The sequence below is a fragment of the Novosphingobium aquae genome, assembly GCF_037572715.1.
GTDB lineage: Bacteria > Pseudomonadota > Alphaproteobacteria > Sphingomonadales > Sphingomonadaceae > Novosphingobium > Novosphingobium aquae.
Window position 1 is genome coordinate 221,990 of the sequence record NZ_JBBHJY010000004.1, and the last position, 56,352, is coordinate 278,341.

53 protein-coding genes (2 of these 53 only partly in view) are annotated in these 56,352 nt (G+C 64.9%); 41 read left to right on the plus strand and 12 right to left on the minus strand.

What is annotated here, in order from left to right; genetic code table 11:
* Both WG900_RS10245 and WG900_RS10250 read left to right on the plus strand, forming a co-directional pair.
* A protein-coding gene (locus WG900_RS10245) for a DUF1013 domain-containing protein (RefSeq protein ID WP_339966844.1) crosses the window boundary here: on the plus strand, positions 1-264 show its final stretch. 435 nt of this gene lie to the left of the window's left edge; the window shows 264 of its 699 coding nt (coding positions 436-699); its start codon lies beyond the left edge, outside the window; the stop codon is at positions 262-264.
* Positions 265-402: 138 nt separating this feature from the next.
* A complete protein-coding gene (locus WG900_RS10250) occupies positions 403-2,097 on the plus strand; it encodes an AMP-binding protein (protein ID WP_339966845.1) in 1,695 nt (564 codons plus the stop codon).
* 162 nt (positions 2,098-2,259) lie between these two features.
* Here WG900_RS10250 and WG900_RS10255 read toward each other — a convergent pair whose 3' ends face one another.
* The gene (locus tag WG900_RS10255) at positions 2,260-2,619 is read right to left on the minus strand and encodes a bactofilin family protein (RefSeq protein ID WP_339966847.1); all 360 of its coding nucleotides are present in this window, start codon (positions 2,617-2,619) and stop codon (positions 2,260-2,262) included.
* 4 nt (positions 2,620-2,623) lie between these two features.
* Positions 2,624-3,667: a M23 family metallopeptidase gene (locus WG900_RS10260; protein WP_339966849.1), complete on the minus strand. Its 1,044-nt coding sequence runs from the start codon at positions 3,665-3,667 to the stop codon at positions 2,624-2,626.
* Positions 3,668-4,002: 335 nt separating this feature from the next.
* Between WG900_RS10260 and WG900_RS10265 the strand changes: the two genes are divergently transcribed.
* From WG900_RS10265 to WG900_RS10320, 12 genes are all read left to right on the plus strand, one after another.
* Entirely contained in the window at positions 4,003-5,283 is a 1,281-nt protein-coding gene (locus WG900_RS10265; protein WP_339966851.1) for a glutamate-5-semialdehyde dehydrogenase, read from the plus strand.
* The gene (locus WG900_RS10270; protein WP_339966853.1) at positions 5,247-5,921 is read left to right on the plus strand and encodes a nicotinate-nucleotide adenylyltransferase; all 675 of its coding nucleotides are present in this window, start codon (positions 5,247-5,249) and stop codon (positions 5,919-5,921) included. Before WG900_RS10265 ends, WG900_RS10270 begins: the two co-directional genes overlap by 37 nt.
* A gap of 43 nt (positions 5,922-5,964) precedes the next feature.
* Positions 5,965-6,360 (plus strand): ribosome silencing factor, encoded by a 396-nt coding sequence (gene rsfS / locus WG900_RS10275; RefSeq protein WP_310535239.1) that lies wholly within the window; start codon positions 5,965-5,967, stop codon positions 6,358-6,360.
* The gene (locus WG900_RS10280) at positions 6,357-6,782 is read left to right on the plus strand and encodes a 23S rRNA (pseudouridine(1915)-N(3))-methyltransferase RlmH (protein ID WP_339966856.1); all 426 of its coding nucleotides are present in this window, start codon (positions 6,357-6,359) and stop codon (positions 6,780-6,782) included. Before rsfS ends, WG900_RS10280 begins: the two co-directional genes overlap by 4 nt.
* Before the next feature lie 11 nt (positions 6,783-6,793).
* Complete coding sequence (locus WG900_RS10285) at positions 6,794-8,011, plus strand: murein hydrolase activator EnvC family protein (RefSeq protein WP_339966857.1); 1,218 nt, start codon at positions 6,794-6,796, stop codon at positions 8,009-8,011.
* A 105-nt stretch (positions 8,012-8,116) separates the two neighbouring features.
* A complete protein-coding gene (locus tag WG900_RS10290) occupies positions 8,117-9,457 on the plus strand; it encodes a S41 family peptidase (RefSeq protein ID WP_339966858.1) in 1,341 nt (446 codons plus the stop codon).
* Positions 9,458-9,475: 18 nt separating this feature from the next.
* Positions 9,476-9,934 carry a disulfide bond formation protein B gene (locus WG900_RS10295; protein WP_339966860.1) on the plus strand — a complete coding sequence of 153 codons (459 nt, stop codon included), beginning with the start codon at positions 9,476-9,478 and terminating at the stop codon, positions 9,932-9,934.
* Between the two features lie 20 nt (positions 9,935-9,954).
* Positions 9,955-10,449 (plus strand): demethoxyubiquinone hydroxylase family protein, encoded by a 495-nt coding sequence (locus tag WG900_RS10300; protein ID WP_339966985.1) that lies wholly within the window; start codon positions 9,955-9,957, stop codon positions 10,447-10,449.
* Positions 10,450-10,561: 112 nt separating this feature from the next.
* Entirely contained in the window at positions 10,562-11,131 is a 570-nt protein-coding gene (locus WG900_RS10305) for a hypothetical protein (RefSeq protein WP_339966862.1), read from the plus strand.
* Positions 11,132-11,197: 66 nt separating this feature from the next.
* Positions 11,198-12,343, plus strand: a complete 1,146-nt coding sequence (gene wecB, locus WG900_RS10310) for a non-hydrolyzing UDP-N-acetylglucosamine 2-epimerase (RefSeq protein WP_339966863.1) — start codon at positions 11,198-11,200, stop codon at positions 12,341-12,343.
* Positions 12,321-13,622, plus strand: coding sequence for a UDP-N-acetyl-D-mannosamine dehydrogenase (gene wecC / locus WG900_RS10315; protein ID WP_339966865.1), 1,302 nt, complete (start codon positions 12,321-12,323; stop codon positions 13,620-13,622). The genes wecB and wecC overlap by 23 nt, the downstream gene beginning before the upstream one ends.
* Before the next feature lie 157 nt (positions 13,623-13,779).
* Positions 13,780-14,787 carry a glycine zipper 2TM domain-containing protein gene (locus WG900_RS10320; RefSeq protein ID WP_339966866.1) on the plus strand — a complete coding sequence of 336 codons (1,008 nt, stop codon included), beginning with the start codon at positions 13,780-13,782 and terminating at the stop codon, positions 14,785-14,787.
* Between the two features lie 206 nt (positions 14,788-14,993).
* Here WG900_RS10320 and WG900_RS10325 read toward each other — a convergent pair whose 3' ends face one another.
* From WG900_RS10325 to WG900_RS10335, 3 genes are read right to left on the minus strand one after another with little or no spacing between them, the layout of a single operon-like run.
* A complete protein-coding gene (locus WG900_RS10325) occupies positions 14,994-15,992 on the minus strand; it encodes a GDP-mannose 4,6-dehydratase (protein ID WP_339966868.1) in 999 nt (332 codons plus the stop codon).
* Between the two features lie 24 nt (positions 15,993-16,016).
* Positions 16,017-17,288, minus strand: coding sequence for a nucleotide sugar dehydrogenase (locus WG900_RS10330; protein WP_339966869.1), 1,272 nt, complete (start codon positions 17,286-17,288; stop codon positions 16,017-16,019).
* 18 nt (positions 17,289-17,306) lie between these two features.
* The gene (locus WG900_RS10335; RefSeq protein ID WP_339966871.1) at positions 17,307-18,557 is read right to left on the minus strand and encodes a sugar transferase; all 1,251 of its coding nucleotides are present in this window, start codon (positions 18,555-18,557) and stop codon (positions 17,307-17,309) included.
* A gap of 248 nt (positions 18,558-18,805) precedes the next feature.
* Between WG900_RS10335 and rfbC the strand changes: the two genes are divergently transcribed.
* From rfbC to WG900_RS10375, 8 genes are read left to right on the plus strand one after another with little or no spacing between them, the layout of a single operon-like run.
* Positions 18,806-19,369: a dTDP-4-dehydrorhamnose 3,5-epimerase gene (gene rfbC, locus WG900_RS10340; protein WP_339966873.1), complete on the plus strand. Its 564-nt coding sequence runs from the start codon at positions 18,806-18,808 to the stop codon at positions 19,367-19,369.
* Positions 19,370-19,371: 2 nt separating this feature from the next.
* The gene (gene rfbB / locus WG900_RS10345) at positions 19,372-20,454 is read left to right on the plus strand and encodes a dTDP-glucose 4,6-dehydratase (protein WP_339966875.1); all 1,083 of its coding nucleotides are present in this window, start codon (positions 19,372-19,374) and stop codon (positions 20,452-20,454) included.
* Positions 20,447-21,340, plus strand: coding sequence for a dTDP-4-dehydrorhamnose reductase (gene rfbD / locus WG900_RS10350; RefSeq protein ID WP_339966877.1), 894 nt, complete (start codon positions 20,447-20,449; stop codon positions 21,338-21,340). Before rfbB ends, rfbD begins: the two co-directional genes overlap by 8 nt.
* Before the next feature lie 2 nt (positions 21,341-21,342).
* A complete protein-coding gene (gene rfbA / locus WG900_RS10355; protein ID WP_339966878.1) occupies positions 21,343-22,218 on the plus strand; it encodes a glucose-1-phosphate thymidylyltransferase RfbA in 876 nt (291 codons plus the stop codon).
* A 12-nt stretch (positions 22,219-22,230) separates the two neighbouring features.
* A complete protein-coding gene (locus tag WG900_RS10360) occupies positions 22,231-23,427 on the plus strand; it encodes a glycosyltransferase (RefSeq protein WP_339966879.1) in 1,197 nt (398 codons plus the stop codon).
* On the plus strand, positions 23,424-24,545 hold the full coding sequence (locus tag WG900_RS10365; RefSeq protein ID WP_339966881.1) for a glycosyltransferase family 4 protein: 1,122 nt from the start codon (positions 23,424-23,426) through the stop codon (positions 24,543-24,545). Before WG900_RS10360 ends, WG900_RS10365 begins: the two co-directional genes overlap by 4 nt.
* On the plus strand, positions 24,538-25,440 hold the full coding sequence (locus tag WG900_RS10370; protein WP_339966882.1) for an SDR family oxidoreductase: 903 nt from the start codon (positions 24,538-24,540) through the stop codon (positions 25,438-25,440). The genes WG900_RS10365 and WG900_RS10370 overlap by 8 nt, the downstream gene beginning before the upstream one ends.
* A gap of 1 nt (position 25,441) precedes the next feature.
* Entirely contained in the window at positions 25,442-26,701 is a 1,260-nt protein-coding gene (locus tag WG900_RS10375) for an acyltransferase family protein (RefSeq protein ID WP_339966884.1), read from the plus strand.
* A 5-nt stretch (positions 26,702-26,706) separates the two neighbouring features.
* Here the strand turns inward: WG900_RS10375 and asnB are convergent, their stop codons facing one another.
* Positions 26,707-28,647, minus strand: a complete 1,941-nt coding sequence (gene asnB, locus WG900_RS10380) for an asparagine synthase (glutamine-hydrolyzing) (protein ID WP_339966885.1) — start codon at positions 28,645-28,647, stop codon at positions 26,707-26,709.
* Positions 28,648-28,837: 190 nt separating this feature from the next.
* Between asnB and WG900_RS10385 the strand changes: the two genes are divergently transcribed.
* The 10 genes from WG900_RS10385 (at position 28,838) to WG900_RS10430 (ending at position 40,744) form a co-directional block, all read left to right on the plus strand.
* Positions 28,838-29,800, plus strand: coding sequence for an FkbM family methyltransferase (locus tag WG900_RS10385; RefSeq protein ID WP_339966887.1), 963 nt, complete (start codon positions 28,838-28,840; stop codon positions 29,798-29,800).
* Positions 29,797-30,906, plus strand: a complete 1,110-nt coding sequence (locus WG900_RS10390; protein ID WP_339966889.1) for a glycosyltransferase — start codon at positions 29,797-29,799, stop codon at positions 30,904-30,906. The genes WG900_RS10385 and WG900_RS10390 overlap by 4 nt, the downstream gene beginning before the upstream one ends.
* Positions 30,903-32,255, plus strand: coding sequence for an oligosaccharide flippase family protein (locus WG900_RS10395; protein ID WP_339966890.1), 1,353 nt, complete (start codon positions 30,903-30,905; stop codon positions 32,253-32,255). Before WG900_RS10390 ends, WG900_RS10395 begins: the two co-directional genes overlap by 4 nt.
* Positions 32,252-32,830, plus strand: a complete 579-nt coding sequence (locus tag WG900_RS10400) for an acyltransferase (protein ID WP_339966892.1) — start codon at positions 32,252-32,254, stop codon at positions 32,828-32,830. Before WG900_RS10395 ends, WG900_RS10400 begins: the two co-directional genes overlap by 4 nt.
* Positions 32,831-32,912: 82 nt before the next feature.
* Entirely contained in the window at positions 32,913-33,941 is a 1,029-nt protein-coding gene (locus WG900_RS10405; protein ID WP_339966894.1) for an EpsG family protein, read from the plus strand.
* A gap of 2 nt (positions 33,942-33,943) precedes the next feature.
* Positions 33,944-35,077, plus strand: a complete 1,134-nt coding sequence (locus tag WG900_RS10410) for a glycosyltransferase family 4 protein (RefSeq protein WP_339966895.1) — start codon at positions 33,944-33,946, stop codon at positions 35,075-35,077.
* An 89-nt stretch (positions 35,078-35,166) separates the two neighbouring features.
* Positions 35,167-35,922: a polysaccharide biosynthesis/export family protein gene (locus WG900_RS10415; RefSeq protein WP_339966896.1), complete on the plus strand. Its 756-nt coding sequence runs from the start codon at positions 35,167-35,169 to the stop codon at positions 35,920-35,922.
* A 19-nt stretch (positions 35,923-35,941) separates the two neighbouring features.
* Positions 35,942-38,134 (plus strand): GumC family protein, encoded by a 2,193-nt coding sequence (locus tag WG900_RS10420; RefSeq protein WP_339966897.1) that lies wholly within the window; start codon positions 35,942-35,944, stop codon positions 38,132-38,134.
* Between the two features lie 37 nt (positions 38,135-38,171).
* Positions 38,172-39,377, plus strand: a complete 1,206-nt coding sequence (locus WG900_RS10425; protein ID WP_339966899.1) for a hypothetical protein — start codon at positions 38,172-38,174, stop codon at positions 39,375-39,377.
* Positions 39,374-40,744, plus strand: a complete 1,371-nt coding sequence (locus WG900_RS10430; RefSeq protein ID WP_339966901.1) for an O-antigen ligase family protein — start codon at positions 39,374-39,376, stop codon at positions 40,742-40,744. The genes WG900_RS10425 and WG900_RS10430 overlap by 4 nt, the downstream gene beginning before the upstream one ends.
* Positions 40,745-40,794: 50 nt before the next feature.
* Here the strand turns inward: WG900_RS10430 and fabI are convergent, their stop codons facing one another.
* Genes fabI through WG900_RS10445 form a run of 3 tightly spaced genes read right to left on the minus strand, consistent with a single transcriptional unit; the run spans position 40,795 to position 43,590 of the window.
* Entirely contained in the window at positions 40,795-41,598 is an 804-nt protein-coding gene (fabI, locus tag WG900_RS10435; RefSeq protein WP_339966903.1) for an enoyl-ACP reductase FabI, read from the minus strand.
* Complete coding sequence (locus tag WG900_RS10440) at positions 41,595-42,623, minus strand: YihY/virulence factor BrkB family protein (RefSeq protein WP_339966904.1); 1,029 nt, start codon at positions 42,621-42,623, stop codon at positions 41,595-41,597. Before WG900_RS10440 ends, fabI begins: the two co-directional genes overlap by 4 nt.
* Positions 42,624-42,642: 19 nt before the next feature.
* Positions 42,643-43,590 carry a DnaJ C-terminal domain-containing protein gene (locus WG900_RS10445; RefSeq protein WP_339966905.1) on the minus strand — a complete coding sequence of 316 codons (948 nt, stop codon included), beginning with the start codon at positions 43,588-43,590 and terminating at the stop codon, positions 42,643-42,645.
* A 67-nt stretch (positions 43,591-43,657) separates the two neighbouring features.
* Between WG900_RS10445 and pdxH the strand changes: the two genes are divergently transcribed.
* Both pdxH and WG900_RS10455 read left to right on the plus strand, forming a co-directional pair.
* On the plus strand, positions 43,658-44,266 hold the full coding sequence (pdxH, locus tag WG900_RS10450) for a pyridoxamine 5'-phosphate oxidase (protein ID WP_339966907.1): 609 nt from the start codon (positions 43,658-43,660) through the stop codon (positions 44,264-44,266).
* Positions 44,263-45,189 (plus strand): cation diffusion facilitator family transporter, encoded by a 927-nt coding sequence (locus WG900_RS10455; RefSeq protein WP_339966908.1) that lies wholly within the window; start codon positions 44,263-44,265, stop codon positions 45,187-45,189. The genes pdxH and WG900_RS10455 overlap by 4 nt, the downstream gene beginning before the upstream one ends.
* Positions 45,190-45,193: 4 nt before the next feature.
* Here WG900_RS10455 and WG900_RS10460 read toward each other — a convergent pair whose 3' ends face one another.
* Complete coding sequence (locus WG900_RS10460) at positions 45,194-46,327, minus strand: serine hydrolase domain-containing protein (RefSeq protein ID WP_339966910.1); 1,134 nt, start codon at positions 46,325-46,327, stop codon at positions 45,194-45,196.
* A gap of 105 nt (positions 46,328-46,432) precedes the next feature.
* Between WG900_RS10460 and WG900_RS10465 the strand changes: the two genes are divergently transcribed.
* Complete coding sequence (locus WG900_RS10465) at positions 46,433-46,717, plus strand: hypothetical protein (protein WP_339966911.1); 285 nt, start codon at positions 46,433-46,435, stop codon at positions 46,715-46,717.
* Between the two features lie 16 nt (positions 46,718-46,733).
* Here WG900_RS10465 and mnmA read toward each other — a convergent pair whose 3' ends face one another.
* A complete protein-coding gene (gene mnmA / locus WG900_RS10470; protein WP_339966913.1) occupies positions 46,734-47,930 on the minus strand; it encodes a tRNA 2-thiouridine(34) synthase MnmA in 1,197 nt (398 codons plus the stop codon).
* 145 nt (positions 47,931-48,075) lie between these two features.
* Between mnmA and WG900_RS10475 the strand changes: the two genes are divergently transcribed.
* The 6 genes from WG900_RS10475 (at position 48,076) to WG900_RS10500 (ending at position 55,497) form a co-directional block, all read left to right on the plus strand.
* Positions 48,076-48,390 (plus strand): hypothetical protein, encoded by a 315-nt coding sequence (locus tag WG900_RS10475; protein ID WP_339966914.1) that lies wholly within the window; start codon positions 48,076-48,078, stop codon positions 48,388-48,390.
* Entirely contained in the window at positions 48,387-48,686 is a 300-nt protein-coding gene (sciP, locus tag WG900_RS10480; RefSeq protein ID WP_339966915.1) for a CtrA inhibitor SciP, read from the plus strand. Before WG900_RS10475 ends, sciP begins: the two co-directional genes overlap by 4 nt.
* Before the next feature lie 336 nt (positions 48,687-49,022).
* On the plus strand, positions 49,023-50,207 hold the full coding sequence (locus WG900_RS10485; RefSeq protein ID WP_339966916.1) for an efflux RND transporter periplasmic adaptor subunit: 1,185 nt from the start codon (positions 49,023-49,025) through the stop codon (positions 50,205-50,207).
* A gap of 21 nt (positions 50,208-50,228) precedes the next feature.
* A complete protein-coding gene (locus WG900_RS10490; RefSeq protein WP_339966918.1) occupies positions 50,229-53,684 on the plus strand; it encodes an efflux RND transporter permease subunit in 3,456 nt (1,151 codons plus the stop codon).
* 50 nt (positions 53,685-53,734) lie between these two features.
* Positions 53,735-54,958: a DUF445 domain-containing protein gene (locus WG900_RS10495; protein ID WP_339966920.1), complete on the plus strand. Its 1,224-nt coding sequence runs from the start codon at positions 53,735-53,737 to the stop codon at positions 54,956-54,958.
* Positions 54,959-54,972: 14 nt separating this feature from the next.
* Complete coding sequence (locus WG900_RS10500; RefSeq protein WP_339966921.1) at positions 54,973-55,497, plus strand: GNAT family N-acetyltransferase; 525 nt, start codon at positions 54,973-54,975, stop codon at positions 55,495-55,497.
* A gap of 54 nt (positions 55,498-55,551) precedes the next feature.
* On the opposite strand, the gene WG900_RS10505 is transcribed toward WG900_RS10500, so the two are convergent.
* Positions 55,552-56,352, minus strand: partial view of an electron transfer flavoprotein subunit alpha/FixB family protein gene (locus WG900_RS10505; protein ID WP_339966987.1) — the 3' portion only. It continues 129 nt past the right edge of the window; only the last 801 of its 930 coding nucleotides appear in the window; its start codon lies off the right edge, out of view; its stop codon occupies positions 55,552-55,554.

Below are 56,352 nucleotides of genomic sequence, written 5' to 3' on the forward strand. Positions count from 1 at the left end.
AACATCCAGCCCAAGGATCCCGTGACCCTCGGCCTTTGCTCGCAGCGCGAGCTTGATGCTCTGGTCGCCAAGGCCGCCAAGAAGGCCGGCATTGTCGATACCGAGGCCGATAGCCGTCTGGGCAGCGACCGTGAGGCGCTGATCGAGGAACTGCGCGCCGAACGTCAGGCCCACATCAAGGCTGCCGGCGAAGCGGCGCAGGAAGCCGAAGCCGCCGCCTGGCTCGAAGCCAAGCGCGCTGCCGAAGCTGCCGGCGAGGAATAAGCCGAAAAAAGTTTGTGCGCCCTGCCCTTACGGCAGGGCCGCAAGCCCTGTGCAAGCGGGCTGCAACACCGCCAGATCGGCCCGTTGCGGCGCAATCCGCCCTTGCCCTGAAGCCCTGCTTGGGGCAATCTAGCTGACATGAATGTCAGCAAGCCCGAAACGCCCTGGCTCGAAGCCTATGGTCATCCCAGTGACTGGCACGCGGACTATGCGCCGCTGAGCCTGCCTGACCTGCTTGCAGATGCTACTGCGAAGCACCCGCAGGCCCCGCTCGTCGACTTTATGGGCCGCAGATACAGCTATGCTGAACTGCTGGCCGAGGCGAAGCACTTCGCGGCTGGCTTGCAGGCCTGGGGCATCAAGCGCGGCGACCGGGTCGGGCTCTACCTGCCCAACGTGCCGACCTACATTCCCGCCTATTACGGCGCGCTTATGGCCGGGGCGACGCTGGTCAATTTCTCGCCGCTTTATACCGCGCACGAACTGGAAGCGCAGGTGGCCGATTCGGGCACGCGGCTGCTGGTCACCGTCAGCCTCGCCAAGCTGCTGCCCACCGCGCTGACCGTGCTGCGTGGATCGGCGCTTGAGCAGCTGGTGGTCGCCGATTTCCCAAGCCTGCTGCCGCCGCTGAAAAGCATCGCCTTCCGCTTGCTTGGCCGCAAGGAGCTCACGCCCATTCCGCAGCAGGCCGACATTACCCGCTGGGAGGCATTCCTCGGCAAGGGCGATCCCGCGCCAGTAGTGATCGACCCGCTGAAGGACCTCGCCCTGCTGCAATATACCGGCGGCACCACCGGGACGCCGAAGGGAGCAATGCTCACCCACCAGAACCTGTCGGCCAATGCCCGCCAGATCGCCGCGATCGATCCGCAGGCGGGCAAGCGCGATGTGATCCTTGGCGCGCTGCCGCTGTTCCATGTGTTTGCCAATTCGGGCGTGCTCAACCGCACCGTGGTCAATGGCGGCTGCATTGCCATGCTGCCGCGTTTTGAGACGGGTCAGGTGCTTAAGGCCATCCGCCGCGTGCAGCCGACCTCGTTCCCCGGAGTGCCGACGATGTTCCAGGCGCTGCTCGACGATCCCGGGATAGACAAGGCGGACCTCTCGTCGCTGCGCGTCTGCATCGTCGGCGGCGCGCCGCTGCCCTTGCCGGTCAAGGAGCGGTGGAAGGCGAAGACCGGTGTCAGCCTTGTCGAAGGCTACGGCCTGACCGAAAGCTCGGGCGTGGCCACGGCCAATCCCTATGAAGGCGATGACCGCGCCGGTACGATCGGCCAACCATTGCCCGGGACCTATGTCCGCCTGCTCGACCGCGAGGACCCCACGCGTGACGCGGAAGCGGGTGAGCCGGGCGAACTCGCCATTGCCGGCCCGCAGATCATGCAGGGGTACTGGCAGCGTCCCGAGGCGGACGAATCGGCCTTTGCCCTGATCGATGGTACCCGCTGGCTGCGCACCGGCGACGTCGCCGTGCTCGAAGGCCAAGGCTACGTCCGCATTGTTGACCGCATCAAGGACATGATCGCGGTGGGCGGGTTCAAGGTATTCCCCAGTCAGGTCGAACACGTTCTGCTAGAGCATCCGGCGGTGAAGGAAGCGCTGGTAATCGGCATGCCCGACGACCGGCTGGGAGAAAAGCCGCGCGCCTTTGTGACTCTGCAGGAAGGCGAGGACACGCCCGGCGCGGTGCTGTGCGAATGGCTCAACTTGCGGGTCGGCAAGCATGAGCGCGTCGATGATGTGGTCGTGCGCGAATCGATGCCAAAGACGATGATCGGCAAGCTGGATCGCAAGACGCTGAAGGAACAGGCGCTGGCGGGGTTTGTCGATTGAGCGCCCTGCGTATCAATGACTAAACCGTCACCCCGGCGCAGGCCGGGGCCCAGCGTAATAGTGAACGTCGCCCGCAAAGCGACAGCCTTATGTGTCCGGACCGGGTCCCGGCCTGCGCCGGGATGACGATGGTGTGAAATAGGAGCGTTGCCGCCCCCCAATTCAACCCGCGTCAGTGCCGCCGGCAATCGCCAGCTTGGGCTCGGGATCGCGGTGAGCGAACTTGCCCTCTACCGTCGCGCCCTGCTCAATGGTCAGCGCGTCATAGAACACGTCGCCTTCGATATGCGCGGACTTGAGGATGACCAGCTGACCGGCGGTGATCGAACCACGCACACGGCCCGCAAGCCGCGCGGTTTCCGCCGTCACGCCGCCAACAATCTCGCTGGTTTCGCCCTGGACGAGGCTGGTGCAGGAGATGTCGCCATCGACGCGGCCGTCGATGTGCAGATCAGCCTTGGCCGAGATATTGCCCTTGATGGCCACATCCGAGCCAAGCACCGAAAAGGTTGATCCGGCCATTTGCCTAGTTCCTTGTGCCGATGGCGCTGACAGCTTGCTTTTGAACACGGTTCGATCCTTCGAGGAACGGGCGCGGATTGACCGCAGAATCGTTGATTCGCACTTCGAAGTGCAGGTGGGGTCCGGTCGAACGGCCAGTATTGCCGATTGCGCCGATCACTTCGCCCGCTAGCACGTCCTTGCCCAAAGTGGTGCGAAATGCGCTCATATGTGCATAGCGGGTGACCATGCCGTTGCCGTGGTCAACCTCAACGCAATTGCCATAGCCCTGGCGCTGGCCAACGAAGCTGACCTTGCCTTTCGCGGCGGCATGGATCGGTGCGCCGATCGGGCCCTTGAAATCAAGGCCGGCGTGGAACGCGGCGGAGCCGTTGAACGGGTCCGAGCGATAGCCGAACCCTGAAGAGATCCCGGCGAGGTCGGCCGGCATCACCTGCGGCATCGAAGTCAGGCCGCGCTGCAGCGCCGAAAGGCGGGCAAGGCTGACGGCGAGGCGCTGGAAGCGCTGGTCGAGCGCCGAATCGGTCGACGAGGTAAAGGCGATGAAGGGACCGCCCATCGCGCTCTTGTCGTCCACCGAGGACAGCAGATAGGCGGGATCGAGCCCGACCTTGCGCATCGCCAGTTCGGCTTCCTTGGCGCGGCGGTCAGCCAGCCGGGTAAGGCCTTCGACGAAAGCGAGTTGGCGGGCTTCGAGACGGGCAAGTGCGGCCGCTTCGGGGAACACCGCTGAAACCTTGTCGATGGTCTTGGCGGCTTCGCTCGACGAATCGGACACGGTTTCGCCGGCCATGACGTCCTGTGGCAGCGATCCGACCATCTTTTCGATGGCGTCCTGGCGGCGGCGCAGTTCGGCGGACACACCGGTAATGTCGTCCTTGTAGGCGGAAACGCGGGTTTCGGCGCTGGTCACCTTGGCCTCACGCGCGAGCAGCGAGAGTCGATCGCGGCTGGCGAGGTGGGAATTGACGGTCATCACGGCCATCGTGCCCAGCCAGACGGCAAGGAACAGCGCAACCGCCGACGCGGCCCATACCTGGACCCGCATGGAAATCTTGATGAAACGGACCTGCCCCTGCGACCGCATGAAAAATTCGCGATCCGGGAACCAGTTCCGCAGGCGCCGTGTTAATGCACCATCAGTTGTGTTCGGCAAAATTGACCCGCCCTACTTGCGCCCGTCTTCGGGCTGGCGCGCGGCTAGCAGGGTGGTTGGGGCGTGGCGAATCGACTCGAGCGGACTCGGGCCGAGTCGAGAGAGTCATGCGGTGAACGGTTCGGTGAAACATCTGTTTACCAGATTCGGCAAGATTTGCCCCTCACCGGACGACCATCGCCAGATCGGCTGACAAACCGCCGGCCAAGTGATAGGCGAGCGGCATCATGCCAAGCTCACCCGACATTACTCCCGCAGAAACTCCCGAATCGCTCGTCGCGCGTCTGGCGCAGGCGGGCCGCGCGGCGCAGCGCATTCTGGCGCGGTTGACCGACGCCGAAAAGGCAGCGGGCCTTCGCGCCGCCGCTGAAGCCATGCGGGCCAGCGATGCGGTGATCCTCGCCGCCAATGCGCTCGACGTGGCCGCGGGCGAAGCGCGCGGGCTGTCCGGGGCAATGCTTGATCGGTTGCGGCTGGATGTCGGCCGGCTCGCAGGCATCTGCGATGCGCTCGATCAGGTCGCGGCGCTGCCCGATCCGGTAGGTGAGGAAATCTCGCGCAGTCAGCGGCCAAACGGGCTGGTGCTCAGCCGCGTGCGCGTGCCGATCGGCCTCATCGGTATCATTTACGAAAGCCGCCCCAACGTCACCGCCGATGCGGCGGCGCTGTGCCTGCGTTCGGGCAACGCCGTGCTGCTGCGCGGCGGCAGCGAGGCGGTCCATTCCAACCGTGCGCTTCATGCCGCGCTGGTTGAGGGCCTGAAAAAGACCGGCATTCCCGCCGATGCCGTGCAGCTGATGCCCAGTCAGGACCGCGCCTTGGTTGGTGCGATGCTCACCGCAGCCGGCCTGATCGACATGATCATCCCGCGCGGCGGCAAGAGCCTGGTCGAACGCGTTCAGGCCGATGCCCGGGTGCCGGTGCTCGCGCACCTTGATGGCATCTGCCACACCTATATCCACGCTGCCGCCGATCCGGACATGGCGCGCGCGATTGCGCTCAATGCCAAGATGCGGCGCACCGGCATTTGCGGCGCGATGGAAACGCTGCTGCTCGACGCGCAGTTCCCCGCCTCGCCTTCAGTGGTTGCCGGCCTGCTCGATGCCGGCTGCGAACTGCGCGGCGATGCCCGCGCCCGCGCGCTCGATCCGCGCATTGTTCCGGCCAGCGCCAATGACTGGGACTGCGAATACCTCGATGCCGTGCTGTCGGTCGCTGTGGTCGATGGCCTTGACGAGGCGCTGGCGCACATCGCCGCGCACTCTTCCAGCCATACCGAGGCCATTGTCACCGGCGATGACGCTGCGGCGGAGCGATTCCTCAACGAGGTCGATTCGGCGATCGTCATGGTCAATGCCAGCACGCAATTTGCCGATGGCGGCGAATTCGGGCTGGGGGCGGAGATCGGCATTGCCACCGGGCGGCTCCACGCCCGCGGGCCGGTCGCGCTCGAAGGGCTGACAACTTACAAATGGCAAGTGCGCGGCACCGGCCAGGTGCGCCCCTGAACCGGCGCGGCCCCCTCACCGGGCTGCTCGGCGGCAGTTTCAATCCCGCGCATGGCGGACACCGCCGGATCAGCCGTTTCGTGATCGATGCGCTGACGCTGGACGAGGTCTGGTGGCTGGTTTCTCCCGGTAATCCGCTCAAGCCGAAGGCCGGTATGGCGCCTTTGTCTGCACGGTTGGCATCGGCACAGCGGCGGGCGCGCGGGAGCCGAATCCGGGCCAGCGCGATGGAGCGCGAATTCGGCACGCGCTATACCGTCGAAACGCTCGCGGCGATCCTGCGGCGCTGGCCGAAACGGCGCTTCATCTGGCTGATGGGCAGCGATAATCTCGCCCAGTTTCACCAGTGGAAGGACTGGCGGCGCATCGCGCGAATGGTGCCGATTGCCGTTATCGCTCGTCCGGGCTATGAGGGGGATGCTATGGCGAGCCCCGCCATGGCCTGGCTCGGCCGTTACCGGCGGTCTGCTGCCAGCCTTTCACACGGTTGCGACTGGAGCGCGCCCGCGCTGGTGCTCTTGCGTTTCGATCCCGATCCGCGTTCGGCTACCGCCATTCGCCGCGCCGACCCATCCTGGGCCAGCCGCATACCTACCCCCTCGCTTCGCGACGGTGTCACTCACAGGCGGGTGACGTGATCGTGTTGCCTAAGTTACGGAAACAGGAGCCGATTTTTTCTTCATGAACCAGGCAAGTACAGAACCGGCCAACCCCGGCGCGATACCTCTTCCGCCCTCGGAACCAGGTTCGCTTCACGCCCTGGTGCTCCAGTCGCTTGACGACGACCAGGCGCAGGAAATCGTCTCCATCCCGCTCGAAGGCAAGACCGCGATCGCTGACCACATGGTCATCGCAAGTGGCCGTTCGACTCGCCAGGTCGCCGCCATGGCGCAGAAACTGGCCGAGCGAATCAAGCACGGCGGCTTCGGCCACGTCCGCATCGAAGGCCTGCCCGCGGCAGACTGGGTGCTGGTCGACGCCGGCGACATCGTGATTCACCTGTTCCGCCCGGAAGTGCGCACCTTCTACAACCTCGAACGCATGTGGGGATTCGACGGCCCTTCGGGCGCTGCGTGAAGGTACACATCGTGGCGCGCGGCAAGATTGGCCGCTCGCCCGAGGCTGAGTTAGTTGAGCGTTATCTGAAACGTGTGACGTGGCCGCACAAGGTCACGGAACTTCCGGACACAGGCGGCACGATTCCGCCACCTTCCGCCACGCCGTCGCGCGATGTCCTGCTCGATGAGCGGGGCAGACAGCTGTCGTCCGAGGAGTTCGCTGAGCTCCTTGGCCGCTGGCGCGATGAAGGCGTGCGCGAGGTGCGCTTCCTGATCGGCGCGGCGGATGGCCACGGCGATGCACTGCGCTCCGAGGCGCACCTGCTCATAGCCTTTGGCGCCATGACCTGGCCGCACATGATGGCCCGCGCCATGCTCGCCGAGCAATTGTGGCGCGCGAGCAGCATTTTGGCTGGCCATCCCTATCATCGTTCGGGATAAGGCCGGCCACCATGCGCCGTTTCCCGATCCTTGCCGGCCTGCTTGCCCTTGGCGCGATTGCCGCCGCGGCGACCGCGCAGCAGCAGGAACTGGCGACCTATGACAACGCCGGCGATGCCCGCGCCGCGCTTGCCGAAGCCCGCCGCGAAGGGGCTGCCGCCCGCCAGCGCGCCGAAGTGCTTGAAGCCGAAGCCGCCAAGGCCGGGCAGCAGGCCGATCGCACCGCGCGTGAAGCCGCCGCCGCCGCCGCGCGCATCCAGGAGGCTCAGGCCGCCATCGCCGCACGAGAGGCTGACATCCGCCTGATCGACCAGCAGCGCGAGGAACTCCGCGCGCGGCTCGCCCAGCGCCAGCTTCCCGTGGTGCGGCTAACAGGCGCGCTGCAACGATTGTCGCGCCGCCCTCTTACGCTGTCGTTGCTGCGCCCGGGATCGCTGCAGGACACGGTGCATATGCGCGCCATGCTCGATACCATGCTTCCTGAAGTGCAGCGCCGCACTGCCGCGCTGCGCGGGGAGATCGACAAGGGCAAGGCCCTGCGTGATCAGGCGCTTGCCGCCGTCCAGACGCTCAAGACCGAACAGGCAGAACTCGGCAAGCGGCGGCAGGCGCTCGCCGCGCTCGAAACCCGCCAAAGGCTCGACCTGCGCCAGAGCAGCGGCACCGCCGACCGCGAGGCCGAACGCGCGCTCGCCCTTGCCGAGGCTGCCCGCGACCTTGATGGCCTGACCGAACAACTGAGTGAGGCGGGCGAACTGCGCGAGGAACTGGCCAAGCTCGCCGGCCCGGTGATCCGCCCGGCCAATCCGCAAGCCGCGCAAGTCGCGGTGATCGACCCATCACCTTCCGCCAGCGCTGCCGCCGCGCCAGCCTTCCAGATGCCGGTGCAGGGCCGCCTGATCGCCGGATTCGGCGCTTCGGCGCCCGGCGTCGCAAGATCGCAGGGCATAGCTCTTGTCGCCCGCGCCGGTGCCCAAGCCGTCGCCCCCGCGCCGGGCCGCGTCGCCTTTGCCGGACCCTATCGCGGCTATGGCTCGATCATTATCATCGATCACGGCAACGGCTGGACCTCGCTCGTCACCGGGCTTGCCCAGGTCGATACCGTGGTTGGCCGCAATGTCGTCGCCGGGTCGCCGCTCGGCCTTGCCGGTCCGGGCCGTCCGGTGGTCAGTCTGGAACTGCGGCGCGATGGCAAGCCGGTCAATCCGCTGGATTTCGCCCGCCTGTGAACGCGTTTTGTCGATCCGTTCTTGCAACTCACCGCATTCGCGCCATCTGGCGTTAAGCAGCCGCGGGTTATAGACTGGCGGCAAACCTGTTCCGAAAGGCCGACGATGGCGACCAAGCTTTCCACTTTCCTGCGCACTTCGCTGCTGCTGGGAGCCGTTTCGATCCTGCCTGCGACCACGGCAGGCCTCGCGGCGGTTGACGGGCGTTCGGGGCCGGAATTCGGCAAACTCTATACGATCTACCAGCTGGTGAAGGCCAACTACGTCGACAAGACCGACGACGACAAGCTGATCAAGGGTGCCATCGACGGCATGCTCGAAAGCCTCGATCCGCATTCGGAATACCTCGAAGGCTCCAGCCTGACCCGGCTCGATACGATGATCGACGGGTCCTATTCGGGCCTTGGCCTGTCGGTGCAGTCCGAACAGGAAACGGTAAAGGTGATCTCGCCGATGCGCGGCAGTCCGGCGGCGGCGGTCGGCGTCAAGGCGGGCGACTACATCACGCACCTCGACGGCAAGCTGATCTATGGCCTGCCGCTGGATGATGCCGTCGCACAGATGCGCGGCGAGGCCGGTTCCAAGATCCGCCTGACCATCGTGCGCCAGGGCCGTGATGAACCCTTTGACATCACCGTGACGCGCGGCGTGATCACCCTCGAACCGGTGACTCACAAGCTGACCGATGGCATCGGCGTCGTCACGGTCAATGAATTCAGCCGCGATGTCGGCCGCTACGTCAACGACTCGATCGAGGCGATGCGCAAGGAAAGCGGCGGGCGGATGCAGGGCATCGTGCTCGACCTGCGCCAGAACCCGGGCGGCTCGCTTGATGAAGCGGTGGCCCTGTCGGACCTCTTCCTGACCAAGGGCGATATCGTTTCGCAGCGCGGGCGCATTGCTTCGGAAAACCAGTATTACCGCGCAGAATCGATGTTCCGCGGCGATGTTGCCGCCGGCCTGCCGGTTGTCGTACTGATTGACGCGGGCTCGGCCTCGGCCTCCGAAATCGTTGCCGGCGCGCTGCAGGATCAGAAGCGCGCGCTGATCATGGGTGACCGGTCGTTTGGCAAGGGCTCGGTCCAGTCGATGATCCGGCTAGACCGGACGCACGCGGTGAAGCTCACCACGGCGCGCTACTTCACGCCATCGGGCAAGTCGGTGCAGGAAGGCGGCATCGAACCCGATATCCGCGTGCCGCAGTTGTCCGATCCGGATGCCGCCAAGCGCGCCAAGCTGCAGATCCGCGAAAGCGACCTGCGCGGCCACCTGATCAACGAGATATCGATGGACGACAAGAAGCTGGAAACCGACAAGGCAGAGGATCCGCGCTTCAAGGATACTCCCGAAGGGCTGAAGGCCAAGGGCATCACCGACTTCCAGCTGCACTATGCCATCGCCACGCTCAAGCGGACGGGCGGCAGCCAGCTTGCCAAGGGCAAGTAAGCGGGGCATCTGGCGCGCATGACGAACCTTGATAAAGCGCGCTGGATTTCTCTGCTGGTGCCCGCCGGATTGCTCGGCGGGGCCTATGTGTCGCAGTACGGTTTCGGCCTGTTTCCGTGCGAAATGTGCTGGTGGCAGCGCTATCCGCATTTCGCGGCGATCGGCCTCGCGCTGATCAGCTTCGGCTTCAGGGGTGCGCGCTGGCCGGTGGCTTTGGCCGCGCTGGCAGTGTTTGCCTCGGGTCTGATCGGCGCGTTCCATGCCGGCGTCGAATATGGCTGGTGGGAAGGGTTCACCCGCTGCACGTCGATGGTTCAAACGGGCGGCGATCCGCTCGCCGCCGTGCTCGCTGCGCCGATTACCCGCTGCGACGAGATCCAGTGGTCGCTGCTGGGCATTTCGCTCGCGGGCTTCAATTTCCTGATTTCCACCGCCGGCGCTCTCGCCGCGCTGGTCCTGCTGGGCCGCCGCAAGTGAGCCGCTCGCGCTCCGACCGGATGCTGCGCGTCGACCAAGCCGGCGAATATGGCGCGACGCGGATCTATGCCGGACAGATGGCGGTGATGGGCAATCGCGGACCGCAGGCCTCTGAAATCGCCGCGATGGCCGCGCAGGAGGCCGGGCACCGGGCAAAGCTCGACGCGATGATTGCCGCGCGCGGCATTCGGCCCACGGCGTTGCAGCCAATCTGGTCGGTCGCTGGCTATGCGCTCGGCGCGGCCACTGCTCTGCTCGGCCCGGAAGCGGCAATGGCCTGCACGGCGGCGATCGAGACCGAGATTGACCGGCATTACACGCAGCAGCTGGACGAACTGGCTGACGGTTCCGATCCAGAACTGGCCGCCGTGGTTGAGGAATTCCGCGATGATGAACGCGAGCACCTCCACACCGCGCTTGCCTCGGGGGCTGAACGCGCCCCAGCCTATCCGCTGCTCTCGGGCGCGATCCGGCTGGGCTGCCGCGTGGCGATCCGGCTTTCGGAACGCATCTGATTCCTTGCCCGGCTTTTGATATTGGACAAGGCGGAGCGGAACCTGCTGCTTCATCTACCGTTAAAGCCCGATAGGCCCTATATCGCTGACCGACGTCCCAAGGAGTGAACCCATGCGCCTGACCATAGCCCTCTCGCTCGCCGTTCTGGCCGGGGCCACTCCGGCGCTTGCTCAGGACGCCGCCAATGACAAGGTCAACGCCGTGATCGTCTATGGCCAGGACGAATGCCCGCGCCCGACCAGCGATGACGAGATCACTGTCTGCGCCCGCAAGCCCGAGGCCGAGCGGTTCCGCATTCCCAAGGGCCTGCGCGAAACCCCCAGCGCTACCAGCGAATCGTGGAACAGCCGCGTCATGGCCTATGAGCGCGTCGGTAAGACCGGCACCATGTCGTGCACGCCCAGCGGTGCAGGCGGCTGGACCGGTTGCTCGCAGAAGCTGATCGAACAGGCCTATGCCGAAAAGCAGGGCGAGGACATGAGCTTTGCCCGGATCATCGAGGAAGAGCGCGGCAAGCGCCTCGCCACGATCGACACCGATGCCAGCGCCACCCAGGCGCGGGTCGAGGCGGTCGAGAAGGAAATCGACGCCAAGAAGCGCGCCGAGCAGGAGGCCGAAGAGGCTGCGATGCAGCCGCTGACCCCGCCCAGCGTCAATCCTGCTCCCACTCCGCCGAAGTAGAACTGAGGCTACTGCAAAAGCTGCCGGTGATTTAACCTTAACTCTCTTTGGGTTAGGGACACCGGTATGAGCGCGCCACACCCCGCAAAGATCCTTGTCGTCTTCGGCACCCGTCCCGAAGCGATCAAGCTGTTCCCCGTCGTCGCCGCGCTGAAGGCGGACCCGCGGTTTGATTGCAAGGTCTGCGTGTCTGCGCAGCATCGCGGGATGCTCGATCAAGTGCTCGAAATCGCCGGCATCGTGCCGGACCACGACCTTGACGTGATGAAGCCCGATCAGAGCCTCGACGCGCTGACGGCCACGCTTCTCACCGGCCTTGGCCGCGTAATGGATGTCGAAAAGCCCAACCGGGTGATTGTTCAGGGCGATACAGCGACGGCGATGGCCGGGGCGCTGGCGGCCTATTACCGCAAGATTCCGGTCGATCATGTCGAGGCCGGACTGCGCTCGGGCAATATCTACCACCCTTGGCCCGAGGAAGTGAACCGCAAGATCATCGGCGCGATGGCCTCGCTCCATTTCGCGCCGACCGATGTTTCACGTGAAGCATTGCTGCGCGAGAACGTGGCGCCGGACCGTGTGCATGTAACCGGCAACACGGTGATCGATGCGCTGCATTGGGTGACCAAGCGCAACGCCGCCGATCCCTCGCTCGTCTCGGGGCTGGCTGATGTCGAGGCTCTCTTCGCTGGCAAGCGAATCATCGGTGTCACCAGCCACCGGCGCGAGAATTTCGGCGACGGCATGGAGAACATCGCCCGCGCCATCCGCGAAATCGCCGCGCGGCCTGATGTGGCGATTGTCTTCCCGGTCCACCTCAACCCCAATGTCCGCGCGGTGATGAATTCGGCGCTGGCCGGACTCGACAATGTCGCGCTGCTCGAACCGCTCGACTACCCGCATTTCGCGCGGCTGATCTCGCTGGCCGAGATCATGCTCACCGATTCGGGCGGCGTGCAGGAAGAGGCCCCCGCGCTCGGCAAGCCGGTGCTGGTCATGCGCGAAACGACCGAACGGCCTGAGGGCGTTGCGGCGGGCACGGCAAAGCTCGTCGGCACCGATACCACTCGTATCGTTACCGAAATCTTCACCCTCCTCGACGATAAGGCGGCTTACGAAAGTATGGCGCGGGCGCATAATCCCTTTGGGGATGGCACCTCGGCGCGCCAAATCGTGGAGTTGATCGCGCGTGAATTCTCAAGCCAAACCTGACGTCGCCGTCATCGGCCTCGGCTATATCGGCCTGCCTACCGCTGCCATCGTTGCCCGCGCCGGATGCCGGGTGAACGGGGTCGACGTGTCGCAAAAGGTCGTCGACACCATCAACCGCGGTGAAATCCACATCGAGGAAGTCGATCTCGACGGCCTCGTCCAGGGTGTCGTCGCGCGCGGGCTGCTGACCGCCTCGACAGAAGTGCAGCCGGCGGACGTATTCATCATTGCCGTGCCCACGCCCTTCGACGAGGACCACGCGCCGGACCTGACCTATGTCCTGAACGCCGGCCGTTCGATCGCGCCGGTGCTCAAGCAGGGCGACGTGGTGATCCTAGAATCGACCTCGCCGGTTGGCACCACCGAACAGCTGCGCGACATGCTCGCAAGCGAACGGCCTGACCTGAAATTTCCCGGCCTGACGAATGAAACGCCTGACGTTTCGGTGTCCTACTGCCCGGAACGCGTGCTGCCCGGCAAGATCCTCGAGGAACTGGCCGGCAATGACCGCTCGATCGGCGGCATCACCCCGCGCTGCGCCCGTAAGGCGCTGGCCTTCTACAAGCTGTTCGTGCGAGGCACCTGCGTGACGACCGACAGCCGCTCGGCGGAAATGACCAAGCTGGTCGAGAACGCCTACCGCGACGTCAACATCGCCTTTGCCAACGAACTGTCGATCATTTCCGACCGGCTCGGCCTCGATGTCTGGGAAGTGATCCGCCTCGCCAACCGGCACCCGCGCGTCAATATTCTCCAGCCCGGCCCGGGTGTTGGCGGCCACTGCATCGCGGTCGATCCGTGGTTCATCGTCCATTCTGCGCCCGAGGAAAGCCCGCTGATCCGAACCGCGCGCGGGGTCAACGATTGCAAGATCCATCACGTGATCGCCCGCGCTGATGAACTGGTCTCGGCCAATCCGGGCGCGAAAGTCGCCTGCCTGGGACTCGCCTTCAAGGCCAATATCGACGATTTCCGCGAAAGCCCGGCGCGGCTGGTGGCGGCAACCCTCGCCCGTCGGTATGGGGAACGCGTGTCGGTGGTCGAGCCTTATGCGGCGGAACTGCCGCGCGAATTCGAAGGCACGGGTGCGCATCTCATCGACATCGACACTGCGCTGGAAGATTGCGACCTGCTGATCGTGCTGGTCGACCACGACGTATTCCGCGTCGTCCCGCTCGCCGAACGCGCCGGCAAGGTCGTTTACGACACGCGCGGCATCTGGCCGGATCAGCCCAAGCTGGGCGAAGCAGCGCCTCACGGGCTAAGATTGGCGAGCTGAAACCGGCCAACGCGTTTGAACGAATATTGTTCCCGGTGCAGTAAGGACGTAATTAAAGAAATAATCAGTGTAGCATTATTACCAGACTGATTCGTAATCTTACAATCACTCCCCATATTGCGTGAGAAGCATCTTTCCCGTTTCCGGAGATCATCTCATGCGTCTGTTCCATCTTGCAGCCTCTGCCGCTGCCATCGCGCTTATCCCGAGCGCCGCTTTTGCCCAGAGCTCGTGTGAGAGCCAGAAGACCGACCAGGTTGTCGGCACTGTTGCCGGCGCCGTCATCGGCGGCGTGCTCGGCAATGTCATTGCCGGCCGGGGCGACAAGACGCTTGGCACGGTCATCGGCGGCGCCGGCGGCGCGGTTGTCGGCAACCAGGTAACCAAGCCCTCGCGCGATTGCCGTCAGGCCTATGGCTATTATGACGAGAACAACCGCTGGCACGCCACCGGGGTTTCGGCGAGCGATGCGCGCGGCTATTATGACCGCGACGGCCGCTGGGTACAGGGCCCGCCGAACGGCGCCTATGCCGACGGCAACCGCTGGATCGCGCGCTCGGGCGACAGTGAAGCCAGCGGCGCCTATACCCGTGATGGTGACTGGGTCCCGGCATCGTCAGTGGGTTACTATGATCGCAACGATCGCTGGGTCGCCGGTGTCTCGACTGGTTATTATGACCAGAGCGGCCGCTGGAATGCCGGTCCGGCAACGGGCCGTTATGACGAACGTGGCCGCTGGATCGAAGGATCACAGGACTCGGGCTATGCCCAGAACGGTTCGTGGGCCTCGCAGACCCAGCCGGGCTATTACGACAGCAACGGCCGCTGGAATGCCGGTGCCACCACGGGCTATTACGACAACCGTGGGCGCTGGATCTCGACCCGCGATAATTCCCAGAGTGGTAATTATCAGCAGCAGGGCAACTGGCAGTCGCAGACAATTGCTGGCCAGCTCGTAGCGCTTGACCGTTACCTGCGCGCCGATCGTGGCAACTGGCAGGGCAATTCACGCAACACCCGCGCCATGGCCTTGCGCGAAGTGACCCGCCTGCGCGCCACCGAACGCAACCTGCGTCATGACCGCCGCGGCATGCTCTCGCAGCGTGACCAGAGGCTGATGCAGCAGCGGATCAACACCCTGCGCCAGCGTTACGGCATCGATTGATTTTGATCCCTGCCAAGGCTGACTGACAATTTCGCCGCTGCTGGGAAATGCCCTGGTGGCGGCGGAGTTGCGTTTGGGGCGTGGTGTTGGGAGCGCTTTGCGAGCGGCCTTCGACAAGCTCGGGCTGAGCGGGCTTTGGTTATTTGCCACTGCACCACCTCTACTCATCCTGAGCCCGTCGAAGGATGCCGCGCGGCCCCAGTCTCTCAAACCCCGTGGTAGCCCTTATACCACTCGATGAACTTGGGAACGCCCACATCGATGCTGGTCGTCGGCTTGTAGCCCAGATCCCCCGAGATCGCGTCGATATCGGCAAAGCTCTGCGGCACGTCACCCGGCTGCATCGGCTGGAAGTCGATGAAGGCCTTCTTGCCCAGCTGTTCCTCAAGGATCTCGATCACCTTCATCAGGTGTTCGGATCTGTGGTTGCCGATGTTGTAGAGCCGGTGCGGCTTGGTGCTGCCGCCGGCCTTCACCGCGCCGTCATCGGGGGCGGGATTGTCAAGGCAGGCCATGACGCCCGCGATGATGTCCTCGATGAAGGTGAAGTCGCGGTACATTTCGCCGTGGTTGAACACCGGGATCGGCTGCCCGGCGAGGATCGCCTTGGTGAAGATCCACATCATCATGTCAGGCCGGCCCCACGGACCATAGACGGTGAAAAAGCGCAGGCCGGTGAGCGGCAGGCGGTAGAGGTGAGCGTAGGTCTCGCTCATCAGCTCGTCGGCCTTTTTGGTTGCGGCGTAGAGGCTGACCGGCTGGTCAACGCGGTCTTCCACGGCAAAGGGCAGCTTGGTGTTGCCGCCGTAAACCGAGCTGGAGCTGGCATAGACCATGTTGTCGAGCTCGCGGTGGCGGGCGACTTCGAGCATGTTGAGATGGCCGGCAAGGTTCGCGTGTAGATAGGCGTGCGGGTGGGTGATCGAATAGCGCACCCCGGCCTGCGCGCCGAGGTGGACCACCCGGTCAAAGGTGTAGGGCTTGAGCGCTTCGACCAGCGGTTCGTAGAGCGCGAAGTCCTGCTTGACGAAGGTGAAGCGGCTGCCGCCCTCTTCGCGCAGCACGGCAAGGCGGGCTTCCTTCAGGCTGACGTCGTAATAGTCATTGACGCAGTCGACCCCGATCACCTCGTCGCCGCGCGCGAGCAGCTTGCGGGTTAGGGAGAAACCGATGAACCCGGCCGCGCCGGTGACGAGAACTTTCATGGGGGTGCCTTTAGGCTTGAGGTGTCACAGCGTCCAGTCGGCCCCGCCGCCGAGCGCGCCCTTGAGGTCGGCGAGGCTGCCGCCATCCGCCACCAGCGAACGCAGCGTGCTGGCGCCTAGCGCGAGGTATTCGCGGTGCGGTACGGCGAGCAGGACGAGGTCGTACGCGCCCGAAGGCTCTCCGCCCTGCAGCGTCAATTCGTATTCGTGGGCGGCTTCGTCGGGATCGGCGTGGGGATCGTGGACGGTCACGTCATGGCCAAGACCCTTGAGCGCGTCGATCAGGTCGGCGACCTTCGAATTGCGCAGGTCAGGCACGTCTTCCTTGAAAGTCAGGCCGAGCACCAGTACCGATCCGGGCTTGCCCCCGCGCAGGCCGTGCAGGCGCTGGGCGACCCAGCCGGCCATGCCATCGTTCACCCCGCGTCCGGCAAGGATCACCTGTGGGTCGAGCCCCAGTACCTCGGCGCGGTGCGACAGGTAATAGGGATCGACGCCGATGCAGTGTCCGCCGACAAGACCGGGGGAGAACGGCAGGAAGTTCCACTTGGTCCGCGCCGCTTCCAGAACGTCCCAGACCGACAGGTCCATGGCGCCGAATATCTGCGCGATTTCGTTCATGAAGGCGATGTTGATGTCACGCTGGGCGTTTTCGATGACCTTGGCGGCTTCGGCGGCCTTGATCGACTTGGCGCGGAACACGCCGCCGCTGGTGATGGCGTTATAGAGGTTCGCCACGCGGTCGAGCACTTCGGGTGTCTGGCCGGAAACGACTTTGGTGATCTTGTCGATCGTATGTTCGCGGTCACCTGGGTTGATGCGTTCGGGGCTATAGCCAAGGAAGAAGTCCTCGCCGCTGACGAGGCCCGAAACTTCCTCGAGGATCGGGGCGCAAAGATCTTCGGTGACGCCGGGATAGACCGTGGATTCATAGACGATCACCGGCGCGCGGCCCTCTGCGACGGCAGGCGCGATCATCTTTGCCACGGTGCGGCTGGCCTTTTCGACGAGGCCAAGGTCGGGGCGGTTCTGGCCGTCGATCGGCGTGGGCACGGTGACGATGTAGAAGTCCGACGGCAGGCAGGCGGCGGGATCTGCGGTCAGCGTCAGGCTGCTCGCCGTCATCCGTTCGCGGTCGATCTCGCCCGTGCGGTCGTGGCCCCTTTTCAGCTCGTCAATGCGGCGCGTGTCGATGTCTAGCCCGGTGGTCTCGAACTGCTTGGCGAGCGCCACGGCGAGCGGCAGGCCGACATAGCCAAGACCAATCACGGTCACGCGCGGGGTGGGGGTGGTCATAGAATTCCTTGTCGTTCGTTACTTGTGGCCGAAGCCGGTGAACACCGTGCGGATCGTCTTCACCACGATCAGGATGTCCAGCCACAGCGAGAAATTGCGGATGTAGTAGAAGTCGTATTGCAGCTTCGTGCGGATATCGTGAATTTCGGCGACATGGCCCTGATTGACCTGTGCCCAGCCGGTGATGCCCGGCCGCACGACGTGGCGATAGCGGTAGAAGGGGATCTCCGCCTCGTACCATTCGGACAATTGCGACGCTTCGGGGCGCGGGCCGATCCAGCTCATCTGGCCGGCGAGGATGTTGAACGCCTGCGGCAGTTCATCGATCCGGGTGCGGCGCAGGAAGCGGCCGAGCTTGGTGATGCGCCGGTCGTTTTCCTTGGTGATGAACTGGTCGATCCCAGCCCGATCCTCTGAGCGTTCTTCCCCTCCGCGCGGGTGCTTGCGGTCTTCGCGCATGGTGCGGAACTTGATCACGCTGAATTCGTGCCCGCGATAGCCCATGCGGCGCTGGATGAAGAACACCGGCCCCGGACTGTCGAGCTTGATCACCACGGCCACCACCGCGAACAATGGCAGCAGCAGGATGATCACCGGCAGGGCAATCAGCCGGTCAATCCATTGCTTGAATTCGAGCAGGCTGGCCAACGGGCCGAGCGCGCCAAAGGTATTCTCCGACAAGTGCTCAAGATCGGCGCGGCCGGTCAGCGATTCATAGAGGTCTTTCGAATGGTAGACCGGAATCCCGGCGAGCGTGTAATCGGCCAGCCGCGCTTCCCAGGCGTCGCTGTGGTCATGGCGGAAATCGGCGGTCACGGCGTCGATCCGGTCAGGCAGCGCGGTGCCGTCAAGGCGCACGACCTCGACCCCGTTCATCGCATCGAACAGGCCGACGCGTCCGCCTTCGACCACCCCGAGCACCAGCTGCGTCTTGCGCTGGGTCATGGCGTAGACAAGGAAGAACCACGCCACCGACAGCACGAAAGCGACGACCAGCAGCGAGCGTGAATATTCGATGCGCAGCAGCAGGATCACGGTCAGCGTCAGGCCGAACGAGGCGAGGAAGCCCGGCAGAATGCCTGAGCTTTCGCGTGTACCCGGCAGGCTGGCGACCGAGGAATGGAGCCAGAAGCCGACGACCAGCGCACAGAGTGCGGCGATGGCGGTATTGTCGGTTTCGGGCCTTTGCCACGAAGCCGGCAGCGACCAGACCTGGACCAGCCAGGGCAGCAAAACGCAGATAAGGCACGCGGTGATCAGTTGAACCATCGGGTGCAGCCAGGTGCTGCGTCTCTGGAACCGCCTGTTAGCGATCGTCATTCGAAGCCTGCTTCCGTCCCGCCCATAGCTCACGGGCCCGTTCGTGGCCCCTATAGGAGCAAAACGCCTAATCTCGCAATTGGTTCGCGCCAGATCGGGCCTTTCGTTGCCCCAACGTTGCAAGGCTGGACCTCGTCCCGGTTTGCCCGTAACGCACCCGCCAACCCTTCAGTAACTAGGCCGAGCCAGCGCCCGCAATGCCCATTCCCCAGCGTATAGTTCCTGTCCGCCACGGCGACGCACGCGGCTGGTTTACCGAAAGTTACAGCCGGCGCCGCCTTGCCGAACTCGGCATCGCGGATGATTTCGTGCAGGACAACCACAGCTTTTCAGCAGCGCGTGGCACCCTGCGCGGGCTGCATTTCCAGACCCCGCCACATGGCCAGGCCAAGCTGGTGCGCTGTCTTGCCGGGGCCATCTGGGACGTGGCGGTGGACCTGCGCGCCGGATCGCCGACCTATGGCAAATGGGTCGGATGTGCCCTGACTGCGGCAGGCGGCGAACAGCTCTATGTCCCCGTCGGTTTCGCGCATGGGTTCTTCACCCTGACCGACAATGTCGAGGTCGCCTACAAGACCTCGGACTATTACGCGCCCGATTGCGATAGCGGCGTGGCCTGGGACGATCCCGACATTGCCCTCGCCTGGCCGCTGGAAGGCCTGGAGCCGATGCTGTCCGACAAGGACAGGAAACTGCCCCGGCTGGCCGACTTTGTCAGCCTCTTCGCCTATGACGGCGTTCCGATGGCGGAGCTCGATTGATCATGCAGCACAAGCGTATCCTCGTCACTGGCGGTGCGGGCTTCATCGGGTCGGCAGTAGTTCGCCAGCTAATCGGTGAGACCGAGGCTGAAGTCCTCAATGTCGACAAGTTGACCTATGCCGGCAATCTGTCGTCGCTGGCCGATGCGCGGCAATCGAACCGGCACCACTTCCTGCAGGCCGACATCTGCGATGCCGCTGCCATGGCGCGCGCCTTTGCTGATTTCCGCCCCGACGCAGTGATGCACCTTGCCGCCGAAAGCCATGTCGACCGCTCGATCGACGGACCGGCGGAATTCATCCAGACCAATGTCGTCGGCACTTTCACCCTGCTCGACGCGGCGACCGCATACTGGCGCGGGCTGGACGATGCGGCACGCGCCGCGTTCCGCTTTCACCACATCTCGACCGACGAAGTGTTCGGCTCGCTCGGCGACGAAGGCATGTTCACCGAGGAAACCGCCTACGATCCCCGCTCGCCCTATTCGGCATCCAAGGCATCGAGCGACCACCTCGTGCGCGCTTGGCACCATACCCACGGCCTACCGGTGGTGGTGACCAATTGTTCGAACAATTACGGTCCGTACCACTTCCCTGAAAAGCTGATCCCGCTGGTGATCCTCAAGGCCATTTCTGGCCAGCCGCTGCCGGTTTACGGCGACGGTTCGAACATCCGCGACTGGCTCCATGTCGAAGACCACGCCCGCGCGCTGCGGCTGGTGGTCGATCAGGGCGTTCCCGGCGAAACCTATTGTGTCGGCGGCAATTCGGAGCGAACCAACCTGCAGGTCGTCCATGCGATCTGCGACGAACTCGATGCGGCGCGCCCCCGCGCGAACGGCGAATCCTACCGCTCGCAGATCACCTATGTGAAGGACCGTCCGGGCCACGATTTCCGCTATGCCATCGACACGGCGAAGATCGGCCGCGAGCTGGGCTGGACCCCGCAGGAAAGCTTCGAAAGCGGTATCGCCGGCACCGTGCGCTGGTATCTGGCCAACGAAGCCTGGTGGTCGGCGATCCATGACGGTTCGTACCGCGGTGAACGGCTCGGCCTGTCGATCGAAGATACGGCAAATGGCTGAACGCTGGCTCGTCACCGGCGGGACAGGGCAGGTCGGCACGGCATTGCAGCATCTCTCGCTGCCGGGTGTCGAAGTGGTCGCGCCGCCGCGTGAGCAACTCGATCTTGCCGCGCTGCCCGATCTTGACCCGCTGCTCGCAGGCGTCACCGCGATCATCAATTGCGGCGCATACACCGCTGTCGACATGGCCGAGAGCGAGCCGCTCATGGCCCGCGCGATCAATACCGCCGCCCCGGCCCGGCTTGCCGCCGCCGCAACGCGTGCCGGCATTCCGATCGTCCACGTATCGACCGACTATGTTTTCCCGGCGGATGGCGAAGGTCCGTGGCGTGAGGACGATGCCATCGGCCCGGTCAGCGTCTATGGCCAGACCAAGGCGGACGGCGAGGACGCCGTGCGCGCATCGGGCGCGCGCCATGCCATTGTCCGCACCGCATGGGTGTTCAGCGCGGATGGCGCGAATTTCATCAAGACCATGCTTCGTCTCGGAGCCGAACGCGATCGCATGCGCGTCGTCGCCGACCAGCGCGGCTGCCCGACCCATGCCGGCGATCTGGCCGAGGCACTGGCGGCGATCACCGCGCGCTTCACCAGCGATCCGGCGCAGCCATCGGGCACATGGCATTGCACCAATATGGGTGAAACAACCTGGCATGGCCTCGCCGAGCACGCTTTCGCCAGTGCCGCTGCCTGCGGTATGAAGGTGCCGGCCACGGTGGAGCCGATCACCACGGCTGACTATCCGACCCCGGCCCGCCGGCCAGTCGATTCGCGGCTCGATTGCAGCCGTCTCGCTGCGGATTTCGGCCTGCAATTGCGCCCGTGGCAGCAGGCGGTGGACGAAGTGGTTCGCCAGCTGGCGGACCAAACGCCGGGAAGGACTTGACGATGAAGGGTATCATTCTCGCCGGCGGATCAGGCACGCGCCTGCACCCGGCGACATTGGCCGTGAACAAGCAGCTGCTGCCGATCTACGACAAGCCGATGATCTTCTTCCCGCTGTCCACGCTGATGCTCGCCGGCATCCGCGAAGTGCTGATCATCTCGTCGCCCGAATATATCGATAACTACAAGCGCCTGTTCGGTTCGGGCGAGCAGTTCGGGCTGGCGATCGACTATGCCGTCCAGCCCAAGCCTGAAGGTCTGGCGCAGGCCTTTCACATCGGTGCGGACTTCGTTGCCGGCGGGCCATCGGCGCTCGTTCTGGGGGACAACATCTTCTACGGTGCCGGCCTGCCCGACATGCTGAAGCGCGCGCGGGAACGTACCGCCGTGGGCGCGGCGACCGTGTTCGGCTATCATGTCGAGGATGCCAAGGCTTACGGCGTGGTCGAACTCGACGGCGATTACCGCGCGCTGTCGATCGAGGAAAAGCCGGCGAACCCCAAATCGCACTGGGCAGTCACTGGCCTCTATTTCTACGACGAACGCGTGGTTGATCTCGCCCGGCAGGTAAAACCCTCGCACCGCGGCGAGCTTGAGATTACCGACCTCAACCGCATGTACATGGAAATGGGCGAACTTCATGTCGAGCGCATGGGCCGCGGCTATGCCTGGCTTGATACCGGCACCCATGACAGTCTGCTCGAAGCCGGCGAATTCGTCCGCACGCTCCAGCACCGGCAGGGCATCCAGCTCGCCTGTCTGGAAGAAATCGCTTGGGAGAATGGCTGGATCGACGATGCCGCCCTGCGCGAACGAGGCATCTATTTCGCCAAGACCGGCTATGGTCAGTACCTGCTGCGCCTGCTCGGCGAAAGTTGAGCCCGACTGCACGTGACTTCGCCGGGCGCCCTCTACATCAGTTATGACGGCATGCTCGAACCGCTCGGGCAGAGCCAGGTGCTCGCCTATGTCGAGCGGCTGACCGACACTGCCCGGGTCCACATCATCAGCTTTGAAAAGCCGGCGGACTGGGCCGATATCGCCCGGCGCGAGGTGCTGCAGTCGCGGATGGCGGCCACTGGCGTTACCTGGCATCCGCTGATCTATCACAAGCGGCCGACCCTGCCGGCAACGCTGTTCGATCTGGCGCAGGCGGTGGTCGTCGGCACCTGGCTCTGCGCGCGGCATGGTCTCGGCATTGTCCATGCGCGGTCCTACGTGGCGGCGCTGGCGGGCTGGATGATCAAGCTGCTCACCGGGGCAAAGCTGCTGTTCGACATGCGCGGCCTGTGGGCGGATGAGCGCACGGACGGCGGCATCTGGCCAGAGGGCGGACGGCTCTACCGTGCGGTCAAGCGGATCGAGAAGACCCTGCTTCTAGGCGCGGACCATATCGTCACGCTGACCCATGCCTCGAAGTCCGTGATCGAGGACTTTCCGTACCTGAAAGGACGCACCCATGCTCCGATCAGCGTGATTCCGACATGCGCCGATCTGGACCGTTTCACCATCGGCGACGGGGCAAAACCACAGCCTTTCACACTTGGCTATCTCGGCTCAATCGGCACCTGGTACCTGTTCGACGAGGTGCTGGCCTGCTTCGTGCTGCTGCGCGCCAAGCGACCCGACGCCCGCTTGCTGGTGATCAACCGCAACGAACAGGACCTTGTGCGGGAACGCGCCGCCGCTTTTGCCATTCCGCCCCAAGCCATCGAGATCATCGCTGCCGACCATGCCCGCGTGCCCGAACAGGTCCGCCGGATGAGCGCGGGGGCGGCGATCATCAAGCCCGTGTTCTCCAAGATCGCCAGCGCGCCGACCAAGCTTGCCGAATACCTGGGTTGCGGAGTGCCATGCCTCGGCAATGTCGGGGTGGGCGACATGGAAATGATGCTTGAGGACGAAGGTGCCGGGGTTGCGCTGCGCGACTTTTCCGATGCCGAGCGCGCCCGCGCGGTGGACCGCCTGCTCGCCATGGCCGACGATCCCGCCACCGCCGCGCACTGCCGCGCAGTCGCGCTGCGCCACTTCTCGGTGGAGACCGGCGCTGAAGATTACCGCAAGATCTGGCTGGGGCTGGCGTCATGACGTCAAACACCACCCGGCGTATGCTCGTCATCTGTCCTTTCCCAGAAGGCTGCGCGGCGCAGCAGCGGTTGAAGTACGAACAGTACTTCGCCGACTGGCGCAGCGCCGGCTGGGAGATCGAGGTTTCCAGCTTCCTCGACCGGAAGGCATGGGAGGTGCTCTACAAGCCCGGCCACCTGCTGGCGAAGGCCTGGGGCACGCTGAAAGGGTATCTCCGCCGCAGCCACGACCTTGGCCGGGTGGGCAGTTATGACCTCGTCTACGTCTGCATGTGGGCCACGCCGTTCTTCGGCCCGTTGTTCGAACGCCTGATCCGGGCGCGCGCCAAGGCGCTGGTCTATGACATCGAGGACAATGTGCTGTCCGGCGCTGAGGGGCAGGCAGATAATCCCAACCCGCTTTCGCGCCTGCTCAAGAGCCAGTCGAAATTCCTCTACCTGATCCGCGAGGCGGACCATGTGATCACCAGCTCGCCGTTCCTCAATGAAACCTGCATGGGCATCAACCGGGCGCGCGCTTGCACCTATATCTCGTCGTCGGTCGATACCGACCGCTTCCAGCCCGCGACGCCCTATTCGAACGACAAGCCGGTGGTGATCGGCTGGACCGGCACCTTTTCCAGCTCGGTCTATCTCGATTTGCTGCGCGGCGTGTTCCAGCGGCTGGCACAGAAGGTGCCGTTCCGCCTGCGGGTGATCGGCAACTTCGATTACGAACTGCCCGGCGTCGATCTTGAAGTGATCCGCTGGTCGGCGGCAGAGGAAGTGGCGCAGCTGCAGGCGCTCGACATTGGCGTCTATCCACTGCCCATCGATGACTGGGTGCTCGGCAAGTCGGGGCTGAAGGCGATCCAGTACATGGCCTTTGCCCTGCCCTGCGTCGCGACCGAGGTTGGCACTACGCCCATGATCATCCAGAATGGACGCAACGGTATTCTGGTAAAAACCGAGCAGGAATGGGAACTTGCACTCGAAAAATTGATTGCTGACCCAGCCCTGCGCCGGCAGCTGGGTGAGGCAGCGCGCAAGGATGCAGTGGCAAAATATTCGCTGGCCGCTATTGCAGGACAATATCGGGCGGTAGTCGAATCCGCGATTGAGCAGGGAAGCAATGGGTAGCAAGATTTTCATGGCAGGCGTCGGCGGTATGCTGGGCGAAGCCTTCCACCACACCTTTTCGCAAAGCCACGAAATTGTCTGCACTGACAAGGACGTCAACGCACCGTGGCTGTCTTTCCTCGATTTCCGCGACCGCGAGGAATATGCGCGGCAGGTGCTGGCGATGAAGCCGGACTACCTGTTCCACATCGGCGCGCATACCAGCCTCGAATATTGCGAGGATGACATCGCCGATGCCTATGCGACCAACACCCTGCCGGTGGAAAACGCCGTGTGGCTGGCCAATCGGCTCGATATTCCGCTGCTCTACATCTCCACCGCCGGCATTTTCGACGGCGCGCAGGAAACCTATGACGATTGGGACCAGCCCAACCCGCTGGGCCACTATGCGCGCTCGAAATACATGGGCGAACGCTTCGTGGTCGAAAACGCGGCGCGCTACCTCGTCTGCCGCGCCGGCTGGATGATGGGTGCCGGGCCGGACAAGGACAAGAAGTTCATCCAGAAGCTTATGGCCCAGCTCAAAGCCGGGGCGAAGGAGCTCAAGGTCGTCGACGACAAGCTCGGCACGCCGACCTACACGCGCGATTTCGCCGCCCAGGTGAAGGTTCTAGTCGAGCAGGAACTCTGGGGTCTTTACAACATGGTCTGCGCCGGGGTGACCAGCCGGCTTGAAGTGGCGCAGTACCTCGTCAAGGCACTCGGCAAGGACAGCGAGATCGCGGTCAGCCCGGTTTCGTCGGACTATTTCGCGCAGGAATACTTCGCACCGCGTCCTCCCAGCGAGCGGCTGCTGACCGCCAAGCTTGACTTGCGCGGGGTGAACGTCATGCGTGACTGGCGCGTCTGTCTGGATGAATATCTGGCCGACAAGTATCAGGGGTATCTCGGGTAGGATGATCGACGGGGGGGCAATCGCCGGGGGGCACCAGCAGACCGAACGCAAGGGCGACCTGATCGACCCTTCGCGCTTCCTGCGTGACCTTACCAACCCCGGACTGGTCTCGGCGATTGACCTCATGCGCTGGCTCGCCGCCGCCGTGGTCGTCATCAGCCACGCGCGCTTCCCGCTGGTCAAACCCTATGCCCTGCTTCTACCCGAACAGCGCCCGCTGTGGGTGCAGGGCTGGTATTTCGTCACCGGCTATTACGTCGAGGCGGTGCTGATTTTCTTCGTGCTGTCGGGCTTTCTCGTCGGCGGCATGGGGCTGGCGCGGCTCAAGCAGGGGACGTTCGACGCGCCCGGCTATGCGGTTGACCGGTTCAGCCGGCTCTACACCGCGTTCCTGCCGGCGCTGCTGCTGTCAGTGGTGCTGACATGGATCGGCATGCGCTGGTTTGACGCCACCGGGCTCTATTCAGGCACTCACCCGATTTTCGCCGCATCGGGCACGACGCTGGTCTTTGCCGACAACGCCGGCTGGGGCAACTTCACCGGCAACCTGTTCATGCTGCAGTGGTTCCGCGAGAACCTGTTCGCCGCGCCCTATGGCGCCAACCCGCCGCTTTACACACTGTCGAGCGAGTTCTGGTTCTATGCCGTGTTCGGCCTCCTTGGCGCCGCAGCCAATGCCCGCGCGGGCAAGCGCGTGGTGCTGATCACTCTGGCTGTGACTGCCACGCTGGTGCTTGGCTCGACCTTCTGGGCCTATCTGGGCATGTGGCTGATCGGCGTGGCGGCTGCCGTGATCCGACCGACGCGCCTGCCAATCACAATCCCCGCACTCGGTCTTTTCGGTGCGATCCTGATCCTGCGCCGCTATATCGATGCTGCCGGCATCACCGATGCCCTGTTGCGCAATGCGGTCCTCTACGGCGTATGCATCAGCATGGCGCTGGTCCTGATCGGCCTACGCGGCCGCCGTCTGGCCTGGGCCGAGGCGATGGCCCCGTTCAACAAGGCAATGGCCGACTTTTCCTACAGCCTCTACCTGATCCACTATCCGCTGATGATCCTGTTCGTCGCCATGCTGGGCACGCTGACCGGCGCACCCGGCTTCGCCACGGGCATGGCCCCGGCCGAGCCGCTGGCGCTTGCCGTCTATGCCGGCGTGATCGTGCTTTGCTTCGGCGCGTCGTGGATATTCGCGCAGATCTTCGAACGGCGCACCACCCTGGTGCGCGGATGGCTCAAGCGGCACCTGCTGCGGCGCTAGCGGCCTCAGCCCGCACGCTTCCACGCCTGGAACATCAGTACCGACCACAAAGGCTGGGTCGCATCCTCGCGGCCATCAAGGTGCCGCTGCCAGCGCGCCCGGACCACCTTGACATCGAACAGGCCATCCTCGGCCAGCGCCCTTTCGGACAGCAGATCCTCGGCCCAATCGCGCAAGGGGCCTTTCATCCACACGCCCACCGGAATCGCGAAGCCCGCCTTGGGCCGGTCGATCAGCTCGCGCGGGACATAGCGGTACAGCAGCGTCTTGAGGATCGCCTTGCCGCCGCCATTAGCGAACTTCAGGCTGGGTGAAACCCGCGCCGCCAGCGCCGTGACTTGAGAATCAAGGAAGGGAATCCGCGATTCGAGGCTGACCGCCATGCCCGCGCGGTCCACCTTGCACAGGATGTCGTCGGGCAGGTAGGTCACCGCATCGGCGTGCATCATCCGCACTTCCAGCGGAAGGTGCGAAAGGCGCGGATCGAGCCCGAGGCGCTTCGAACAGGCTGCCCCGCCTGCCAGCGGATTGCCCGATAAGGCCCAGTCATCCATGAAGTTGTCGAACATGTGATCGAAGCTCTGCGCCCGGCCCATCTGGCGCAGCGCGCGGCGGGCATTGTCACCAAACCATGCCGAGCGGCGGCGACGGGCGAGGTCGGACAGCCCGTTCCACACCCCCGGCGGCAGTGCACCCGCAGCCTCAAGCGCGGCACGGCGCAGCGGCCCCGGCACCTTGCCCATCGCGCGCCACAGCCGGGGGAACTGGATGTGGCGGTTGTAGCCGCCGAACAGCTCGTCCCCGGCATCGCCCGACAGCGAAACGGTGACCTGGCTGCGCGCCAGTTTCGAAACGAGATGCGTCGGGATCTGCGACGAGTCGGCAAAAGGCTCGTCGTACATTGCCGGAAGCTGCGGGATCACTTCCAGCGCGTCGGCGGGGCTGACGTAAAGCTCGGTATGATCGGTGCCGAGTGCGGCGGCGACTTTTTTGGCGAAGACCGCCTCGTCAAAGCCGGCTTCGGAAAAGCCGATGGTGAAGGTCTTGATCGGGCGGCTCACGCATTTCTGCGCGATGGCGGTGATCAGCGAGGAATCGATCCCGCCCGACAGGAAATTGCCCACCGGGACGTCAGCCACCAGCTGGCGGCCGACGGCGCGGGTCAGCACACTATCGAGCGCTTCGAGCGCCTCGGCCTCGTCTGTGATCGGATCGGCCGCGCCGGCTATGACCTGATCGGCATAGTCGAACCAGCGGTGCACCACCGGCGGCGCATCCTGCGGGGTGCGGGCCAAGTCTTCGCTTACCCGCAGCAGGCAGCCCGGCGGCAGCTTGAAGACGCGTTCGTGGATCGACAGCGGAGCGGGCACATAGGCACGCGCCATCAGGCCGGCGAGCGCCTCGCGGCTGACCGGATTGGAAAAGCCCGGCGCGGCGCGGATCGGGCCGAGCGTGGAGGCAAAGGCAAAACCCTGCGTGGTCCAGCCATAGTACAGCGGTTTTTCGCCAAAGCGGTCGCGCGCCAGTACCAGTTCGCGGGTCCGGGAATCCCAGACGCCAAGCGCAAACATGCCGTGCGCCTTGTCCAGCGCAGCCTTGATGCCCCACGCGGCGATGGCGGCGATCAGCACTTCGCTGTCCGAATGGCCGCGCCAGTTTGGGGCCTTGCCTTGTGCTTCCAGTTCGGCGCGCAGGTCCTGGAAATTGTAGATCTCGCCGTTGTAGGTCAGCGTGTAGCGCCCGCAGGCCGAAGGCATCGGCTGGTGCCCGGCCTCGGTCAGGTCGATGATCGCAAGGCGGCGATGGGCCAGCCCGACCGCCCCCTTCTCATCCACCCATTCGCCCGAAGAATCCGGCCCGCGCGGAACGATCCGGTCGGTCATGGAGCGCAGGACGTGCGGGGTAATGGCCGTGGACGTGGACAGGAAACCGGCAATGCCGCACATCGAAGAACTGCTCCTGCTGGCAGGCGCAGGGGCACCGGCTCACCTTGTGCGGGGTATGGCACCTGACCTAACGGTTCAACCCAATTGTGGCTTCACTCTGGCCACTGGTGGACCATCCCGGGCCATTTGTGATACATCCCCGGCCCATCCCTCTTGCCCCCTTGGCCCTTGCCCGGTTACGGGGGAGGCAATGAAACAGACGATCAAGCGCTGGCGCGACAATAGCCCACTGATGGAGCCCATGTGCCGCCTGCTGCGTGCGACCGGCATGGTACCGGCTCGCTTGTGGCACCACCTGCCTTTCACCGGCACGGCCGACTTTCTTGTTGCCGGCAACCGGGTGAGAATGAACCATTTCGGAGCAGAAATTGAGAACAGCCTGTTCTGGGCCGGTTTCGGTGCCGACTGGGAAGGCACCACGCTGCTGGCATGGGAACGGTTGGCGATCGGTCAGAACGTGATCTTCGATGTCGGGGCCAATACCGGGCTGTTCGCGGTCGCTGCCAAGGCGGCCAGCCCGCAGGCAAAGGTCCATGCCTTCGAACCGCTCCCCGCGATTGCCGACCGGCTGCGCGCCAATGTTGCCCTCAACGGTTTCGACGTGACGGTCCACGCCGCCGCCGTTTCTGATTCCGATGGCACGGCCGAGATCAAGCTGATGCAGGCCGATCACGAATATTCCGCCAGCTTCGAACATATGGATTGGATGGACACGGCCGAGGCCATATCGGTCGAGGTCCCGTTGATCCGCCTCGCCAGTGTGATCGCGCAAAGTGGCGACCGACCAGACCTGATCAAGATCGACGTTGAACGGCACGAACCGCAGGCACTTCGGGGCCTATGGCCCGCGCTTGTCGATGGCCCGATGCCTGCAATTGTCATCGAGATACTCGACGATGAAAGCGCCGCTGCGGTTGCTGCCGAAGTCTCGGGCAGGGGCTATCGCACTTATGTCATCCGCGAAGGCGTGGGCATCGAGGAGGACACCATCCGCTTCGTTCCCGGCACGATGAACTGGCTGCTGCTGCCCAAAGGCATGAGCGGACCTGCCGGCGAACTGGCCGCGCAGCTCGCCGCCAAGGGCCGTATCAGCCATGCCGAGCTTTCAGGCATGCGGCCCCGAAGTCACAGTCAGCCGCGGAACTCGAATTGACCGATGCGCTGCCTGACGTGGGCGGCAATGCGGGCCATGCGGCTTTCCTCCTGCCAGACATGGGCGGCGGCGGCACCGAGCGGCTGACGGTCGAGCTGGCCAACGGCTTTGCCGCGCGCGGGGCGCGGGTGGACTGCGTGCTGATGCAGGCGCGCGGGGAATTCCTGCCGCTGCTTGATCCGGCGGTGCAGGTAGTGGACCTTGCCGTTCCCCGGCTGCGCCATGTGCCCGGGGCACTGCGGGCCTATCTGAAGCGCGAGACGCCCGATGCCCTGCTCGCGGCGATGTGGCCGCTTACCAGCGTGGCGGCACTGGCGACACGCGGGCTGGCCAAGCGCCCGCGCCTGCTGCTCTCGGACCATTGCCCGCTGCTGGAACAATATGCCCGCCCGCTGCGCACCAACCTGTCGCTGCGCCTCACCGCGCCGCTGACCTATCGCGCTGCGGACGGGGTGATCGCGGTGTCGCAAGGCCTCGCCCGCGAGATGGAACAACTGGCGCATTTGCCGCAAGGCAGCGTGCAGACGATCCCCAACCCCGTGCCAAAGCCCGCTTCGTCGCGGTGGGGCGCGCACGTCTGGGACGACATGGCGCGCCCGCACATCCTTGCCGTGGGCAAACTCAAGGCGGAAAAGAATTTCGCGCTGCTCATCCGCGCCTTTGCCCGCTTGGCGGCGGACAGACCCGGCACGCTGGCCATTGTCGGCGAGGGGCAGGAACGCCCCGCGCTTGAGGCGTTGATTCGCGAACTCGGGCTTGAAGAACGGGTCAGGCTTCCGGGTTTCAGCGCAACCCCCGGTGACTGGTATCTCGGCGCAGATCTCTTCGTCCTGTCGAGCGACTTCGAAGGCTTCGGCAATGTCATGGTCGAGGCGATGCATTACGGTTTGCCGGTCGTTGCCACCGATTGTCCGCATGGACCTGGCGAAGCCTTGGGGCAGGGGCGCTGGGGCACGCTGGTGCCGATCAACGATCCCGTGGCGCTGGAAAAGGCCATGACAGAGGCGCTCGCGGCAACCGGCAAACCAATCCACCAGCGCGCGCGCGCCGGATCGTTCTCGGCCAAAGCTGCGGTCGATGCCTATTGGCAGGCGATGTTTCCTTGAGCGCCGCAAAGCCCTCTCCCGTCCGGCATTTCCTGCGCTCGTCGGGCGTCATGGCGCTGCTTTATGGCGGCTCGGTCGGGCTGACGTTCCTCGTCGGCGTGCTGCTCGCGCAGTTGCTCGGTGCGTCGGGCTACGGTGTCTATGCGCTGGCGATGACCACCGCGACTCTGGCCGGGATCGCCACCGAATTCGGCCTGCCGGTGCTGGCCATGCGCGAAACCGGAACGGCGCGGGCAAGCGGCGACTGGTCGGGGCTGAAAGGCCTGCTCGGCTGGGCGGACCGGGCGATTGCCGTGCTGTCGGTAGTGCTGGCGCTGGGCACCTGGGCGGGGGTGTGGATCTTCGCGGCGCAGGGTGCATCGGCCTATCTGGCAACGCTGCTGTGGGCCGTGGCGCTGGTGCCCTTCGTCGCCGTGGGCAAGCTGCGCAGCTTCGTTCTGCTGGCGCTCGACCATACTTTTGCCAGCCAGTTCCCGGTGATGATCCTGCGGCCGCTGCTGTTCCTGCTCGGCTGCGGCGCGCTGTGGTGGATCGGCGGCAGACTGGCCGCTTGGCAGGCGATGGCGGCGCAAGTCTTTGGCGCAGCTGTGGCGATGGTCATCGTCGTGTGGCTGTTCCGCCGCGTCCGCCCTGCCGAGCTCGCTGCGGCAAAGCCCGTGCGGCAAGTGCGCCATTGGCTGTCCGCCTGCCTGCCGATGGGTCTGACCGAAGGCCTGCGCCTGCTGCAAGGCCAGCTCGCCCTGCTGCTCACCGGCGCGCTCGCCGGGACCGCGCAGGCGGGCATATACCGCGTGGCCGACGCCGTGGCGCAGATCACCGCACTGGTCGCCTCGGTGGTCGGCACGGCGGCAACACCGATGTTCGCGCGGCTGTGGCGCGAGGGCGATCGGCGGGCGCTGCAACGCGTGGCGGCGGCCTCGGCCTGGGCGATGATCGGCGGAGCGCTGCTCATCGGTGCGCCGATCGTGCTGCTGGGTGACTGGTTATTCCCGCGCCTGTTCGGAGCGGACTTCGCCGCCTCGGTTCCGGTCTTCGCGGTCCTATGGTGCGGCAGTTTGGCCACGGCAGTGTTCGGACTGACGCTGGCGGTGGCCAACATGACCGGCGAGCACATGCTCTCAACCCGCGCCTTCGGGCTGATCGCGGCGGTCAACCTTGCCGCCGGGTTCTGGGCAGTGAGCCATTACGGCGCGATGGGTGCGGCGGCGGCTTCGGCGCTTGGCTCCTTCGTCGGAGCGGCCTATTGCGCGGCAATGCTCCACCGGCGTACCGGTATCAATTCAACCGCATTTAACCGCGCGCTGCTGCCGGCAGGCCGGGGCGACACGGCAAAGGGGGAAGGGGCATGATCCTGCGCAAGGGCTTCGCACTGCTGCGCCGCGTGCGCCTCGCCCTGCGCAGCGCCGCGATGCGCGCTTACTTCCGCGCTGCCTATCCGGGCGTTTCCTGCGCTGCTTCGGCAAGGTTCGGACCGCGCGCCCGGGTGCGCGCTTTCGCTGGCGGAAGCGTTGAAATCGGCGCGAACTGCTTTATCCATGACGACGTGCTGATGATCGCCGAGGGCGGCCTTCTGCGGCTGGAGGCGGGCACCCATGTCGGGCGCGGATCGGTGATCGCCTGTAAGTCCGCGATCACCATCGGTGCCGGTACACAGATCGCCGAGCACGTCACAATCCGCGACCACGACCACAATTGGCAAGGCGATGCACCGCTGGCCGCACAGGGTTTTGCCACCGCGCCGATTAGAATCGGACACGATGTCTGGCTGGCGGCCAAGGTGACCGTGACCAAGGGCGTGACCATCGCGCCGCAATTGGTCGTCGGGGCAAATTCGGTGGTCACTCGCTCGCTCGATACGCTCGGAGCCTATGCCGGCGCGCCGGCGCGGCTGCTGTCAGCGCCGACCGATATGGGAAATCGCTGAGCTTGCAGCTGCGCCTTTCGTCTAGTACCCGGTCGAACGACAAATGCTGTTTTACTGGCTCCTCCTTGCATTTCCGGCGCTGATGGCGCTGGCTTATCCGGTCGGAGCGCCGCGCGGATCGCTGCGCGGCGGGCAGATCTTCGCGCTCGGCCTGTTCGTCCTGCTCTACACCTCGCTCGGTGCCTTCCGGTATGAAACCGGCGGCGACTGGATGACCTATGACGAGATGTTCGAGGACATTCGCGTCGACACCCTTGCCTATGCGATGACGCGGACTGACCCGCTTTACGGCTTTTTCAACTGGTTTTCGGCCCAGCTTGGCACCGGCATCTATCTGGTCAACGGCGCCTGCTGCCTGGTGCTGGTTTACGGCGTGGTGCGCGTGGCCTCCTCGTTCCGCGAGCCATGGCTGGCGGTGTTGATTGCGGTTCCCTACCTGTTGATCGTCGTCGGATTCGGCTATGTCCGGCAAGGCGCGGCCATTGGCATGATGCTGCTGGCAATCGCCTCGATGGACCGGTCAAACCCGATACGAACTTTGGTCTATCTGGCCATTGCGGTGGGCTTCCACTCGACCGCGGCGCTGACCATTCCGCTGTTCGTTTTTGGCATGGCCCCGCGCAACAAGCTGCTGGCGACGGCGGCGGGCGTGGTCGGCGCACTCGCTTTCGTCTTCGTGCTCGCCCCGCGCCTTAACACGTTCGAGCTCGGCTATCTGGAGGCGGAATACGATTCGAGCGGCGCGGCGGCGCGTCTGGTGATGAGCCTGGTGCCCAGCGCGCTGATCGTGCTGCGCTGGCGGCAATTCATCGCCGGGGCCAAGGTGCGGCCGGTCTGGCTGATGTTGGCCTTGGCCAATTTCATCGCGGTCGTGGCACTGGTGCTCAGCCCGTCTTCGACCGCAGTTGACCGTATCGCGCTGTTCTTCTCGGTGATCCAGATGGCCGCTTTCGGAGAATTCCGTGCACTGGCCGGCGTGTCGGACCGGATGGCGCAGCTGGTCCGCCTGATCCTGATCGGCGTGGCCGTTGCGGTGCAGAGCGTTTGGCTGATCTTTGGCACCCACGCGATCTTCTGGGTGCCCTACCAGTCCGTCTTCGAGAATTTCTGATCGTGACTCGTTTGATTGCCGTCTGCGCCAATCAGGCGTGGAACCTCGTCAATTTCCGTGCCGGACTGATCCGGGCGCTAATCGCACAGGGCTTTTCCATCGTGGCGATTGCCCCGCCCGATGCCGAGATGGAGCGCCGGCTGGCCGAAATGGGCTGCAGCTTCGAACCGGTGGAAATCGATTCGGCGGGCCTTTCCCCGCTGCGCGATTTTGCCACCTTCCTGGCCTTTCGCCGCGCCATCGCGCGCCACAAGCCGGCGGCGTGGTTGTCATGGACGATCAAGCCAAACGTCTATGGCTCGCTCGCCGCGCGGCTGGCGGGGGTACCGGCTTTTCCCAACGTTTCTGGACTAGGCACAGCGTTCATCCGACAGGGTCTGCTCACGCAGATCGCCAAGCGGCTTTATCGCACCGGCTTTGCCCGGGCGCACCGCGTGTTTTTCCAGAACACCGATGACCGCGACCTGTTCGTGGCACTCGGCATGGTCCGCGCCGGGCAGACGGCGCTGCTGCCGGGTTCGGGGATCGATGCCAATCACTGGGCACCGGCGAGCGACGCGCGCCCCGGTCCCAACCGCTTCCTGATGATAGCCCGCGTCGTGGCGGACAAGGGCGTGCGCGAATATGCCGAGGCAGCAAAGGCCGTCCGCGCCCGCTTTCCTGACGCGCGGTTCGCGCTGATGGGCCCGCTCGATGTCGCCAACCGCACCGCGATTGCGCGGGATGAAGTGGAGCGCTGGCAGAATGAAGGCGCGATCGAATACCTGCCGCCCGCGGACGATGTGCGCCCCGCCGTCAACGCGGCGGACTGGATCGTGCTGCCTTCATACCGCGAAGGCCTGTCGCGCGTGCTGCTCGAAGCGGCGGCCATGGCGCGGCCGATTGTCACCACCGACGTGCCGGGGTGCCGCGATGTCGTGACCGACGGGGTCAACGGTTTCCTGTGCGAAGCGCGCGATGCCGCCTCGCTCACCGCCGCGCTGGAACGGGCTGCGGCCTGTGACGATGAGCGCTGGCGGATCATGGGGCAGGCCGGGCGGGAGCGGGTCAGGGCCGAGTTTTCGCAGGAACGGGTTACGCAGATCTACATGGAAGCCTTGGAATTCGCCGGAATTGTGCCTCCGGTTCCGACATAACAGGCTGTCCCAATCCCTTTGCAATTATCCCTTCATGCCCTAGAAACGTGCCCGGATTAACAGTTATGATGACGTTGAGGAGGCTAGGCTTGGGCGACCGGTTGCAGAGAACTGCCGGAACTTCGCATGTTGGCGAAGTCCTTTGGAGCGCATGGCAGGTCCCGGCACGTCTGGTGCTGGTTCTGGCCCTCGCGCTGATTCTCGCTGGCTGCAACAGCCGCGGCGGCAAGATCCCTTACGATCCTGCGGGCTTCGGCGCGCCGGATCGTGCCGAACTGGGCACGGAAGCCTATGACGTGCCGCTCGGCCCGCTCGACGTGATCCGCGTCAGCGTGTTCCGCGTGCCTGATCTTTCGGCCGACTATCAGGTCGATGCTTTCGGCAACCTCGACCTGCCGCTGGTCGGCAAGTTCTCGGTGCGTGACCAGAGCCCGGACCAGCTTTCGACCCTGCTTGAGCAGAAGTACGGTGCCAAATACCTGCAGAACCCGGAAATCACCGTGCGTGTGGTCAATACCAACCGCACCAGCGTGACGGTCGAAGGCGCGGTTAATGCGCCGGGCATCTATGCCCTGCCGGGCCGCACCAGCCTGCTGGGCGCAATCGCTCTCGCACGCGGCATCAACAGCAATGACGGCAATGCCAAGCGCGTGGCGATCTTCCGCAAGCGTGAAGGCAAGACGCAGGCGGCGGCCTTCGACATCACTTCGATCCGGCGCGGCGAAATGGCTGATCCGATCGTCTATCCGGGCGATACCATCGTGGTCGACAGTTCGAGCCTGCGCTCGCTCTACCGCGATCTGATTCAGGCGATTCCACTGATCGCCATCTTCAGCAATCTCTAGAAACGGGAATCGGCAAGACATGAATTCCCAGACGATGAGCGCAGGCAATGCGCCCCAATCCACCCCGTTGGAAACGCCGGTTCAGGCCCATGGCTTCGAACTGGGTGATGTGCTGCGCATCCTTTCGGAACAGCGCAAGATCATCTTCGGTGCGGGCGTTCTCGGCCTGATCCTAGGGATCGTCGCCAGTCTGCTGATGACCCCGATGTACCGCTCGACCGCGCTGCTCGAGATCAACAACCAGACGAATGACATGCTCGTCGACGCCGGCCGCAAGTCGCCGCAGACCCAGCAGCGCCTTGCCAGCCAGGAACTCGTAGCCACCCAGATCGGCCTGCTGCGCAGCGAAAAGCTGGCGCGCCGCGTGGTTGAGGATCTTAACCTCGCCTCGCTGCCGGACTATGGCGGCGATTCCGGTACGCGGGAAGCTCGCACCAAGCGCGCAACCGGCGTGCTCATGCGCGGCACGACGGTCGAACCGGTCAAGAACAGCCTGCTGATTCAGGTCAGCCAGACTGCCAAGGACCCAGCGATGGCCGCGACGATCGCCAACGGTCTTGCCAACGGCTTCATCGCCTCCAGCCTTGAACGCCGCTTCGATTCCTCATCCTATGCGCGCAAGTTCCTGTCCGACCAGCTCGAACGGACCAAGGCTTCGCTTGAAGATTCAGAGCGCAAGCTCAACGCCTATTCGATGAATTCGGGCGTGTTCCGCACCCAGTCGATCACGGTTGAGGGCAAGACTTCGGAAGGCGCCACGTTGGCCCAGTCGGACCTTGGCCTGCTCAACGAAGCGCTCAATGTGGCTCGGGTTCGCCGGATCACGGCGGAGAACGCCTATAAGAGCGCTTCGGTCGATTTCTCCGGCGATCAGGCCGCAGCGGTCGGCCCGCTGGTCGCGCAGCGCTCGGAACTGCAGGCGCAGTACGACGAGAAATCAAAGGTCTTCAAGGCGGACTATCCCGCCATGCGCGAACTGCAGGCGCGTATCGCCCGCGTGGATGCTAACATCAATGCGGAACGCGGCCGCACCTCGGGCAACCGCCGCGCCGAACTTCAGGGCGAATATCAGGCCGCCGTCCGCGCCGAAGCGCAGTTAGCCTCGCGTGTTGCTTCGGCCAAGGGGGAAGTCCAGGGCGAGCGCGGCCGCTCGATCGAATACAACATCCTTCAGCGCGAGGCGGATACCAACCGCGCGCTCTATGATGCCCTGCTGCAGCGCTACAAGGAAATCGGCGTTGCCGGCGGCGTCGGCCAGAGCAACGTCTCGGTCGTCGATCCGGCGGGCGCACCCAGCGGCCCCTACAGCCCGCGCATGGCTTACAACGCGCTGGCCGGGCTGCTGCTCGGCTTCGGCGTCGGCGTAGCGCTCGCCTTCGCGGTTCACCTGCTGTTCGATGCCATCATCGATCCGGCCGATGTCCGCAACAAGCTGCACCTGCCGGTGCTTGGCGTGATCCCGATGGATACCGAGGACCGCACACTGATGGAGGCGCTGGCCGATCGCAAGTCGGACATTTCCGAGGCCTATTACTCGGTCCGTACCGCGCTCAAGTTCTCGACCTCGAAGGGTGCGCCGCGAACGCTGCTGGTCACCTCGACACGGCCAGGCGAAGGCAAGTCGACCTCGGCTTTCGCCATTGCCAGCTCGATGGCGCGGCTTGGCACCAAGGTGCTGCTGATCGACGCCGACTTGCGCAAGCCGACCTTCGTGTCGAGCCGATCGGACGGCTATGGCCTCGCGCACCTGCTTGGCACCGAAGAGCCGCTGGCTGCCTATGTCGAGAGTACACAGGCCGAAAATCTCAGCCTGCTGCCGGTCGGACGTTTCGTCGGTTCGGCAGCGGAATTGCTGTCGTCGAACCGCCTGCCGGCGATTATCGCCGAAGCGCGCGACGCATTTGAGATGGTAGTGATCGACGGTCCGCCGGTGCTCGGCTTGACTGACGCCCCGCTGCTCGGCTCGACTGCCGAGGCGACCGCGATTGTCATCGAAAGCCGCGCCTCGCGAACCGGCAACGTGGCCGAAATGGTCCGCCGCCTCGCCGAAGCCGGCGCGCGCATTTCGGGCGTGATCCTCACCAAGGTTACCCAGGGCAATGCCGCCTATGGCTACAGCTACTATTCCTACAGCTACGGCACGGACGGAGTCGGCGGCAAGGTGTCCTCCGATCCCGCCCGCGCACTCGACCTGAACAAGGCCGAGAGCTGAGCGGACTGGCGCTGAACGGACAGGCAGGGCAAGCTTCATGCGTATTGAACGGGATTCCGAAACCGGGTCACACCAGGTACTGAAGGCGTTGGCGGCGGGTGTCGCCGTCGCTGCCCTCGCGATTGTCGCCCATGTCGGGCGCATCGCGGAATCGTCGGTGGCCGGCGCGGTGCCGGCGCTGGGCGCTTTCGGGCCGGGCAAGATGGGGCAATTGCGCGCGATGCAGCTTGATCAGACCGGCGCGGTTCCGGCGGGCGCGGCCGAACTTGGCCGCGAAGCCCTCGCCAAGGCGCCGTTGGCCTACGAACCCTTCATGGCTGTCGCGGCTTCCGGTTTCCGTGAAAAGGCCGCCATCGGCACCGCCGCTGACGCCAAGCTGCTGACCGAGGCGCTGCGCCGCAATCCCCGCTCGCGTGAGGCGCGCTATTTCCTGATGCGCCATGCGCTTGGCAGCGGCGACCTCAATGGCGCGGTGGGCCATATTGCCGTGCTCAACCGGCTGACCAACGGCGTCACCGACCAGCTGATGCCTGGCCTTGGGGCGGCGATCCGCAGCGAGAAGCAGGTTGACGAAGCCGTCACCGCGCTGGCGCCGCATCCCGAACTGCTCGAGCCCTTCCTCAAGGGCTTTTCGGCCAAGGCTAAGCCGGCGGCACTGTCGACCCGGTTGGTCCAGCGCCTGCCGCGCAGCAGCTTTGCCAATCCCGCCGTGCGCCGGCAGGCAATCCGCCTGCTGATCTCGGCCCAGGCGTTCACTCAGGCACGCGGCCTGTGGGGCGCGGGCGCGGCAAGCAGCGGCCTGATCCACAGCCCTGACTTCTCCGATACCAAGGCCCCGCCACCATTCAACTGGGACCTGCGCGCCGATGCGACCGGCGCCGCGGAACGCGATCCCGCCGGCGGTCTGGCGATCGATTATTTCGGCCGGACGCCCGGTCCGCTGGTGTCACAGCTGCTGACGCTGGCCCCCGGCACTTACAAGGCGCGACTCGATTATCGCACGACCGGCGGCACGCCCGGTGCGCTCGGGGTGCAGATGACCTGCGCTGGCAAGGACCTGCGGGTGTTCGACCAACCGCTGACCGGAGCCGCCGGTGTCAGCCAGGCGCTCGTGGTCACCTTCACCGTGCCGCAGGGCTGCCCCGGCCAGCAGCTTGCCATCGCCGGCCGCATGCAGGAAAGCCGCGATTCGCAGCAGGCGCTGGTGCAAAAGCTTGATGTCACCACGGGAGCAGCGAAATGAGCCTTGCGACCCGCGCCAATGCCACCCTGGCCTATCTCGTGCTCGTGCTCCTGCTGGGGGGGGCAAGCGCCGCCAGCCCTGTGGGCAATGTCTTCCTGCAGTTACTTGGCGCGGGGTTGATCGGCTGGGCCCTGCTCGATCGCAGCGCCGAGGGCGGCATGCACACCGGTCTGCGCAAGTTCGGAATCGCGCTTGCCGTGCTGATGGCGGTGCAATTCGTGCCCCTGCCGCCAAGCCTGTGGCAGCACCTGCCCGGGCGCGACACGGTCTATAACGGCTTCGTGCTGATTGGCGCGCCCGCGCCGTGGCTGACGCTGTCGCTGAATCCGTGGCACTCGCTGGCAAGCTTCGCCTGGTGGATTCCCGCCGCTGCGTTGTTCCTGTCGATGCGGACGAGCGGCGCACCGCTCAATCGCCACGTCATCGGCGTCGTGACGGCGGTGGCGGCATTGTCGGTCGTGTTCGGCGGCCTGCAGACGACTGCCGGCGCGTTCTATTTCTATGAAATCACCAATATCGGCGAAGGTCCGGGCTTCTTCTCGAACAGCAATCATCAGGGCAGCTTCCTGCTTTGCGCGCTGGCGCTGTGGGGCTGCTGGGCCATCGGCGAAATGCGCGGAGGTGCCCTTGGGGGCAAGGCGCTCGAAACCTCGCGCGCGCTCCATTCGGGGGTCGCGCTGCTGCTCGTGGTCGGCGTCGTGGTGTCGGGTTCGCTGGCCTGCCAGCTTCTGCTGATCCCGGTGCTTGCCTCGCTGGCGCTGGTGCTGAGGCCGGACCTGCGCGTGCCGTTGATCCTCGTTCTGTTCGGCGGTCTGCTGGTGCTAGGCGGCATCGGGGCCTTCCTGCTCTACGGTCCGGCGGAAAACGACCTGCTGGTCAAAGGCACGGTTCCCGGCATAAGCCGTCAGGAATTCCTCGTCACGGGTCTCAAGATCCTTGGCGATTTCGCTCCGTTCGGCAGCGGCAGCGGCACCTTTGTCGAACTGTACCGCTGGTATGAAGACCCGGCGCAGGTCAGCACCACTTTCGTGAACCACGCACACGACGACCTGCTTGAACTGCTGATCGAGACCGGCGTTTTCGGCCTTGCCGCGCTAGCGCTGTTCCTGATCTGGTTCTTGCCCCGCGCTTGGAACTTGTGGGCCGGTCCGCGTCGGAATGTCGTGCCGCTGGCTGCCAGCATGATCATCACCACCGAGCTGCTGCACAGCCTGGTCGACTATCCGCTGCGCACCGCGGCGATGAGCAGCATTGCGGCAATCGCCTGCGTGCTGATGGTCCGTCCGGCCGATCCGGCGCGCAGCCGCTCACGCCGGGGCCACCGCCCGCGCACGGGCGAATCCTCGCTCGAGATGATGCAGATCTGACGGCTTTGACCGGGTGCGCCGTCAAGCAGCGCCCGGTTTTAGGCCTCAGATCAGACCAGAGCGATGTCGGGTGCGTCTTCGCGCTTCATTCCGATGACATTGTAGCCGGCGTCGACATGGTGAATCTCGCCGGTCACGCCCGATGCGAGGTCCGACAGCAGGTAGAGGCCCGCCCCGCCGACATCCTCGATCGTCACGTTGCGTCCCAGTGGCGCGTTGAATTCGTTCCACTTGAGGATCAGGTTGAAATCGCCAATCCCGGAAGCCGCCAGCGTGCGGATCGGCCCGGCCGAGATCGCGTTGACGCGGATATTGTCACGGCCAAGGTCGGCGGCGAGATACTTGACGCTGGTTTCCAGCGCGGACTTGGCAACGCCCATGACGTTGTAGTGCGGCACGACCTTTTCGGCGCCGTAATAGGTCAGCGTCAGTATCGATCCGCCATCCGTCATCATCGCCGCAGCGCGCTGGGTCACGGCGGTGAAGCTGTAGACCGAGATGTTCATCGTGTTCAGGAAGTTGTCGAGGCTGGTGTCCGAATAGCGTCCGCGCAGCTCGTTCTTGTCCGACGCACCGATGGCATGAACCACGAAGTCGATCGTCGGCCAGCGCGCGGCGAGCGTCGCAAAGGCGCTGTCAAGCTGTGCCATGTCACCAACGTCGCATTCGAACACGAAATCACTGCCCAGCTGTTCGGCGAGTGGCCGGCAGCGCTTTTCGATTGCAGCATTGGGGTAGGTAAAGGCCAACTCTGCGCCGTGTTCGCGCAGCTTCTGGGCAATCCCCCAGGCCAGCGACTTGTCATTCGCCAGGCCCATGATCAGCCCGCGTTTGCCTTGCATCAATCCGCTCATGTTTGGCCTTCCCCGCCTTCGCTCTGCTTTCGGCGCCACCCGGGTGAGGACTTGCGCTCGATTAGGTTCCGTTCTTCCGGACTTTCGGCCAATGCGGCGTTGAGTTCGGCTCCAACGACGAGTCCTAGGCCAACAAGCCAGAAAAAGAAAAGGGCGATCATGATCCCGGCAAGGCTGCCATAGGTCAGATCGTAGTGGAAAAGCGACCGAAGGACCCACGGCAGCATGATCGATACACCCGTCCACCACAGCGTGACGAACAGCGCGCCCGGCCATTTCGGAAAGCGGCTGCCGCGATAATGCGACGGTGTCAGCCAGACGAAGATCAGGAACAGCGAGGCATAGAGCACCAGCCCCGGCACGATCCGGCCCAGCGCTATGTCGGTCAGAAGGCTGGAAGCGCGGGGGAACCAGGTTTCGACGATCTGCGCCGCCGCGCCCAGCGCCACCTGCGCCAGCAGCGAGAACATCAGCGCGATCACCGCCGCCATGATGATCGCGGTCGAAATCAGCCGGTATCGCCAGAAGGCCTGCGTTGCCTCGGTGCCATAGGCGCGGCGCAGCACGTCGCGGATGGTCTCGACCAGGCTGCCCACGGTCCAAAGGCCGACAAGGCCGCCGATCCACAGCAGCGATCCGTGGCGCAGCTCGATCACGTCATAGGCCACCGGCGCAAGGCTGTGGGCGACGACGGGCGGCAGGCCGGCGAGAAAGGCGCTGACCGAAGCGATGCGCTCGTCAGGCTCGCCGATGGCGGAATAGACGGCGGTGACGGTTATGAAGAAAGGGAACAGCGCAACGATGGTCGTATAGGCAAGGTTGCCGGCATGGATGAAGCCGTCGTTCCACGCTCCGGTCCAGACGCGGGTGAACACGCGGTGCAGGCGCGATCCCTTGCCGAATTGCTGGTCGATCCTACCGGCGAGCTCGTCGCGCCAGTGTTCCGCGCGCAGGCGGCGTGCTTCCGGCGAAAGGTCGGGAACGTGCGCAGGCAAGCCCGGTTCGTCGACCTCGTGTTCTTCCACCTGTCAGACGCCCAGCACTTTAGACACCAAGCCGCCCGCGCGGATTGCGCGTGTCGCGCCAGCCATCGAGGCGGCGCTTCAGCTCTTCGTCATCGCCGGGCAGTTCGATCTCCAACGTGACGAGCTGGTCGCCGTTGGTGCCGTCCTTCTTTGACATGCCCTTGCCTTTGAGCCGCAGCACCTTGCCTGAACTTGAACCCGGAGCGACGGTCAGCATTACTGCGCCATCGGCTGTGGGCACCTTGACCTTGGCGCCGTTGACCGCCTCATCCAGCGTGATCGGCAGGTCGAGCCGCAAGTTGTCGCCGTCGCGCTTGAACCAAGGGTGGCTGTCGATGACGATGGTGACGATGGCATCGCCGTTGCCCCCCGCGCCAGGTTCGCCCTTGCCGGCGAGGCGCATCTGGGTGCCGTCCTCGACCCCGGCGGGCAGCTTGAGGTCGATGGTCTTGCCATCGGACAGCGTGATGCGCTGGGCCGCGCGGGTGGCGGCATCAGTCAGGCTGACTTTCAATCGGTAACTGACATTGGCCCCTTTGGCCGGAGGACGCCGCGCGCCGCCGCCAAAGCCGCCGCCGGGCCTGCCGCCGCCACGGCTTCCGCCGCCGCCGAACAGGCCGTCGAACAGGTCGGACAAGTCGATGCCATCCGCGCCGCCGCCGGAAAATCCGCCGCCGCCAAATGGATTACCGCCGCCGCCACCGCCGCCATAGCCCCCGCCCATTCCCGCGAACGGGTTGGCGGGATTGCCGTCGCCATCGATCTCGCCCCGGTCGAACTGCGCGCGCTTGGTGGCGTCGGACAGCAGGTCATAGGCGTTGGTCACCTCGCTGAAGCGCTCGGCCGCCTTGGGATTGTCGGTATTACGGTCGGGGTGAAGTTCCTTGGCCAGCTTGCGGTATGCGGACTTGATGTCCTTCTCGCTCGCATTGCGTGCCACGCCTAGGATCGCGTAAGGGTCTGCCATAAGCCCCTAGCTAGGGTGAGGCGGGCCATCCGGCAAGCCACCGTGAAATCAGCTGAAGGCAAACCCAATGTCGAACGAAGCCGATGCGATCGTCAGCGAGGACCCTTTCGCCCTGTTCGACGAATGGTTCGCGCTGGCCGTCAAGAAGGAACTCAACGATCCCGAAGCGGTTGCAGTGGCCACGGCAACGCCCAGTGCCGCGCCTTCTGTGCGCATGGTGCTGATGAAGGAACGCGATTCGACCGGCTTTTTGTTCTATACCAATGCGCAGAGCCGCAAGGGGTGCGAACTGCTGGCGAATCCGCAGGGGGCCATGCTCTTCCACTGGAAGTCGCTGCGCCGCCAGATCCGTATCGAAGGAGCGATCGAACAAGTGAGCGACGAGCAGGCAGATGCCTATTTCGCCAGCCGCGCGCGCGATTCGCAGATCGGCGCACTGGCCAGCGACCAATCACGCCCGCTACCTTCGCGCGCCACGTTTCTGGGCCGGATTGCCAAGATCGGCGCGAAGTATCTTGGGCGCGAGATTCCCCGTCCGGCGCACTGGACCGGTTTCCGGCTGGTGCCGCACGCCATGGAATTCTGGATGGACCGTCCCTTCCGCCTGCACGAACGCCGCCACTTCGTCCGCAATCCGGCGAATGGCGCCTGGACCAGCGAGCTGCTTTACCCATGACCACGCCTGATAATTCCGCTGCGCTCAACCGCAGCGCCGCCTTCGCCTCGATCACCGTCGCGCTGCTGCTGGTCGGGCTGAAGGCCTGGGCGGCATGGTCGACCGGGTCGACTGCGATGCTCGGCAGCCTTGCTGATACCGTGCTGGACCTGATCGCCTCGGTGGCAACGCTTGCCGGGGTCTGGGTCGCGGCCCAGCCGGCGGACAAGCATCACCGCTTCGGCCACGGCAAGGCCGAGGCTCTGGCCGCGCTGTTCCAGATCGTGCTGATCTCGATCTCGGCGCTGACCCTCGCTTTCCGGGCCATCGAACAGTTCTTCGCCGGCGCGCGCACCGAAGCGGCCGGAGATGGCATCCTCGTCTCGGTGATCGCCATGGCGGCCACGCTCGGCTTGCTTGCCTGGCAGCGCCACGTGATCCGCAAGACCAACAGCCTCGCGATCAGCACCGACCATGTCCATTACCAGTCCGACCTGCTGCTCAACCTCGCGGTGATAGGTGCGCTGGCGCTGGACCAGTATGCCGGCATTTCCGGTTCGGACCCCTTGTTCGGCCTCGCCATCGCGCTGTGGCTCGGCTGGGGGGCATGGCGCGCCTCACAGGAAGCGATCACTCAGCTGATGGACCGCGAATGGCCCGAGGATAAGCGCAAGCGGTTCATCCAGGTCATGGCCCGTCACCCCGAATTGCGCGGCGTGCATGACCTGCGCACGCGCACGTCGGGCAATCAGGATTTCGTCCAGTTCCACGTCTGGGTCGATCCGGACATGACCATCCAGCAGGCCCACCGCGTGATGGACGAGATCGAGATCAAGCTGCTCGCCGAATTTCCCGGCGTGGAAATCCTGATCCATCCCGATCCTGAAGGCCATGTCGATACGGGCATCGGCGCGAAGGACCTCATGCCTCCGGTGGGCGCCTGACGCTTTATTCCTTCGGGAACAGCGCCATGATCCGGGCGAGGTGATCGCGCACCGCCTTGCGCTCCTGTTCGCTGCTCTTGCCGAGTCTGACCACGGTGAGCTTCTGGTCTGGTGAGACGATCACATATTGGCCGAGGTGGCCCAGCGCGGCGAAGACCGATCGCGGAGCGCGGTCGGGAAACAGCGATTCGCGGCCGCTGGGCTGCGGGCGGTTGAGCCAGGTCTGCGCGCCGTAACCGGGGTTGCGCGGGCTGGGGCTGGTCATGAAGTCGATCCAGCCTCGAGGCACGAGTTGCACGCCCTTTGCCGTTCCCCCCGCGCGCAGGAATTCGCCGAAGCGGCCCCAGTCACGCGCCGTGGCGTGGATCAGGCTTGATCCGATCAGCGTGCCTGCCGCGTCGAATTCGGGGAAAGCGCTTGTCATGCCAGTCGGCTCGAACAAACGAGTGCGAAGGTAATCGGCAACGGCGCGCTGGCGCACGCCCGGGTCGGCACTCTGGGTGAGCGCGCGGGTGGCGATGTCCGACAGGATCACGGTTGTCGCTGAAGAATACTCGAACTTGCGGCCGGGTTCGGCCTCGAGCGGCTCGGCCTCGGCCCAGGCGGCCATGTTGTCGCGCCCCTCAAGGAACAGCATCCGCACTTCGCCCGATTCGTAAACCGGATCGCCCGCCTCGGTATGGCGCAGGCCCGAGCGCATCTGCAGCAGCTGACGCAAGGTAATCGCGCCGCGCGGGTCGCCGGGTCGCTGCCAGGCGGCGACCGGGGCGCTGTCATCAAGCCGCAGCCTTCCATCCGAGATCAATTGGCCGATCATCACGCCGGTGATCGTCTTCGACATCGACCAGCCGACCAGCCGCGTGTCTTTCGTATAACCCTCGCCGTAGCGCTCAGCCACGATTCGCCCGCCCGAGAACACCACCAGCGCGCGGGTTTCCCCGGCGGCAGCATCGGTGAACAGCGCATCGACTTCGCGCGCCAGCCGCTCTCGGTTCACGCCGGGCTTCTCGATCACAGCGGAAAGCGCCTGCTCCGTCAGCGGCGGGGGAGGCGGCGGCGCGGCCTCTTTCACAGTGCAAGCCGCGAGGGCTGGCAGCATTGCGATGGTCAGGATAAGGGAGGGCGCACGCGCGGACATCGCGCGCCTCATGCGCAAGAACCGGGTCCGATGGCAACCAAGAAACCGAAAGCCCCGCAGAGTTTACGAGCACGACTCCGGGCAAGACGGCGCTGGCCGTGGCTGGTGCCGGTGGCACTCGCGGCGCTGCTGGTCTGGTTCTGGACGCCGATCAACGGCTATGCCGATGCCGGGGCTTCCTATGGCGCGCGAGTGGCCTGTTCGTGCCGCTATATAGGCGGGCGCAGCCTTGGCGATTGCCGCAAGGATTTTGAGCCCGGCATGGGGTTGGTCATGTTGAGCGAGGACACGGCGGCGAAAAGCGTCACCGCGCGCTTCCCGCTGCTTGCCTCGCAGACCGCGACGTTTCGCGACGGACCGGGCTGCGTTCTGGAGCCGTGGGACGACTGATCATTAGGCAGGGTGTTCAGGAGGCGGGAAGCGCAGCGCTCACCGTGCTGTCGATCCAGCCGCCGCCCAGCACGCGTTCGCCGGCATAGAACACCGCTGCCTGTCCGGGGGCGACGCCATATTCGGGCGCGGCGAAGTGGATGGTGACGGACTCGCCATCGCCAAGTGAACCCTCGATGGTGACGGGCACCGGCTTGGCCAGACTGCGCACCTTGGCTGTGACCGGCCCGGACGGCATTGGTCCGATGCGGTTGGTCTCGACGATCCGCGCCGAAGTCACGGCCAGCAGGCGCTTCGGGCCGACGAGCACGCGTCGCGCGGCGGCATCGATCCCGGTCACGTAAAGCGGCTCGGGCTGGCCGCCGATCTCCAGCCCGCGGCGCTGGCCAACGGTGAAGTGGATCACGCCCTTGTGCGTCCCCAATACCGCGCCAGTTGTCGCATGGACGATCTCGCCGCCGCCCAAGCCTTCGGGGCGGACCCTCTCGACAACCTTGGCATAGTCGCCATCGGGCACGAAGCAGATGTCCTGGCTGTCAGGCTTGGCGGCGTTGCGCAGGCCGAATGTCTCGGCAAGGCGGCGGACTTCGGGTTTGGGCAGGCCGCCCAGAGGGAAGCGCAGGAATTCGAGCTGGGCCTCAGTGGTGCCGTAAAGGAAGTAGGACTGGTCGCGCGCGGGATCAAGCGCCCGGTGGAGTTCCGGTCCGGCGGTGCCTTCTTCCCGGCGGACATAGTGTCCGGTGGCAAGGCAGTCCGCCCCCAGTTCGCGCGCCATGGCGAACAGGTCGGTGAACTTGGGCCCCATGTTGCAGCGGATGCAGGGGATCGGTGTGCGGCCGGCAAGGTAATCGTCAGCGAAACGTTCGACCACCTCTTCGCGGAACTGGCTTTCGTGGTCAAAGACATAGTGTGCAATGCCCAGCCGGTCGGCCACGGCGCGCGCATCGCGAATGTCGTCGCCGGCGCAGCAGGCACCCTTGCGCCCGGTCGCTGCGCCGTAATCATAAAGCTGAAGCGTGACGCCAATGACCTCGGCTCCGCTGGCTGCCGCCATGGCGGCGACCACCGAGCTGTCGACCCCGCCCGACATGGCAACGACAATGCGCCTGCCTGCAAGTGTGCCGGCCAGCGTCCCATCTGTGCCGGCAGTCAGCTGGAACAGGGCAGGCCAATCAAGCTGCGCGGCCTCAAGGTCGGAAAGGGGGGCGTCCATCCTGGCGCCCATACACTTTAAGCCGCGCCACGGCAAAAGCGACGAAGAGTGCACAGGTTCAGACTTGTTAACTAACCTCAAGATGAAATGAAGACGGCGTTTACTCCGTCTTGACCTTGGGCAGTCTAGAAGCCGGCTCATGGAAATGGGATTTGCCCCTTCGAGCCTTGAGGCCGGCAGCGTGCTCCGCGCGGATAACCCGCGTTCCGGGCCGCTTGACTGGCATGCCATCAAGGCGCGTTTCATCGCCGCCCACGCCTTGCGGCGCGAGCTTGCCGATGCAGCAAACGGTGCCTTTTCGGGTGGCAGCTTCACCGGTTCGGGCGCTGATGCACTCGCCGCGCTTAGGGAATTTGCTGCTGCCGTTAACCTTGATGCTTCAGGCAATGGCAAAGGCCTGTCTGCCAATGATGTCCATGTCATCGACACCCCCCACGCCGATGACCGAGGAAAGATATGATTGAGAACCAGGAAATCCGGCCAGCCATGGTCATCGGGCCGCTCGGCGAACCGCTGACGCTCGACTCGCTTCCGCCGCCGTCGACGACCCGCTGGGTCGTACGCCGAAAGGCTGAAGTGGTAGCTGCGGTCAACGGCGGCCTGCTGTCGATCGACGAGGCCTGCGAACGCTATGGTCTGACGCTCGAAGAGTTTGCCGGCTGGCAGCGGGCGGTCGATCGTTCGGGCATGCAGGGCCTGCGGGTGACCCGCATCCAGCATTACCGCGAACTTTACGAGCGCCAGCTCAAGTACTGATCCGCGCAACCCTTTTGGCTTTCAAACGGCCGGGCCTCGAATGCGAGGTCCGGCCGTCGCCGTTTGGCGACAACTGTTCAGATTCCGCCGTTTGGCAAAAGGATCGAGGCTCCGCCGGTTTGGCGATGCCATCCCGCAACACCCTTTTTCGGTTACAAATCGGTGCATTCTGTCTGATTGCCAGACGGTTGGTCGAAGGCTATTCCCCGCTCGTGGATTGATGGCCACCTGCACGCCCTAGCGCGGTTGCGGCAGGTGATATATTGATCTAATACAGCACCCGAACTCCGGGAGGCGGCATGCTTCCGCCATTTGCAGAATTAAGGCGCGTTTTTGATGGATTACGATTCGAGGACCGATGCTGCCCTGGCAGGGACCGATCTGGCGGCTGATTCCGTGCTGACTGATGCCGAAGAGGATCGGCAGTCCCGTCGCCGCACCATTCTGATCATCCTTGGCGCCATCGTCGCGCTGATCGCCGTGTTCTTCGCTCTCCACGGATTCGGCGCGAAGGAAGAAGAAAAGAAGGACCAGGCCCCGCGCGTGACTGTCGTCGCCCCGGGTGCAGCCACGGTTGAAGGCTCGATCAACGTCAACGGATCGCTGGGCGCGCGACGCGAAATGCCGGTTGGCGTTGTTGGCGAAGGCGGCCAGGTCCGCTCTGTGCTGGTCGAAGCCGGCGACTGGGTCAGTGCCGGGCAAGTTCTCGCCGTGATCGATCGATCGGTTCAGACGCAGCAGCAGGCCGGACAGGGCGCACAGATCCAGGTTTCCGAAGCCGATGCGCGGCTGGCCCAGGCCAATCTCGAACGCGCACTCAAGCTCGTCGACCGCGGCTTTATCTCGAAGGCCGATGTCGACCGGCTGACCGCAACCCGCGATGCCGCCAATGCCCGCGTCCGCGTGGCCCGCGCAACCTATGGCCAGATCGGCGCGCAGATCGCCCGGCTCAATATCGTCGCTCCGGCGGCAGGCCTGATCCTTGAGCGCAAGATCGAGCCCGGCCAGGTGGTCGGCGGCGGCAGCGGCGTGCTGTTCCGCATCGCCAAGGGCGGCGAAATGGAATTACGCGCTCAGGTCGGCGAAGTCGATCTTGCGAAGATTACCGCTGGCGTCACGGCAGAGGTCACGCCGGTTGGCGGAGCGAAGAAGTTTACCGGCCAGGTCTGGCAGGTGTCGCCGGTCATCGATCCCGCTTCGCGTCAGGGCTTTGCCCGCATCGCGCTGGCCTATGCGCCCGAACTGCGCCCCGGCGGCTTCGCTGCCGCCGTGATCAAGGCCGGTTCGATGGTCGCGCCGCTGCTGCCCGATTCGGCCGTGCTGTCCGACAATCAGGGCAGCTACGTCTACATCGTCGGCAAGAACAACAAGATCGAGCGCCGCAACGTGAAGATCGGGCTTGTCACCGACAAGGGCATTGCCATCGCCGCCGGTCTTGCCGGTAGCGAACGCGTGGTGCTGCGCGCCGGCGGGTTCCTTTCGCCGGGCGAGACGATCCAGCCGATCGTCGGCAAACTCTGATCCGCGAAGGACGCTGACGCGATGGATTTCCGCAACATCTCGGCCTGGTCGATCCGCAACCCGGTGGTGCCGATCATCCTGTTCGTCGGCCTGATGCTGCTCGGCATTTCGTCGTTCATGCAGATGAAGATCAACGATATGCCGGACATCGAGCTGCCGGCGGTGATGGTCTCTATCAGCCAGCCCGGCGCTGCGCCTTCGGAAATCGAAACGCAGATCACGCAAAAGATCGAAGCCGGCGTCCGGTCGATCAAGGGCGTAGACACGATCAGCTCGACTGCCTCCGAAGGCAGCAGCAACACGATGATCATGTTCCAGGTCGGCGTCGATGTGAACGAGGCCGTGAACGACGTGCGTAACGCGGTCGATCAGACGCGCGGCGAGCTGCCCGATGGCATCATGGAACCGCGGGTGATGAAGCTGGAAGCCAATGGCGGCGGTGAAATCGCCGGCTGGTCGGTTTCGGCCGAGGACATGACGCTGGAACAGCTGTCGTGGTTCGTCGACGACGTTGTATCAAAACGCCTGCTGGCAATTCCGGGCATGGCCCAGGTCGATCGCGGCGGCGGCGTGAACCGGGAAATCCGTGTGACCCTCGATCCCGCGCGGATGCAGTCGCTCGGCATTTCGGCAACCCAGGTCAACAGTGCGCTGCGCGCGCTCAACGTCAATGCGGCGGGCGGCAAGGCGGAAATCGCCGGTTCGCGCCAGTCGGTCCGCGTGATCGGCAATGCCAAGACGGCCTTCGAGCTGTCGCAGACCGACGTTCCGCTGGGCGGCGGCCGTACGGTCAAGCTGGCCGATTTCGCCGATGTGCGCGATTCCTATGCGGAAATGACCTCGATCGGCAAGGTCCGTGGCAAGTCGGCGGTGACCTTCGAAATCACCCGCGCCAAGGGTGCCTCGGACGTCGCCGTGTTTGACGAAACGCTGAAAGAAATCGAAAAGCTCGAAAAGGAAAACCCGGGCATCAAGTTCTCGAAGCTGTTTTCTTCGGTCGAATATACCCGCGGCCAGTATGACAGCTCGATTGCGGCCATGGTTGAAGGCGCGATCCTTGCGGTTATCGTCGTGTTCTTCTTCCTGCGCGATTGGCGCGCGACGGTCATTTCCGCCATCGCCATCCCGCTCTCGGCCATCCCGACCTTCTGGTTCCTCTACGCCTGGTTCGGCTTCTCGCTGAACAGCCTGTCGCTGCTCGCGCTTGGCCTTGTGGCCGGCGTTCTGGTGGATGACGCCATCGTCGAGATCGAGAATATCGTCAGACACATGCGCATGGGCAAAAGCGCCTATCAGGCATCGATCGACGCGGCGGATGAAATCGGCCTTGCGGTTGTCGCCACCACCTTCTCAATCGTCGCGGTGTTCCTGCCAGTGGGCCTGATGGGCGGCATTCCCGGCCAGTTCTTCAAGAGCTTCGGCCTGACCGTCGTTACCTCGGTGCTGCTGTCGCTGGCTGTCGCGCGCATGATCACGCCGATGGTCGCAGCCTATTTCCTGCAATCGCACGGCATTGCCGAACATGGCGGTGGCAAGTGGATGGACCGCTACATGAACCTGCTGCGCTGGACGCTGGACGACCGCAAGGCGAAGGCGATGCGCGCGCAGGTTGAAAAGCAGCCCTCACGCTGGTTCTATTACCTGCCGTGGTTGGTGGCGGTACTACTGGTGGTCGGCTCCTATGTTGCCGGCATGATGATTCCGGGCCAGTTCGTCGCCCAGTCGAAGCTGCTCACCGCCGTATTCCCCGCCTGGTTCGTGCTGATCATCGGCATGCTGGTCGGCGCCGTTGTGGCCGTGGTGGTCTACCGGCTGCTGCGCGTGGTCATGCGCTTCACCGGCAGCAGTTTTGCCGCGTGGTATCGCACGATGGACGACCGTTTCATCGCCCGGCTGCACGATCACCGCGTGTGGATGCTCGGCGTTGGCCTCTCCGCGCTGGTGCTCACTGCCGGACTCTTCGCTTCGGTGCCGGCGCAGTTCTTTCCGAACACCAACAGCGACTTCAGCGTGATCGGCATCGAAATGGTGCCGGGGACCACTCTGGCCCAGACCGAAGCGGTGACCGACAAGGTGACCAAGATCGTCGAGGCGGATCCCAACGTCGCCTCTGCCTTTGAACGCGCGCGCGAAGGCAATGGCCGTATCTTCATCAATCTGAAGCGGGATCGCGAAGCCACCAGCCAGGAATTCGAACGCCGGCTGACCCCGATCCTTCAGGACATTCCGGACGCCCGCGTGACCTTCCAGGACATGAGCGGCCCGGGCGGCGGCGGCGGCGGGCCGAGCCGGCCGATCTCGATCATGCTGTCGGGCAGCAATACCGAAGAGCTCGAACGCGCAGCCGCTCAGGTGGTCGAAGAAATGAAGAGCGTTCCGGGCGTCGTCGCTCCGCGCATCGCGGCGGACATGCGGCGGCCCGAGGTGATCATCAAGCCCAACCTAGATCTCGCGGCCAGCCTTGGCGTGAGCACGAGCGCGCTCAGCCAGGCGATCCGTATCGCGACAATCGGCGATATCGATCAGAACGCGGCGAAGTTCTCGCTGACCGAACGGCAGGTGCCGATCCGCGTCCGCCTGTCGGAAGACGCGCGCCGAAACCTCTCGTCGATCCAGAATCTGCCCGTTCCAACATCCAGCGGCGGATCAGTGCCGCTTTCGTCGATTGCCCAGATTTCGCTGGGTTCGGGCCCGGTTTCGATCCAGCGTTACAACCAGAACCGCCGTGTCTTCGTCGGTGCCGATCTGGCCGAAGGCGTGGCCAAGGGCACGGCCATGGCCGCGATCAAGCAGCTGCCGACGATGAAGAACCTGCCCGCCGGCGTCTCCAACGCGCCGTTCGGTCAGGACCGCTGGCAGGCCGACATGATGGCCTCGTTCGCACAGGCGCTGGTCGCCGGCGTGTTCCTCGTCTTCGCAGTGCTGGTCCTGCTCTACCACCGTTTCGTATCGCCGCTGGTCAACATGGCCTCGCTGTTTCTCGCCCCGCTGGGCGGCATGATCGCGCTGCTGCTGACCGGTAACGTCCTCTCGCTGCCGGTGTTCATCGGCATCCTCATGCTGTTCGGCATCGTCGCCAAGAACTCGATCCTGCTGATCGATTTCGCGATCGAGGAAATGCAGAAGGGGGCGGACAAGTTCACCGCCATTGTCGAGGCTGGACACAAGCGTGCCCAGCCGATCATCATGACCACCGTCGCCATGACCGCCGGCATGGTGCCCACCGCCGTGTCGCTTTCGGGTGACGGTGCCTGGCGCGCGCCGATGGGCGTGGTCGTGATCGGCGGCCTGATCCTGTCGACCATGCTCACGCTGGTGATCGTGCCTGCTGGCTTCAGCCTCGCCGATGGTTTCGAAAAGCGGGTCGGCCCGGCGCTGCGCAAGAAGTTCCTGACCTACACGCCCGAGGACGCCCAGCGCGCCAATTACCCGGCGGCCGTGGAAGACCTGCCGCCGAAAGCCCTCGCTGCCGAGTGACGGGCGCACTTGCCCCGCAGCAGCGCGGAAGCGCTGACAGGGCCCGGCGGATGCGGCTGGTCGCTACCGGCCTGCTTGTCGCCATGGCAGGCCTGTTCCTGCTCGCGCGCAGCCAGATCGGGGCGCAAGCCGCATGGCCGCATCCCGCGTGGCACTGGGTGCTGGCCTTCAGCGAGGCGGCGATGGTCGGCGGGCTGGCGGACTGGTTCGCCGTCACCGCGCTGTTCCGACATCCGCTCGGGATTCCCATTCCGCACACCGCGATCATCCCGGAAAACAAGGACCGCATCGCTGACACCATGGCGGGTTTCCTGCGCGACAATTTCCTCACGCCGCAAGTCGTCGCCCGCCGGATGAGCGGGGTGAACATTGCGGAGGCCGCCGGCAACTGGCTCTCCGCCCCCGATGGCGCCGCCGGCAGCCGGGTGCGCGCAGGTGCGGCGGAACTGCTCGCACAGGTGCTCGAATCGCTCGATCCCGAACGGCTGGGCAATCAGGTGCGTGGCGGTCTGGTGAGGCAACTGGGCAAGCTGGAAGTCGCGCCGCTGCTTGGCGGGCTGGCCGAAACCGCGATTGCCGACCGCAAGCATCTGCCGATCATCGATTCGCTGGTGCGCTGGGCCGGGCTGACGCTCGAAGATAACGAACCGCTGGTGCGCGACATGATCCACCGCCGCGCCAATGCCGTGCTGCGCTGGACCGGGCTGGACGAAAAGCTGGCCAATTCGGTGATCGACGGCATCTACAAGATGCTCGCCGAAGTCGTGGTCGACCCGAAGCACCCCTTGCGCGGCAAGATCGAGGAAGGCCTCGCCACGCTGGCGCATGACCTGCGCCACGATCCGGCGATGCGGGCGCGGGTGGAAGGCTTCAAGGACGAAGTGCTCGCCAATCCCGCGCTCGCCGCTTGGTGGCAGGGCGTGTGGGAACGGCTGCGCACCGGCACCATCGCGCGGCTGCGCTCGCCCGATCCGGCGATGGGTGGCCAGCTGGCCGAAGCACTTGGCGAGCTTGGCCAGCACCTGCGCGACGATCCCGCGCTGCAGGCCCAGATCAACCGCTTCGCCCGCCGCACCATGGTGGGCATCGCCGCGCGTTATGGCGGCCAGATCGTCCGGCTCGTCTCGGAAACGGTAAAGCGCTGGGACGCGCAAACCGTGACCGACCGCATCGAAAGCGCGGTGGGCCGCGACCTGCAATTCATCCGTATCAACGGCACATTGGTCGGCGGCCTCGTCGGTGTCCTGCTGCACGCGGCGAACGGGTTGCTATAGTGGTTCGGCCCGCCTTGCGCCCGTTCCTCACGACCGAGCGATTCGACCTGTGGCAGCCGCAGGCTGGCGATCAGCACGATCTATACGCGCTCACCCTCGATGACGAGACACGGCGCTTCCTCGGCTCGTTTACACCGACCCAGATGGATTCGTTCAACCGGCTGCTGCGCAACGCCGGCTCATGGACGCTCTACGGCTACGGCGTCTTCATGGTCCGCCCGCGAGGGGAGCAGCGCATCATCGCCACCTGCGGCGTCTTCCGTAGCCACCGAGGCTTCGGACCGGACAAAGGCATGGACGACGTCGCCGAGGCCGGCTGGATCGTCCACAAGGACTTCTGGGGCCAAGGCGTAGCCAGCGAAGTCATGCGCGCCGCGCTCGACTGGTTCGACGCGGTTCACGGCCGCCAGCGGATCGCCTGTATGATCGAGGAAGCCCACGCCGCGTCTGATGCCATCGCGCGCAAGCTTGGGTTCGTGGAGTTTGGCCGGCATGAGAGTGACGATGGGGCGGCGCTGCGGTTGTATGAGCGCCGATGAAAAAGCCCCGGAGGTTTCCCTCCGGGGCTTTCGCATTTCGTCGGGCGGAACCACTCAAAGCTTGGCTGTCAGTTCCGGCACCACGTTGAACAGGTCGCCCACCAGGCCGATGTCGGCGACCTGGAAGATCGGGGCGTCCTCGTCCTTGTTGATGGCGATGATCGTCTTGGAGTCCTTCATGCCGGCGAGGTGCTGGATCGCGCCCGAGATGCCGATGGCGATGTAGACTTCGGGGGCGACGATCTTGCCGGTCTGGCCGACCTGATAGTCGTTCGGCACATAGCCCGCGTCGACTGCGGCGCGCGATGCGCCGACTGCCGCGCCGAGCTTGTCGGCGAGCGGGAAGATCGTGGCTTCGAAGGTCGGCCCGTCCTTCAGAGCGCGGCCGCCCGAGACGATGATCTTGGCGCTGGTCAGTTCGGGACGCTCGCTCTTGGCGATTTCGGCGCCGACGAAGCTGGAGAGGCCGGCATCGCCTGCACCCGACACGGCTTCAACGCTGCCCGATCCGCCCGAGGTTTCCGCCTTGGCGAAAGCCGTGCCGCGCACGGTGATCACCAGCTTGGCGTCCGAGCTTTCGACCGTGGCGATGGCGTTGCCGGCGTAAGTGGGCCGGGTGAAGGTCTTGGGGCCTTCGACCGAGAGGATGTCCGAGACCTGCATGACATCGAGCAGCGCCGCGACGCGCGGGGCGATGTTCTTGCCGTGGCTGGTGGCCGGCGCAACGAAAGCGTCGTGGTGACCCATGAGGCCCGCGATCAGCGGCGCGACGTTTTCCGCCAGCGCGTCCTTGTAGGCAGCGTTGTCGGCGAGGTGGACCTTGCCCACGCCGGCGATCTTCGCGGCTTCATCGGC

What these genes read in the sequence shown, in the direction of transcription:
- WG900_RS10325 (WP_339966868.1), bottom strand. Translation starts at nt 15,992, where the DNA reads ATGAAAGTTCTCGTCACCGGCGCGGCCGGGTTCATCGGTTTCTCCCTA.
- rsfS (WP_310535239.1), top strand. Translation starts at nt 5,965, where the DNA reads ATGAACCAGGCAAGTACAGAACCGGCCAACCCCGGCGCGATACCTCTT.
- WG900_RS10375 (WP_339966884.1), top strand. Translation starts at nt 25,442, where the DNA reads ATGATCGACGGGGGGGCAATCGCCGGGGGGCACCAGCAGACCGAACGC.
- WG900_RS10330 (WP_339966869.1), bottom strand. Translation starts at nt 17,288, where the DNA reads ATGACCACCCCCACCCCGCGCGTGACCGTGATTGGTCTTGGCTATGTC.
- rfbA (WP_339966878.1), top strand. Translation starts at nt 21,343, where the DNA reads ATGAAGGGTATCATTCTCGCCGGCGGATCAGGCACGCGCCTGCACCCG.
- WG900_RS10425 (WP_339966899.1), top strand. Translation starts at nt 38,172, where the DNA reads ATGCGTATTGAACGGGATTCCGAAACCGGGTCACACCAGGTACTGAAG.
- WG900_RS10445 (WP_339966905.1), bottom strand. Translation starts at nt 43,590, where the DNA reads ATGGCAGACCCTTACGCGATCCTAGGCGTGGCACGCAATGCGAGCGAG.
- rfbC (WP_339966873.1), top strand. Translation starts at nt 18,806, where the DNA reads ATGCCCATTCCCCAGCGTATAGTTCCTGTCCGCCACGGCGACGCACGC.
- WG900_RS10265 (WP_339966851.1), top strand. Translation starts at nt 4,003, where the DNA reads ATGCCAAGCTCACCCGACATTACTCCCGCAGAAACTCCCGAATCGCTC.
- WG900_RS10285 (WP_339966857.1), top strand. Translation starts at nt 6,794, where the DNA reads ATGCGCCGTTTCCCGATCCTTGCCGGCCTGCTTGCCCTTGGCGCGATT.
- WG900_RS10385 (WP_339966887.1), top strand. Translation starts at nt 28,838, where the DNA reads ATGAAACAGACGATCAAGCGCTGGCGCGACAATAGCCCACTGATGGAG.
- rfbB (WP_339966875.1), top strand. Translation starts at nt 19,372, where the DNA reads ATGCAGCACAAGCGTATCCTCGTCACTGGCGGTGCGGGCTTCATCGGG.
- WG900_RS10400 (WP_339966892.1), top strand. Translation starts at nt 32,252, where the DNA reads ATGATCCTGCGCAAGGGCTTCGCACTGCTGCGCCGCGTGCGCCTCGCC.
- WG900_RS10430 (WP_339966901.1), top strand. Translation starts at nt 39,374, where the DNA reads ATGAGCCTTGCGACCCGCGCCAATGCCACCCTGGCCTATCTCGTGCTC.
- WG900_RS10270 (WP_339966853.1), top strand. Translation starts at nt 5,247, where the DNA reads ATGGCAAGTGCGCGGCACCGGCCAGGTGCGCCCCTGAACCGGCGCGGC.
- fabI (WP_339966903.1), bottom strand. Translation starts at nt 41,598, where the DNA reads ATGAGCGGATTGATGCAAGGCAAACGCGGGCTGATCATGGGCCTGGCG.
- WG900_RS10305 (WP_339966862.1), top strand. Translation starts at nt 10,562, where the DNA reads ATGCGCCTGACCATAGCCCTCTCGCTCGCCGTTCTGGCCGGGGCCACT.
- WG900_RS10300 (WP_339966985.1), top strand. Translation starts at nt 9,955, where the DNA reads ATGCTGCGCGTCGACCAAGCCGGCGAATATGGCGCGACGCGGATCTAT.
- WG900_RS10335 (WP_339966871.1), bottom strand. Translation starts at nt 18,557, where the DNA reads ATGGTTCAACTGATCACCGCGTGCCTTATCTGCGTTTTGCTGCCCTGG.
- pdxH (WP_339966907.1), top strand. Translation starts at nt 43,658, where the DNA reads ATGTCGAACGAAGCCGATGCGATCGTCAGCGAGGACCCTTTCGCCCTG.
- WG900_RS10295 (WP_339966860.1), top strand. Translation starts at nt 9,476, where the DNA reads ATGACGAACCTTGATAAAGCGCGCTGGATTTCTCTGCTGGTGCCCGCC.
- sciP (WP_339966915.1), top strand. Translation starts at nt 48,387, where the DNA reads ATGATTGAGAACCAGGAAATCCGGCCAGCCATGGTCATCGGGCCGCTC.
- WG900_RS10255 (WP_339966847.1), bottom strand. Translation starts at nt 2,619, where the DNA reads ATGGCCGGATCAACCTTTTCGGTGCTTGGCTCGGATGTGGCCATCAAG.
- WG900_RS10490 (WP_339966918.1), top strand. Translation starts at nt 50,229, where the DNA reads ATGGATTTCCGCAACATCTCGGCCTGGTCGATCCGCAACCCGGTGGTG.
- WG900_RS10475 (WP_339966914.1), top strand. Translation starts at nt 48,076, where the DNA reads ATGGGATTTGCCCCTTCGAGCCTTGAGGCCGGCAGCGTGCTCCGCGCG.
- WG900_RS10260 (WP_339966849.1), bottom strand. Translation starts at nt 3,667, where the DNA reads ATGCGGGTCCAGGTATGGGCCGCGTCGGCGGTTGCGCTGTTCCTTGCC.
- WG900_RS10365 (WP_339966881.1), top strand. Translation starts at nt 23,424, where the DNA reads ATGACGTCAAACACCACCCGGCGTATGCTCGTCATCTGTCCTTTCCCA.
- asnB (WP_339966885.1), bottom strand. Translation starts at nt 28,647, where the DNA reads ATGTGCGGCATTGCCGGTTTCCTGTCCACGTCCACGGCCATTACCCCG.
- WG900_RS10290 (WP_339966858.1), top strand. Translation starts at nt 8,117, where the DNA reads ATGGCGACCAAGCTTTCCACTTTCCTGCGCACTTCGCTGCTGCTGGGA.
- WG900_RS10455 (WP_339966908.1), top strand. Translation starts at nt 44,263, where the DNA reads ATGACCACGCCTGATAATTCCGCTGCGCTCAACCGCAGCGCCGCCTTC.
- WG900_RS10485 (WP_339966916.1), top strand. Translation starts at nt 49,023, where the DNA reads ATGGATTACGATTCGAGGACCGATGCTGCCCTGGCAGGGACCGATCTG.
- WG900_RS10405 (WP_339966894.1), top strand. Translation starts at nt 32,913, where the DNA reads ATGGCGCTGGCTTATCCGGTCGGAGCGCCGCGCGGATCGCTGCGCGGC.
- WG900_RS10495 (WP_339966920.1), top strand. Translation starts at nt 53,735, where the DNA reads ATGCGGCTGGTCGCTACCGGCCTGCTTGTCGCCATGGCAGGCCTGTTC.
- rfbD (WP_339966877.1), top strand. Translation starts at nt 20,447, where the DNA reads ATGGCTGAACGCTGGCTCGTCACCGGCGGGACAGGGCAGGTCGGCACG.
- mnmA (WP_339966913.1), bottom strand. Translation starts at nt 47,930, where the DNA reads ATGGACGCCCCCCTTTCCGACCTTGAGGCCGCGCAGCTTGATTGGCCT.
- wecB (WP_339966863.1), top strand. Translation starts at nt 11,198, where the DNA reads ATGAGCGCGCCACACCCCGCAAAGATCCTTGTCGTCTTCGGCACCCGT.
- WG900_RS10370 (WP_339966882.1), top strand. Translation starts at nt 24,538, where the DNA reads ATGGGTAGCAAGATTTTCATGGCAGGCGTCGGCGGTATGCTGGGCGAA.
- WG900_RS10250 (WP_339966845.1), top strand. Translation starts at nt 403, where the DNA reads ATGAATGTCAGCAAGCCCGAAACGCCCTGGCTCGAAGCCTATGGTCAT.
- WG900_RS10460 (WP_339966910.1), bottom strand. Translation starts at nt 46,327, where the DNA reads ATGTCCGCGCGTGCGCCCTCCCTTATCCTGACCATCGCAATGCTGCCA.
- WG900_RS10320 (WP_339966866.1), top strand. Translation starts at nt 13,780, where the DNA reads ATGCGTCTGTTCCATCTTGCAGCCTCTGCCGCTGCCATCGCGCTTATC.
- WG900_RS10420 (WP_339966897.1), top strand. Translation starts at nt 35,942, where the DNA reads ATGAATTCCCAGACGATGAGCGCAGGCAATGCGCCCCAATCCACCCCG.